This is a genomic window from Bartonella sp. A1379B (assembly GCF_002022485.1).
Taxonomy (GTDB): Bacteria; Pseudomonadota; Alphaproteobacteria; order Rhizobiales; family Rhizobiaceae; genus Bartonella; species Bartonella rochalimae.
The window spans coordinates 1,289,729-1,347,399 of the sequence record NZ_CP019780.1 but is presented as its reverse complement, the minus strand read 5'-3'; the positions used below and the strand labels follow the sequence as shown (position 1 = coordinate 1,347,399).

Here is a 57,671-nt window from a genome sequence, read left to right as displayed (position 1 = left end):
GCATAATAATTTGCACTATATTTTCAAAATAGTCGCAAAAATTTTTTCTTCAATTAAAATGAAGTAATCTTTCAAGATAATTCTTTTCTTCTTCTGAAATATACTCATTGCTAAGGCGTTTGCGAATTTCATCCAAAATTTGCCGTGCGCGCATTCTATCATTTGCTTTTGGTTCAATTACACCTTCTTGTTTTTGGTCAATTTCTGAGGAGAGTGGACGCCCTAATGGATCTTTACGGTTATGAATGGCATTCTGATTATTTTTTTCTTTATTGAGCATGTTACGCATCTTTTTTAATACATTTTGTGCGCCTTGTCGTAAAGCTTCTAAAGCATCTGATTGATTTTGTATTGACAATTCATAGTCTTGCTTATCAAAAGCATCTCTTGCAGAATTCATTTTCTCTTCTGCTTCTTTCAGGTCATCACTTGATTCAAATCCTTCTGCTGTCAATTCTTTTTTCAATATTGATAATTCAGATTGCAACTCATTTTGGCGTTCTTTTAAGGATTCACTCTGTACTTTGGGCGTACTGTTTCCATGTTGCTGATCTGTTTTTAAATTGTGTGTATCATTAAGAATTTCTTGCTGACGACGCATTAAATCACCAAGTTGATCTATTTTTTCTTTCATTTGTGTCGTTTGATTTTTGTTTTGCCCGTTTGTTTGATGACTTTTCCGTATTTGCAAATGATCAAGTGTTTGTTCAATTTCAGCTAAAAGTTGTTCCGCTGCAGAAGAAGAACCCATTTTAGCCATTTCTTCCATTGAATTCAGTTTATTTTGTAATGTATCTATAGAGAGATTAGCCTCTCTTGAATCTTTATCTTCTGGTGCTTTTTCAGCTAAAGCATGGATATAATCATTTACAGCTTGTCGTAAATCTGCCATAAGTCGCTCGATTTCAGCAGCAGAAGCACCATGCTGCAATGCATCACGGAGAGCAGCTTGTGCTTGTTTTAATCTCTGTTGAGCAGACTCGAGCTGATTATCTTCAATACCTAAAGCAATTGTCCATAAATAATCAACGACATCTCGCAATTGATCCTCTGTTTGTGCCATAGAAAGCCTTGTCCATGCACTCTGTAAAAGAAGAAAATGAGTTGTATTTTGAAGACCATTTTCTGGACGTAAAAGCAAAGCAGAAATCATATCAAGTACATGCTCGCGTTTAGATGCGTTAAGAGCCAATAAACGACGTTGTTCATTGATTGCACGTGCAACAGGATTTGCAAAAATGCGCTCTGGTAACGTCATGATAAAAGTTTTACTGCGTCCCTGTTGGTCAGCACCATCTTGTACTATCAAAGTAATTTTTACTTCTGAACCAGCCCACGGATGGCCTGATAAATCTTGCACTGTCCGCATTTTACCTTTTCCACCACGTGCTAAAAGAAGTTTTATTTCAGGTGCTTTATAAAGGGGAGAACTATTTTTTTCTTGATCAAAAAAAGGTTCTATTTCAACAAAAGCATTTGTAGCTCCATAATCATCATCCATTTCATACTGCAATTCTAATGATCCAGATAAAATTCTTCCTGGTTTTTCTAACCAATGAATCGTTGGTAATTGATCTTTAATCATGCGTAAATGCCATTGTTGTTGCTTATGGCGCGACGCTAAAGATAAATAAATTGAACGCTCTAAGTGTGTTTCAAAACGAATAATTGAATTATTTAAAGCCGGTTGTTCGTTCTTCTTAGTAAGTGAAATTTTCTGGCCATCTTCTTCAGAGATTGCTGTTACTGTAACACCAGCACCATTGACAATACGTACAACAACCTCACTACCTTCAGGAATTGTAAATTGTGTTGTTTCATTTTGCGTTAAATAAATGGGTGCAACTCCTGTATAAGCAGGTGGTGTAACCCAAGCATCAACGCGCATTAATGTTTTATCAACGGTAGGACGAAAATCAAATGCATCTGCTAAACGTCCGCCTGATGAACCAAAAGAAAAACTAAAAGCACAAACACAAAATAGAATAAATAAAGCTCTAAGAGCCATGGGATCGTAGGAAGCACTCCTGAGATAAATTAATCCAATTCGCAAATGATGCAATTGTTCTGCCATACGGCGCTGATGTTCACGCCAAATATTTGTAGTTGTATCTTCTTCATCTTCAAAGTGTAAACGATCTTTTTGAACATTGAGAGGTTGGTGTTTGAGATTATTTGTTTTTTCGATATGGTCATTAATATCTTTGATTGTGGGCAAACGGAAACCGAAAAGCAGAAAAAGACTCCCCGTTGCTATAAAAAGCACGAGCCATAGAAGAAATAAATGCGCCCAATAACCAAGAGCATTGAAAATGCCAAACCAACTCAGCGAATATAAAAGGCTCAGAGCAAGAAAAAAGGGTAATAATCGTGGCCATATTCGCTCACAAAATAGGATACACCAAACAAGAATGCGCACAAACAAAAGCTTTAGTTCTGAAAAACTTTTGATGTTTTTATTGTTCATAGATAAATAGTTACCTTTTTTTATAGCGGTGCATTGAAATCATAAGATTCATACAAAATAATTATGAGAAAATAAATTGTTTCATGAGAGTTGAGTGAAAATAAGACTAAGATATTTAAAAATTTTCAATCCAATCTGGAATTTGATCGAGTCCGATCAATTGTTCATAATCAAGACGTGGACGAATAACTGCATACCGCATATCTTGAACTAAAACCTCTGGTATTAAAAGTCGGCTATTATAAGTATTTGACATAACCGCACCGTAAGCCCCTGCTCCTGTAACAACCAAAAGATCTCCTTGCGACAAGAGCGCTAAAGAACGATTCAAACCTAAATAATCACCCGTTTCACAGACAGGGCCAACAATATCTGCATTGATCAGCGGAGTATCTATTGGTTTTTCTTTTACCAGGAGCACATTTTGCCAAGCTTCATACAGCGTTGGGCGAATGAAATCATTCATTGCTGCATCAACAATAACAAAATTTCGCTCTTTTCCCCTTTTTAAATGTATTACAGATGTGACGAGTATGCCAGCTTCACCAACAATACTACGTCCAGGCTCTAGGATAATATTGATCCCTAAAGGGGCAATATGTTTTCTAACAAGAGCCGCATACTCAAAAGGAGAAGGTACGGAGTGATGTTCAGAACTATAAGGAATTCCAAGTCCTCCTCCAATATCAACATGGGTTATAGTATAACCATCATTCCACAACTGACAGATAAAATCTGCCGTAATAAGAAAAGCATCTTCAAAGGGTTTTAAATTACAAATCTGACTGCCAATATGTATATCTACACCACAGATGTATAAACCAGGCAATTGAGCGGCTTTTTTATATACTTCTCGTGCTGATGAGAGTGGAATACCGAATTTATTTTCAGATTTCCCTGTTGTGATTTTTTTATGAGTTTTTGCATCCACATCTGGGTTAATTCGCAGTGAAATGCGTGCTGTTGTCGAAAGTGCAACAGCACGTGCTGATAATTGTTCAAGTTCTGGTTCTGACTCAACATTAAAACAATGAATATTTTGCGTAAGAGCAAAATCAATCTCTTTCACTGTTTTACCAACACCAGAATAAACAATTCGATGAGCAGGAATACCGGCAGCAAGTGCACGTCGGAGTTCACCTTCTGATACCACATCAGCTCCTGCTCCACTCCGTGCTAAGAGTCGTAAAATTGCTTGATTAGAATTCGCTTTGACTGCATAAGCAATCAGATAAGGCATATCTTGAAATGCTTGCTGATAGTTTTCAAAATTTGTAATAAGTGTACGCGCTGAATAGCAATAAAAAGGAGTCCCTACCTTTTGCGCAAGAATAGAAAGTGAAAGGTCTTCAGCGTGAAGTTCGCCTTGATAATAAGAAAAGAAATGCACAAAAAACCTATTGTATCAGCTGATCAAGAAAAAAAGGTTTATCTGCTTTTCTTTCAGAAATAAATGCTTCTTGTGAAGGATTCATGATTGTTGAAGATGGTAAATCTAATATTTCTCTCCGTCCACATCCAAATATGATAACATTGCAGAAAAGAATAATTATTAAATTTTTCACAATGGTTATCATATATCTTTTCCTATTATGTTGATATTGTTTCTGTCTTATTTTTTGTATTAAAAAATAAAATCACTTAAGCGGCTATAAGGCGCTTTTTCCAATAAGCAATTTGACGCAGAACTTCTGAAGGTGCTGTTCCACCAAAACTTTTCCGGCTTTTAACGGATTTCTCAACTGTCAAAATATCAAAAATGGTTGCATTGATATTGGGATGTATCGTTTGAAGTTCAACTAATGTTAGCTCATTAAGAGTGCACTGTTTTTTTTCTGCTAATGCTACAATAGATCCAGTAATATGGTGCGCCTCACGAAAAGGAAGCCCTAATTCACGAACAAGCCAATCAGCTAAATCAGTTGCTGTTGCATATCCAAAATGAGCTGCTTGTTTCATGGCTTCTTTATTAACTTCAAGATCACCAATAATTCCTGTCATAGCTGCTAGCGATAATTCCAAACTCAAAGCTCCATCAAATACATATTCTTTATCTTCCTGCATATCTTTTGAATAAGCAAGGGGTAAACCCTTCATCACTGTTAAGAGTCCAATCAAAGCAGCATTTAATCGCCCTGCTTTAGCACGTATAAGCTCGGCAGCATCAGGATTTCTCTTTTGTGGCATAATAGATGAACCCGTTGAAAAAGCATCTGATAAACGAATAAAATGAAATTGTGCACTCGACCAAAGAACAATTTCTTCTGCTAAACGGGAAAGATGCATAGCACAAAGAGTCCCAACGCTTAAAAATTCTAATGCAAAATCACGATCTGAAACACTATCAATCGAGTTACGCGTTGGCTCACGAAAACCTAATGCTTCTGCTGTCATAAAACGATCAATCGGAAAACTTGTACCTGCTAGAGCAGCAGCCCCTAAGGGGGATTCATTCATTCGTTCAATGGCATCATGCATACGCGATAAATCTCGACTAAACATTTCAACATAGGCCATCATATAGTGACCAAATGTAACAGGTTGTGCGGTTTGTAAATGCGTAAAACCTGGCATAAAAGTATCGACATGCTGTTCTGCTCGAATCAGGAGTTGTTTTATCAGCTCTTTTAAAGCTTGTGTCATTTTTTGCATTTCTTCTCGTACCCACAAACGAAAATCAACAGCAATTTGATCATTTCGTGAACGTGCTATATGTAAACGTCCTGCAACAGGGCCAATTAATTCACTCAGCCGTGCTTCAATATTCATATGAATATCTTCAAGTTTTCGTGAAAATGTGAATGTACCCATTTCAATTTCTTGATGAATCTTCTTTAAGCCATGGGTAATTTTTTCATAGTCGGATTGTGAAATGATTTTTGTTTGCGCTAGCATGGCTACATGACAAAGTGAACCTTCAATATCTTGTTTATAAAGTTTTTGATCAAAATCAATTGAAGCGTTAATTTCTTCCATAATTGCGGCAGGTCCTGCTTTAAATCGACCGCCCCACATCTGGTTTTTTAATTCTTCATCTGCCATATCTTAAAATACCTATTGAAAAGGACAAAAATTATGATTCATAAAATTTTTATCAGCCGAAAAAATAAGAATAAAAAAACACAATATTTTCTTATGTTTTTTATGATTGTTTTAAGTTTATACACAACAATTAATCAAAATAACAACAGAAGAGCATTCTTTCCAAATTTTATTTCAGAGGCAAGAGCTCAAGAAACAGATATCAATAAGCAACAGACGGAAAAAATAGGAGCAATTAAAAAAGCAGCAAAGGGCTTTTTTACACATATACGATTTGCCGATACTCTTTATGATATGAACCAATTGTCTTTTAAAGATATTGAGGGAAAAGATCATAATTTGTCCGAATTTAGGGGAAAACCAATACTCGTCAATTTATGGGCTGTTTGGTGCGCACCTTGTCGTGCAGAAATGCCAGAATTAGCACGATTAAAATGTGATATGGGGGGAAATAATTTTGATGTTATAGCTATTAATATTGATAAAAATACTTCTGCTGAAAAAATTCAAAAGTTTTTAAATGATGCTCATGCTGATAATTTAGTTTATTATCGGGATAATACAATGAATATTTTTCAGGATATTAGAAAAAAAGGACTCGCTTTAGGTTTGCCTATCACATTTCTCATAAATAAAGATGGTTATCTTATTGCTTCGTTTAATGGCGCTGCTCCATGGGCTGATGATGATGCAAAAGCGCTTATAAAAGCCGTTATTGAAGAGAATTTATAACTTTCATAATTAAATTTTAAATGGAGTGCGATTAAATCTAGAACTCATGCATAAAGCAGGTATATTTTTGCAATAAAAAAGGCAAGGTTCACCTGTTAGATAGCTTTATTTCTAAAGATTGTTTATTCTTAACAGTTTGACCAATCACACTTTCGATAAGAAAATACCTCATTGATGAAGCACATTCATTTAGGCTGCAGAATTTGTATTTCACGCGCTCAAAGAAGTTATATTTGTACAAATGAATTTCGTTTATGATTATCATTTAAATTTTGTTATCTATAGAATGAGGTTTACAGTGAAAATCGCTCTCACGATAAGGGATTTTTAGGAGAAAACAAACAGTTGGTTACAATCAATATTTCAAGCTGATAAAAGTTTTATATTATGATCAATTCCGGATTTTAGAAAATGAGTATCAATTCCATTTCCGAAAATGATAGGCGTTTTTTGTGTTTGTCTTTTGCATTCAATCAATAGAGAATGACTTTAATGGATCTGTGCGTTGTGCATGATCACGATAAAATATAATTGCTGCATTTATTTCTCCTCCTAAAATAAAAATTGCACTTAAGATATACAGAAAAATAATTGCAACCATAATAGAAGTTAATCCTGCGTAAGTAGAAGCATAATTAAACATTGTTAAATATTGGGCAAAGGCAATAGAGGTTAAAAACCAAACAAATATTGTCACTAAAATACCTGGTAAAATATCTCTTACTTTTCGCTGTCCCGCTGGCAACCATTTGTGAACAATTAAAAGACTCGTAAAAAGAACAACTATCGCAATTATATAACGCCATAAACGAATTATGCCAATATATTCAGTAATCTGAGAAGAGTGGTTTTGCATAATTTTAATCAGTAAAGGTGCTAAAACCAATAAAAAGCTAATAACAACAAGACCTACTGTCCCAATAATGACGAAAAATAAACTTTGAAAACGACAAAAAAACAAGCTGCGTCGATCAATAACACGGTAAGCTTTATTTAATGCTGTACGCAAAGCACCCACACCATTTGAAGCAAAATAAGCGGCTCCAATAACTGAAAGTGTTAATAAATCTCCCCGTTGTGTGGTGAGGACAGTAATGATTTCTTTAGAAAGAGGTTCTGCAATTGCATCCGGCAACAATTGTACAAGTGCTTCAATTTTTTGCGGTGTATATGTAAATGCTCCAAGAAAACTAGCAAGAGATGTCCCGAAAATAAAAAAAGGAAAAAACGCTAAAAGTCCCGAAAGTGCAACATGACTCGCAAAGGCACTCCCATTATCACGAAAATAATGACTCACTGCGTTAAAAAAAATACGGTAGCTATACCAAAATGCCCTTTTTATCACATTTAAATACCTTTGGATAATAGCTTCACGCTTAGCATAGTTTTTTCATTGGGAATATATAAAAATAAAAAACATTTGCACAATAGGAACTGTTTATCAGAATGTTCATCTATGGTAGAGGTAAATATTGTCTACCTTATATTTTAACATTGTGAAGAATATATCGGAAATAAAAGGGGAAAAACGATTTTAGAGCGTTTTAAGATTGTACTGGATAAATTTATAGGAAGGAACGTTCGTAAATGAAGCTGAATTATTTTAAAAATAATGAAGTTACGGAGGGCGTTTTAAAGAGTGCATAGCGTTTGATTATACTCATGAAAATATCATATAGTATGCTTCTAGAGGATTTTCTCGTATATACTATGAGAAGCATTTTTTCAATTTGGGTGTTTATATTTTTGTGTCTTTTAAGAATTTCCATTCTCAATTCTCAATTATTTCATTATTGTTTGTAAAATATTATAAGACTAAACATATTCATTATTTTTATTTTAAAAAAGGATCTTGAGTAAGAGAAATTTGAAAAGATTTTATTTGTCCTTATCATACACTGTTCATAAGAAGCCCTCTGCAAAAAAGGATGTTATTCGAAAAACATCTAATTTTTAAAGTTTTTTTCATTTTGATATCGTATTGTAAAAAAGCATGTGGTAAAAAAAGTGATCATTATGGTAAATTCTTCAAGATCAAAAGAAAAATTAAAAAGTTCTAAGGCATCTAAGGCATCTGTTGTTAAATCTGAAATTATAGCTCATGACTCAGAACAAGAAACACAACACTCAAAAGAGCCGATAATAACAAAGCAAAGCGATGTTGAGCGCAAGACTGTAAGTGGTGTTGCTTTTACTTCTTTAATGGTTTCAGGGATTATTTGTGGTCTTATAACTATCAGTCTTTGGGTAGGTCTGCAAAGAGCAGGTTTTCTTCCATCTTTTTTAGTGGTTGATCATTTGGAAGAAGAAAAAAATCTTCAGATTACTAGGCATGCAAAAGAAAAAGCAGAAGAAACAGAGAAACAGTTGAATCATATGCTTCAACAGTTTGATGTATTGAAGAGAGAGTTTTCTTCTTTTTCATCACAACAGGTTGAAGCTTTTCAAGAAGATGAATCTTTTCAAAAAGAGAGAAGCAAATCTCTTGCACTCTTAGAAAAAAAAGTAGATGCTTTCGAAAAGAATATACAGACTTTAATGAGAATATCAGAAGATGTAAAGACAGCTTTATTTGTTGGAGAAAGTAATAAAAACGATATTATTACTTTAAAACAACAGTTAGATACTGTCCAAAAAGAAATATTCACTCAAAATAGCGAAAAAAATGGGATAAATACTGCACGGTTTGTTGCAGTCAATGCATTAAAAAACGCTATAGATCGTGGTGGATCTTATGTGCGTGAATTGGAAACAGTACAACATTTTTCATCTTCTGTTGAAGGATTGGATTTGTTACAGAAAACAGCGCATACTGGTCTTCCAAGCTCTGCAAAGCTTTCAGCTGATTTTGCTTATGTTGCAGATAAAATTGTTGGGACGCAAAATAGTCTTGCATCGGATGCTGATTTTTTAAAGAAGATTGAGATATGGATAAAAAGTTTTATTGTTTCGCGTCCAATTGGATATGTTGAAGGGATAACAGTGCCTGCAATTGTGGCACGGATGGAAGTTTCTATTCAGGCTGGGGATTATGAAAAAGCTTTAGCTGAATGGCAAACTTTACCTCAAAATGCTAAACATATTTCGGTAGATTTTATTGATCAACTTAAACGACATCTTGCTGTCCAGCACGTTCTTCAACAGTTGTTGATTGGAATGCCAAAAGAAACTTCCGAAGCTGCAAAAATGTAAATAGGATCAAAAATGATACGTATTTTTATTTATATTTTTGTCGTTTGTGTGATCGGTGCAGTTTTTAGCTGGGGTGCCAATAATAATAGTTTCTTGGTCATAACATTTTTGCAGATGCGATTTACTGTCTCATTGCTTACGATTATTAGTGGGATTGTTATCCTGTTGATGGTATTAGTGTTTTTATGGAAGTTTTTTAGAATTATTTTTTCCATTCCTAGAACTTTATACAGCTTTTTTTCAGGACGTTACCAAGAATGTGGTCGCAAAGCCCTTACGCAAGGTCTGCTTGCTGCTTTTGCAGGTGATTACGCGGCTGCACAAAAAATGGAAAGACGTGCATTAAAATATCTTATAAAAGATTATGAACCATTGATAAAGCTTTTAAGGGCTCAAATCTTATCTTTGCAAAAAAACTCTATGAAGGCTATTGCGCTTTATGAAGAGATGCAAAAAGATGAATCGACAAAGCTTGCTGGGCTTTATGGTTTGTTTCGTGAAGCTATGAATACAAAAGCTTATGATGTCGCACAGCACTATGCAGAAGAGGCACTCGATTTGTCACCAGCGCTTTTATGGGCTCAACAATTTGTCCTTGATCGATTAAGTGCTGAGGGTCAGTGGAATAAAGCGCTTGATGTTTTTTATCGAGCGCAAAGAGCTTTGCCACGTTCTGAGCATTGTACTTCAGAGCGTAAGTATACCCATGCTCTTTTATTAAGTGGGTTAGCACTTCACCTTACGGAGACTCAGCTCGCAGGAGCACGTAAAGCTATTTTAAAGGCCCATAAGTTGATGCCTGATTTTGTACCAATAACGGTGCTTATGGTTGATATCCTTTATCAATTAAAAGAAGTTCGTAAAGCTGATAAAATAATTATTAAAGCTTGGCAGGAAAATCCTCATCCTGATTTGGGAGCACTTTATCTTAGGAGAGAAGAAAGCGCAGTTGGCCGTTTGAAAAGAGCTAAAACACTTGCTTCTTATAATAAAGAAATATTTGAATCAGCTTTTATTGTTGCAAAAGCTGCTTTGGATGCAGGCGAATTGGAATTAGCAAGAGAGTACGCACAAAAAGCACTCACTTATCATCCGCGTGAAAGCGTTTATTTATTATTAGCAGATATTGAAGAAGCAAAAGGTAATGGTCAAGGGAGTCGTCAATGGTTGTCTTTAGCATTACGAGCAGAACCTGATCCAGCATGGGCGTGTGATGGTTCTTTCTTTTCTTCTTGGTTGATCGTTTCTCCAATCAGTGGTCGATTAGGCCGTTGTGAATGGAAAGTACCTCCCCGTTGTTCTCCTATAACATTAGAAGTCGATAACGTGATGCTGAAAAGAGAATGCAAAAAAGGCGTTGTGGATGAAAAAGAAGTTATTAAAAATAAATCCTTTGAAGAAAAATCATCGATAGGGCCTGATTTTTTATTAAAGTCGCGCACAAAAAAACAGAATAGAAAAAAAGTCGATCAGATACCTTTAAATGTTGAAGATTTAGAGAATAAAGAAGCAGAAGAAGAGAGTTCTTTGCCAAGAGAGAAATTTCAATTATTTTAGAGGTGTTGTAGACATTTTTGATAAAAATAAGGTTCTTATTTATTCTCAAATGAATGAAATCTGATTATAAAAATGATTGGTTAAAATATGTTTTTAGCGAAAACATATCTTGATAGAAAACAAAGAAACGGTAAACTAAAAATTGCAGTTGTTTTGCATCGCCAATCTTCACAGACTGGTTTTTTAGGGCAATTTTTACAAAGAAATGGTTTTGCTCTTGATTTTTATTATCCTATTTTAGGACAGAAACTTCCTAAAACATTGAAACATCACGCTGGTGTTGTCATTTTAGGTGGTCCGATGAGTGTGAATGATAAGGATGCATATATTCATGAGGAAATTGATTGGATTTCATTATCTTTGAAAGACAATAAACCTTTTTTAGGGATTTGTCTTGGAGCACAGATGCTCGCAAAAAATTTAGGCGGGCGTGTTGCTGCAAAAAGTGATAAAAGTGTAGAAATTGGTTGGTATCCGTTAGAGGGGACTTTGCAGGGAAAGACCCTTATGAATTGGCCAAAAATGGTCTATCATTTACATAATGAGGGCATCTATGATTTGCCTAAAGAAGCTGTTCTTTTGGCAACAGGTCAAACTTATCCGACACAAGCTTTTCATTATGGAAAAAATGCATGGGGTTTACAATTTCATCCTGAATTAACGCGTGTAATGATACAACATTGGTTGAAACATTCAGCTCAAGAATTGACTAAAAAAGGCGCCCAATCTGCTTTTGCACATTTAGAAGGTTATTCACTTTATGGTCACGTTTTGTGCGAATGGTTTGACAATATGTTACAACATATTTTTGGTGTTCCTACTGCCTGCAATACGAAATTGTGAATTGTATGGATTCTGAAAATCATTCTTAAAAAGAGAAATTTGAATTAAAGAAATTATATCAAACAATACGATAACAAAACATCCAAAAAAGTATGATCATTTTTATGGAAAAAAGGAACAATCAAGAAATGAGATGAGCACAGTCCTTTTTCTGCTTGCTTCATCACTATGAGTATGGCTTGTTGATATGCGTCATATTTTTAGGATGAGTGACGATAATGCTCATCATTTCCGTATTTTATTTTTGTTCTCTTTTTTCAAAAGCAAACAACAGCGCATATATCTCCTTGCACTTAATCTACAAGGAGATCAATAAAATCTTTTCTAAGGTTGATCGTGAATGTTTTAAGTTTGAAAAGCAGTATTTTTAAGTTGGGCAATCATACTTGCTGTAAAAGTAAAGCGAGAAACATTGAGATCACCTTCAATGAGTGCATGAACGCGGTTGATGATATTGTGAATTTGATCTTCATCAGATTTTATCCAAGCTGCTAGAGAATCATTTTTTTCATTATAATTTTTTAAGATTTTTATAACGATTTGTCGCAAGCTATCAGCGATGTTTTCTTTAGCTTCACTTAAGGCCATACCATCGTAATAATCGACAATAGGAATTGTTTGGCTTGCTTCATTGATACGATTTATACGAATAACCTGAGCAAGTGAAAAATAGATTTCTGCAGTTTTCATAAGATCACTTTTGCTTTGTTCTGCAATCAAAGAAATATCACAGATCATTGGAGCAACATCTAAAAGAGCTAATTGTCTTGCTAAAGCTTTTGGAGCTCCTTCTTCATTGTATTGTGTTGCTTTTTCTTCAATTTTTTGACTGATATCTTGATCATTGGCGTGCAGAAGCTTTTTTTCAATCAGGCTACGCGCTGTTTTAATTGTTTGCACAAGCTCTTCTAATGGCACTGAGAGATCCATATTGCGCAAGCCCCAATTGGTTGCTTCAAAAAGCATTGAAGTGATTGCTGCATAGAATTTATTTTGATTCAATCCTGGTATTTTATTATCAAGATTATCAATTTGGCTCGAAAGCTGAGGAATTTCAAAACTATCTCGGATGATAATAAACACACGAATAATGTTTTCAGTTTTTTGACCTGTTATATCTTGCAAGTGATTAACAAAAGTAGGTCCACCGCGGTTCACAATATCATTAGCAATAAGAGTTGCAATAATATCACGACGTAATTGGTGTTCAATGATTTCCTTTTTAAAATTTTGTTGAAGTTGAGTTGGAAAATAATTCAACAAGGTTGTATCGAAATAACAATTGTCAACAATTGGATTGTTTGCAATTTCTTCTTGTAGAGTTAATTTAGCATAAGCTAAAATAACTGCAAGCTCTTGGCGGATAAGTCCTTGATTTTGGCTCATTCTTTGACGTAAAATTTGCTCATTGGGGAGAATTTCAACTCTACGATCTAGAAGTTTTTTCTGTTCTAAATCATGCATAAAACGTATTTGATAAGGTAAATCAATAACACTTCGTTTTTCAGCTAAGGAAAGCGAAAGCGGTTGCAAATAATTATTACGCAAAACCAATTGCTCAACTTGTGGGGTCATTTGTTTCAACAACTCATTACGGGCTTCACGAGTCAGTTTTTTTGTGCGTAGAGCTGAGGCAAGAACAATTTTAATATTAACTTCAAGATCAGAACAATTAACACCTGCAGAATTATCAATGGCGTCGGTATTACAGCGTCCGCCGTTTAAAACATATTCAATCCGACCGCGTTGTGTAAGACCGAGGTTTGCTCCTTCACCGATAACTTTTGCGCGCACTTGTTCACCGGTGATGCGAATGGAATCGTTGGTGCGATCGCCGACTTGAGTATCCGTTTCGGTTGTTGCACGAATATAGGTTCCAATACCACCAAACCATAAAAGATCTACAGGGGCTTTTAAAATGGCTGAAATAATTTCAAAGGGTGTTCCTGTTTGCTTTTCAAAACCAATAGCTTGTGCTGCTTCAGGAGAAAGAGTGATTGTTTTGGCAGTTCGTGAGAAAATACCGCCCCCTTTTGAGAGTTTTGTTTGATTATAGTCTTGCCAGCTTGAACGAGGAAGTTGGAAGAGGCGCATACGCTCTGCATAACTTGCTGCTATGTCTGGTTCGGGATCGATGAAAATATCGCGATGATCAAAGGCAGCAATAAGCTTTGTTTGTTGAGACAGTAACATTCCATTCCCAAAAACATCTCCCGACATATCACCAACTCCAATACAGGTGAAGGGAGTTGTTTGAATATCGTGATTAAATGATTCTCGAAAATGTCTTTTTACAGCTTCCCATGCACCTTTAGCTGTAATACCAATTGCTTTATGATCATATCCTGCGGATCCTCCGGATGCAAAAGCATCGTCAAGCCAAAAATTATTTGCTTGGCTAATAGCATTAGCGGTATCAGAAAAGGTTGCAGTACCTTTATCGGCAGCAACGACAAAATAAGGATCATCGCCATCGTGACAAATGACATTTTGAGGCGGGTGTATCTTACCATCGATCAGGTTATCAGTAATCGAAAGGAGTGCTGTAATGTAGTTTGTGTAAGCTTGCCGTGCTGCTTCTGTTATAACGGCACGATCATTGGTTTGAGGAAGGCGATGAGGGAAAAATCCACCTTTCGCACCCACAGGAACAATAACGGCGTTTTTGACTTGTTGAGCTTTAACGAGATCTAATATTTCAGTACGATAGTCTAATGCACGGTCAGACCAACGAATACCACCACGGGCGATAGGACCAAAGCGTAAATGGACACCCTCAACTTCAGGTCCATAAACAAAAATTTCTCGATAAGGACGTGGTTCAGGTAAGCCTTCAATTTGGCGTGGATTTAATTTTGTTGCTATGATACGTCGTGGGCTTCCATCAGGAAGAGGAGAATAGGCATTCGTTCGTAAGCTTGCAACAATGAGATTACGATAACGACGCAAAATAAGATCATCATCCAAACTTGGCACTTTCTGCAATTTTTCTTCAATGCGTTGCTGAATGATTTCTTCATTGTTGAGTCGTTCTTTTTCTTTATGGCTTTGATGAAATTTCAAATGAAATAAAGCATAAAGATCTTTAGTAATTTCAGGATAAGCGTTTAAAGTTTGAGCAACGCGTTTTTGTGAATAAGGAATTCCAGTTTGTTGGAGATAGCGTCCATAATGACGCAAAATAACAATTTCGCGCCAGTCGAGTTGAGCTGTTTGTGTTAAGGCATTAAAAGCATCATTGTCCGCATTTTGTTCCCAAACGGCTTCAAATGTTTCAGCATGCTTTTGTGCATTTTTATCGAGATCAATATCGAGTTGGAAATCACTTTCCAATTGCATATCATGAAGATATACAGAATGCCCATAGCCGTCTGGGAGCTCCAACGTCTGTTCAGCAATAACCCGAAAGCCCATATTTTCAAGAAGGGGTACACGTTTGGAAAGGGCAAGGGCTTCGTTACGATGAAAAAGTCGCAGAGAAATATTGTGTTTCTCTTTATTGTGGGCGCGGTAAAAAGTAACGAAAAGAGGTTTTTCGCTATTAAGGCTTAAGATATGGTCAGCATCTTTAATAGCATCTTCAGCTGAAAATAAATCACGATAGCTATTAGGAAAGTCACTGGCTAAAGATATTTGTTGGTCTGTTGCTTTATGAATAAGAGCTATGGCTTGGATGCTATCTTCCCAATTTTGGGTTATAGAGCGAATATGATGTTCAAGTGTGGTACGCTCAATGACAGGAGCACTGTGACTTCCTTTACGATGGATAATGTAGTGAACGCGGATAAGCGTACTTTCTAAGAAAAGTGGATAAGATTCAAAGAAATCACCTTTATAGGTTTCAACAAGATATAGTCCAATTTTTTCGCGGATATTACTACTATATTGATCACGCGGTACATAGACAAGAATCGAAACAAAACGTCCAAAAGGATCAGTGTGAGCAAGGACCCGTAAGCGCGGACGTTCATCCAATTGCATGATAAGCTCTGCATTTTTTGTCAATGTATCGACATCAGAGCGAAACATTTCATCTCTTGGGTAGGTTTCTAAGACACTCATCAATGCTTTTCCAGAATAGTCGGTCTGATTATATCCAAGGCGTTGAATAATTGTCTTCGCTTTTTCTTTTAAAAACGGAATTTGCAGAATAGAGTGCGTATAGGCTGAGGATGTAAACAACCCAACAATACGTAATTCTCCACATAGATACCCTTCTTTATCAAAAATCTTAAGACCGATATAATCCAACCAAACAGGACGGTGGATTTTTGAGCGGCTGTTGGCTTTTGTAACAATAAGCAAATTGTCACTTTCCATAAAAGATAAGACTTCTTTGGGGCGTTCTTCTACGCTCGCATCACCAATAATGCGAATAGAAGCATTAGTGAGAATACCTAGCTCAATACTACCGGTTTTAAAGGCTTTTTTGGGTTCTTGGCCTTTGGTAAAGTCATAGGTCCGCATTCCAAGGAAGATGAAATTATTGTCCATAAGCCATTCAAGAAATTCAATGGCTTTTACCCCTTCATTTTGGTAGTTCGATGGAAGATTTGTTTGATAGGTATGAATATGCTTCTTGACTTCTTCAAGCATCGGTTTCCAGTCTTGTACAGCCGCATTGGCTTGTTCAAGAACGAGAGTGATTTCATCTTTAAGCTTTTTTGTCTTTTCTTTGTTTAATGATTCAATATGGATTTGCATCAAGCTGATACGTTGTCCAGAGTCACATTCAAGAACAGGATGTGCGATTAAATAAATGTGATTTATTTGCTGTTTAAAAACATGCAATATAGAATCAAGAAGAAAAGGTTTGTTATCATTAACAAGTGTAATAACAGTTATAGATTTATCATGACGCGTTAAAGCGTGCTCAAAACAAATTGTACTTTTACCAGGCTGGTGGGACTTAAATGCTTCGATGGCTACATTTGTAGCTTTGTGAAGTTCATCTTGCTTATAGAAAGCAATATCTTCTTTATCAGTATGAGAAAAAAGAATTTGTTCTATTTTATTTTCAGTGCTCTTTAGATTTAGTGCTGTTTGTGTTGACACAATCATCCTTCCTTTATTTATTGTGGCAACCTTTTCTTTAAATCCTAAGAGCAGGTCCTTATGCCATTTTTATACTGTAACATCTTCTTTTTGAAGTGAATAGTTATTTGTTGTTGCTAAAATAAAATTATTTTCTACTTCGTAAGAAGTGTTTGGTTGTTTTAAGAAAGTACATCTTGTGCGTAACAAGAATATTTTCATTAATTTTATTGCAGGGTAAGAGCATATTTTAAAAGTGTATAATGAAAGTAAATATATTATGACATGTTTACCAGAAAAATTTTTAAGCGGTTATCAATCTTTTATAACGAATCATTTTACGCATAAAGTGGAACGTTATTGGCAATTAGCAGTGGAAGGACAGAAACCTGAAACTTTATTGATTGCGTGTTGTGATTCGCGCGCGATACCAGAAATTATTTTTGATGCGAATCCTGGTGAAATTTTTGTGGTGCGTAATGTCGCCAATTTAGTTCCTCCTTTTTCGCCTGATTATCAATATCATGCAACATCAGCGGCTATTGAATTTGCAGTGCAAGTGCTGAAAGTTAAGCATGTTGTTATTTTGGGGCATGCGCATTGCGGGGGAATTAATAATGTCCTTAATGGAAAATGCACATCTTTATCATCAAATGATTTTATTGGTCGATGGATGAGTCTTTTGGCTCCTGCTGCAGAAGAAGTAACCGAGAATAAATTGATCACTCCTTTAGAGCGACAGACTGCATTAGAACGACTTTCTATTCGTTATTCATTGCAGAATTTGGAAACATTTCCATGGTTAAAGGCTCGTAAAGATCAAGGACTTTTGACAATACACGGTGCTTGGTTTGACATTGCAAATGGTGAATTATGGAGTATGGAACAAGAAACGGGTAATTTTGTGCGTGTTGAGCGTGGAACTTCTGCGCAGATATAAGTGATTTTTATTTTAGTTTTCATATAAATAAGGTGCTGTGTGATATATCTTGACAAAGAAAGGTTTTTGTTGTTTGAAAGAAACAGCATTCAATGACAAGATTAATTTGGAGCCACCGCCTGGGACCCTGTTATGGTATAAAAAGATCCCAGAGGTCAACATCCGACAACGCGTTGCGTCCTCGGGTGCTATGTTGATTTGTTTGTTATGAAGCAATGAGGTAAATGATGTTTGAAACTTTGCAAGAACGTCTTGGTTCCATTTTATCTAATTTAACGGGACGTGGCGTTTTATCAGATAAGGATATAACAACAGCGCTGCGCGAAATTCGTCGTGCTCTGTTAGAGGCTGATGTTGCTTTAGATGTTGTTCGTTCTTTTACCGATAGAGTTCGTGAGAAAGCCGTTGGGACTACAATTGTTAAGTCCATTAAACCCGGTCAAATGGTTGTGAAAATTGTTCATGATGAACTGGTTCATATGCTTGGGGGAGAAGGTGTTTTAAGTGATCTCAATGCGCCGGCACCCGTTGTTATTATGCTGGTTGGTCTACAAGGATCAGGGAAAACAACAACAACAGCAAAACTTGCAAAGCGTTTAAGAGACAAACATAATAAAAAAGTTTTAATAGCATCATTGGACACACGTCGTCCTGCGGCGCAAGAGCAGCTCCGTCAATTAGGGGAGCAAGTGCAAGTTCCGAGTTTACCGATTATTCCTGATCAATCTCCTGTCGATATTTCTGCGCGTGCAGTGCAAGCTGCTAAATTAGGGGGATATGATGTTGTGCTTCTTGATGCAGCAGGACGTAACCATATTGATGAAGCACTTATGCTTGAATTAAAAGAAATTAAAGCAGCTTCGCAACCTTATGAAATTATGTTGGTGGCCGATAGTCTTACTGGTCAAGATGCGGTTAATCTTGCCCGTTCTTTTGATGAGCGTATAGGAATTACAGGAATTATTTTAACACGTATGGAAAGTGATGGGCGTGGTGGAGCTGCTCTTTCAATGCGTGCAGTGACAGGCAAGCCGATTAAAGCAATCGGAACTGGTGAAAAGATGGATGCTCTAGAAGAGTTTCATCCCGGTCGTATTGCAGATCGTATCCTCGGTATGGGTGATATTGTTTCTTTGGTTGAAAAGGCTGCTGAAACAATTGATCGTGAAAAAGTGGCGGCTTTTGCGAAAAAAATGCAAGCCGGAAAATTTGACCTGAATGATTTTGCCGAACAGTTGCATAAAATGAAAAAACTGGGTGGAATGGGGGGTATTATGGGTATGATGCCAGGGTTAAGTAAGGTGAAGAATCAAATTGCAGCGGCAGGTTTTGATGATTGTCTTTTTAATCGGCAATTAGCAATTATTTCATCTATGACACATGCAGAGCGCGCTAGTCCTGAGATTTTAAAACATAGTCGTAAACAAAGAATTGCTAAGGGGTCGGGGACAAGTGCAGCAGATATTAATAAGCTTTTAAAAATACACCGCCAAATGGCTGATATGGTAAAAGCTATGAGAGGGAAAAATACAGGCGGTTTTATGGAGAAAATGTTAGGGAAGTTCGGTTCCAAAACGGGATTTGGTGATATGAAAGCTCCTGATACTATACCCGATTTATCAGAACTTGATTCAATTCAATTCTCAAAACTGCAAAATCAGATTGGAAAGGGTCATTTAGGGGGTGGATTACCTGGACTTCTGGGGCGCGAATTAACATTTCCTGGTCTTTTAAAGGGGACGGAGAAAAATTCTCCTTTTTCTAAGAAAAAGTAAAAAGACAAAAAGAGAAGGAAGTGTAATGCAGGGAAAAGCACCCAATGATTTAGGGCATTTGTGGACATCGTTTGATCATTTTAATGCAGCGCTGGGTCATTTTTTAGCAAAAAGATTTTATTGTATGCAAGGGACAGAAGGGGATAAAGTGCGTCATAGTTTGCTTGAAGTTGATTGTGCGTATGAGCAGTGTCAGGTGGTGCATTTGCAGCGATTAACGCGAGACAGTTATCTTAATCCGAATCTTGCTAAGAAATTTACAGGTCATTATTCAAGAAGTGATTGATAATCAAAAAATAATTTTTAAAGAACACAGAAAACAAATTAGTTTAAACGACAAGTCAAGATGACAACAGGAGAAAAATATGGCATTAAAAATTCGTTTGTCCCGTGGTGGTTCAAAAAAGCGTCCTTATTATCATATCGTTGTTGCGGATGTACGGAGTCCGCGTGATGGACGTTTTCTTGAACGTGTTGGTGCTTGGAATCCAATGTTGCCTAAAGATGGAGAACGTGTAAAACTTAATGAAGAGCGTATCCAATATTGGCTTGGTCAAGGAGCTCAACCGACAGATCGTGTTCTACGGTTTTTAGATGCCGCTGGTTTAAAAAAGCGTCCGGCACGTAATAATCCTCATAAAGGTGAACCTGGTAAAAAAGCACAAGAACGTATAGCTGCAGCAAAACAAGCTGCTGAAGAAGCGTCAGAAACAATTTCAAAAGAAGAAGCATAATGAATGAAGTAAATCAACAATGTGAGCCTTAAAAGCTTATACAATGTAAAATTTCACTGTTAGTTTTATTTTAAAAAGATTTGTTTTCTTTAGAAGATGGTTTGGTTTTTTTAAAGTCAATAAAGGCTTTAAAAGTCAATGGCGCGCCCATTTATTTCCCAATCTCCATAACGTGCGGGATCTTTTCCACCCCGTCCGCCGTTTTCTAATGGCTGATTTTCATTTGTTGCACATTTACGTCTTTCTTCAGCTTCTTGAAGGGCACGTTGTGCTTCAGGGGGAATCGGTGTGTGTTGGGGAATAGTGGTATTTTGTGTTTTCATTTTTTTGTCTTTTTTGTTCATTTGTACCTCAATTTCATTGAAGAAATAACAAGAGAGCCCCATCATATAATAATATTCTATCATGGAGTTTTAATTATGAATAGAGTGCGTACAGCAATGCTTTTAGCTTTTATGACTGCCCTTTTTATGGGATTTGGTTATCTCATTGGAGGAAGCAAGGGTATGCTTATTACGCTTTTAATGGCAGGAGGCTTAAACTTTTTTTCTTATTGGAATTCAGATAAAATAGTTTTGCGTATGTATGGAGCGCGTGAGGTTGATCAGTATTCTGCACCAGTTTATTTTAATATTGTGCGTGAATTAGCTCAGAAAGCTTCTCTTCCTCAACCGAAGGTCTATGTCATTGATAGTGCACAACCGAATGCTTTTGCTACGGGGCGTAATCCCCAAAATGCTGCTGTTGCTGCTAGTACAGGGTTGTTGGAAAAGTTAAGTGCAGAAGAAATTTCTGGAGTTATGGCTCATGAACTCGCGCATATTGAACATCGTGATACATTAACGATGACTCTTACAGCAACAATTGCAGGAGCTATTTCAATGCTTGGTAATTTTGCTTTATTAACGGGAGGACAGCGTAATTCTTCAAGGTCTTCTCAAGGTACCGGGACATTTGTGGGTATTATTGCTATGTTGATAGCCCCTTTCGCGGCTATGTTGGTGCAAATGGCTATTAGTCGTACGCGTGAATATGCTGCTGATCGGAGAGGTGCTGAAATATGTGGTAATCCTTTATGGTTAGCTTCGGCTTTGAGAAAGATTGCAGGGGGTGGATATACGATTTATAATGAAAAGGCGGAACATCATCCAGCGACAGCTCATATGTTTATTATTAATCCTTTGAGTGGTGAAGGTGCGGATAGCCTTTTTTCTACACACCCAGCGACGGCAAATCGGATTGCAGCATTGCAACAACAAGCCATAGAAATGAATATATCAACAATTGATCAAGGCATTATCAAGCACTATGAGGAGAATAATCTGAAAGGGTTAAATAATATCTTAGACTATGAAAATCTCAATTTTAAGGATAAGAATAATCCGTTAAGCGATGAAGAGACAAATGCTTTACTACAGGCGAAAACTCGTCCTGCTTGGCTTCGTCGTAAAAATCCGAAGAAGTTTTAATCATAAAGATTAAAAGAAACAAGGTGGAATAAAGGCATTGTGTTGAAAGATAAAAAAGCGGGGCATATGTTTGAGAGAGATGTGCCTGGGTTAGCTGTTCGGCAAGTGTGCGTTCGTTTGTTAGGTGCAGTACTTGATAAGCGTACATCTCTTGCTGGTTTGACAGATAATGAGTATGGTCATCCACAATATTTAAAGCTTTCATATCGTGATCGTTTATTGTGTCGCGCTATTTTGGGAGCGGCATTACGTCATCGAAGCCAGATTACAGTGGCTTTATCACGCTTTTTAGTGCGCCCTTTGCCAGCACAAGCATTTTCCCTGCATCATCTTTTACATATTAGTATAACGCAAATTCTTTATCTTGATATTCCCGATCATGCAGCGATTGATTTAGCGGTACGTGTGGCAAAGATTGATCCGCGGATGCCCCGTTTCTCGGGATTAGTGAATGCTATCTTACGTAATTTTGCACGTGAGGCGCCTATTTTGCGGATGCAAACGCCTACAATTAAAGCTATTCCAATGTGGTTCGGGCAACTTTTAGTATCGACATATGGAGCAGAGAAAGCTGATCAAATTTTAGCCATTCAAAGTATAACACCTCCTCTTGATTTGACGGTGAAATCTGATAGTGCTGGTTGGGCAAAGCGGTTGGGAGGCATTGTTTTGCCTAATGGTTCAGTTCGCCTTATTTCTTCGGCTTATTCTGTTGCTGATTTACCAGGTTATGCAGAGGGAGCTTGGTGGGTTCAAGATGTTGCAGCAGCTTTACCTGCTCGTTTGTTGGGAAATGTGTGCGGCAAAAAGGTAGCAGATCTTTGCGCGAGTCCTGGAGGAAAAACCGCGCAATTGGCTTTGCAGGGAGCAGATGTAACGGCTCTTGATATTTCAGCCAATCGATTAAAGCGTTTAAGGGAAAATATGGACCGACTCAATTTTTCAGTGCACTATTGGCTTGGTGATTTAAGACAATTTCATCCTGATCAACTTTTTGATGCTGTTCTTCTTGATACACCTTGTTCTTCTACGGGGACAATACGTCGTCATCCAGATATTTTATGGACAAAAACAATGGACGATGTCACCAAATTAGCAGAGGTGCAATATGATTTGCTTTTAGCTGCGATTGATTTAGTGAAAAAAAATGGATGCATTGTTTTTTCTAATTGTTCATTAGCAAGAGAAGAGGGTGAAGATCTTGTTAAGAAAATTTTAGCAATACGTCATGATATTGTTTTAGAGCCTATTTTAGCCGAGGAAATGGGTGCTATGGCACATTTGATATCAATGGAGGGTTTCTTGCGCACAATCCCTTCTGATTGTTGTTATGAAAATTTTAATACAGAAGAAAAATTATTCTTAGGAATGGATGGTTTTTTTGCCGCACGTTTCCGAAAGGTACATTAATTAACGTTTCATTTACTCAAATAGTTGAAGCTGTATTGGATAAATGTAGACGGAGATATGGTTGTGGTAATTACAGAGATTGCTCCTCAGATAAAAACATCAACCGTTGTATATGGCATACAACACTTTCTACGACGTTTACGGGCAGGACCACTCTTTCGTTGGCGATTTTCTGGTTTTCGTCCACAAAAGATTTTAGCGTATCCAATTGATTTGCATCTCGCTGATCCAATGATAGCGCGTGAGTTTTACCATGGTCGTTTTGCTTTTTCTGGTTGTACGGTTCAAGCGGGTGCTCTTTCTCCTTTTTCATTGGTACCGCCAATATTGCAATGGGAAAAAGCATTGCATGATTTTCATTGGTTACGTCATATGACTGCTGCACAAAGTGAGTTGGCAAAAGCTTATGCGCGTTCCTTGGTAGAAGATTGGTTGGAGCATCATAGTAAGAAGATAAAAGGGCCTGCTTGGAGTGGAGCCGTTGTGGCAAGGCGCCTCATTTCATGGATTTGCCATTCGCAAATGTTATTAGAGGGGGCGAATAAAAGCTTTGAAAAGCGTTTTTTACGTTCACTTGGTTTTCAGTTTCGCTATTTGCGCATCTTGATTTGTTGTATGGAAGCAAATGAACAGCGTTTACAAGCCGCAATTTCTTTAGCACTTGCATCTTTAGCTTTGCCCGTTTCTGCAGCAGCAAAGAAAAAAGTACAAACTTATCTTGTTTATGAACTTTCGCATCAGGTTCTTATTGATGGAGGACATATTTCCCGTAGCCCTGCTATTTTGCTCGATTTATTATCGGATTTATTATCTTTGCGCCATCTGTATATGCACAGTAATGAAACGGCTCCGCGTATTTTAATTGATTCTATTGAGCGTATGCTGCCTGCTTTGAGATTTTTTATTCATGAAGATCAAACAGTAGCTCGTTTTAATGGCGTTGGACCTATTATACCAGCGTGTTTATCGACTATTTTAAATTGTGATGAAACCGTTGGGCACCCTTTTAGTTATGCCCGTTATTCTGGTTTTCAGCGTTTACAGGCTAATCAAACGACAGTTCTTGCAGATACGGGAAAATTTCCACCCGCTTCTTTTGCAGAATATGCCTGTTCAGGTTGTTTGTCATTTGAGATGTCCTCGCAGGGAAAACGCTTTATTATTAATACAGGAGTTAATCCTTATGGTTCTGCAGAATATCGACATTTTGGGCGTTTGACAGCAGCACATTCAACGGCAACAGTGAATGATTGTTCAGTGGGTGCTTTTCGTAAAAAAAGGAACAATGATGCTTCTCTTTTACTTAAAGGACCGACAAATATTCAAGTACAACGCATAGAAGATTTAGAAAAAATTGGCTTTATTGCGTGCCATGATGGCTATGTGAAGCCTTTTAATCTTATGCATGAGCGTGGCCTTATTTTAACTAGAAATGGAGAAATGATTGAAGGTTTCGATCATTTTTTTACACCGCAGAAAAATCAATGGTATAAATATAAAGCCAATCAAAATGAAGACGATAGTGTTGCTGTTCGGTTTCATCTTAATCCGCAGGTTGAGGCTTATTATGATGGCAATCGCGTTTCCTTAGTTGTAGAAAGTGGGCAGGAGTGGCATTTTATGTCACCCGATGCGGACATTTTTCTCGAAGATTCAATTGATTTTGCTCATTTAAAAGGTCCACAACGCACACAACAGATTGTTTTATATTTTCGTACTGCATTGCAGAGAAAAATTCATTGGCGTTTTATACGTCATAGATTAGCATAATCTTCGCTTGGAAAGATCAACCAAGATAATTCTATTATTTGTGGATTGGAGCATTGTCTGCATGTCCTGTGGGTATGTTTTGGCAAAAGCTTATGCTATGTCCATAGTGGCTTTTTTTGAATTTTAGCCATTTTATTTTAGGATTTCTATTATGGTTGTTATTGCAAAACAATTTTCTACGGTGGATCTTCATCACGTTCGTCGTGCTCTTCTTTCTGTTTCTGATAAAACTGGTTTGATTGAGTTTGCGCAAACGCTGCATGCTTATGGAATTGAATTAATTTCAACGGGAGGGACATCCAAAGCGTTAAGTGCTGCTGGTTTACCTGTTACTGATGTTTCTGATATTACAGGGTTTCCAGAAATAATGGATGGACGCGTCAAGACACTTCACCCTTTGGTTCATGGTGCTTTATTAGGAATAAGAGACGATCCAGACCATAAGGCGGCTATGGAACAACATGGTATCAACGGAATTGATCTTCTCGTGGTTAATCTTTATCCCTTTGAAGAAACTGCTCGGTTAGAGGGAGATGCGCAGATAATTCTTGAAAATATTGATATTGGTGGACCGGCGATGATTCGTGCAGCTGCTAAAAATCACGCTTATATTGGTGTTGTAACAGCAGTTTGTGATTATGCATTGATTGTGGATGAATTAAAACAACAGGATGGGTGTTTAAGTTTTTCATTGCGGCGTCAATTAGCAACACGTGCTTATGAGCGTACAGCTGCTTACGATGCTGCGATAGCGGCTTGGTTTGCGAAAGATTTAAAAATTCAAGCTCCGTCTTGGCAGAGTTTTTCTGGTCATCTTGAAAATGTGATGCGCTATGGAGAAAATCCACATCAACAAGCGGCATTTTATCTCTCTGGTGATAAACGCTTTGGCGTTGCTACTGCGACACTTTTGCAAGGCAAAAAACTTTCTTATAATAATATGAATGATACCGATGCAGCATTTGAACTTGTCTCAGAATTTGATTCTCAAAAAAGCGCGGCCGTTGCTATTATTAAACATGCTAATCCCTGCGGTGTTGCAGAAGGGCAGAATTTAAAAGAGGCTTATTTGAAAGCTTTGGCGTGTGATAATACCTCAGCATTTGGTGGTATTATTGCTTTAAATCGTCCTCTTGATGAAGCCTGTGCAGAAGAGATTGTTAAAATTTTCACTGAAGTGATTATTGCTCCTGATGCTACAATGTCTGCACGCGAAATCATTGCTCAGAAAAAAAATCTTCGTTTGTTGATAACAGGAGGAATGCCTGATCCGCGTGATAACGGGCTCGTTGCTAAAACACTTTCAGGAGGGCTTTTAGTGCAAACACGTGATAATGCAGTTGTTGATGATTTTGAATTGCAAGTAGTCACAAAACGCGCACCAAGCCAAGACGAAATGCGTGATCTTAAATTTGCTTGTCGTGTTGTTAAACACGTCAAATCAAATGCTATTGTTTATGCAAAAAATAATACAACGGTTGGGATTGGGGCTGGCCAAATGAGTCGTATCGATTCAGCAAGAATCGCAGCACGGAAGGCTGAGGAAAGCGCACAAAAAATGGGCTTAACGGAATCTTTAACGAAGGGATCTGTGGTCGCATCAGATGCATTTTTCCCTTTTGCAGATGGCTTGTTATCTTTGATTGAAGCTGGTGCAACAGCGGTTATTCAACCAGGTGGATCGATCCGTGATGAAGAAGTTATTGCAGCAGCTAATGCGCATGGTTTAGCAATGGTTTTTACAGGAGTGAGACATTTTCGCCACTAAATTTATGGTCTTTTTTCATTTTTTATTCTCAAAAATAAGAAGAGTAGGCTTCTGTGTTATAAATGCAAATCAGTTATGCAATTATAACACTCCTCATTTTTGTAATTTGTTTTATCTTCCTTGTTTAGGAATTTAACTATAATAGTTTGGTAAAAAATATGAATATTTTACGTTCTTACAGCCAATGGCGTCGTTATCGTCGGACAGTTAATGCGTTAAGTCGTCTTTCAACATATGAGCTTAGTGATCTTGGCATTAATCGTGCTGATATTAGTTTGGTTGCATGGCGTTCTTCACGTAAATCATTGTAATATTATTTTTGATAAAAATTTAGAAATTATTCAGCGTTCTAAGGAGCGCTGTTTTTATTTATAATGTTGTCAGTCAATTTTAAAGTAAAGACGGTATTGTCTGCTGGTTTAGAGGGTGTACTATGTTCTTCTTTAGTAAGGAGAAAGAACGGAAAAACAGAAAAATAAGCTGTCATTTGTTCTGCTTTCGAGAAGTGTTGGTATGGTTTTGAGCACAAGAATGAAGTCTTTACATTTAAGTGTGTAAGGGAGGATAGTTTTTGTGTCTTTTTCAGTTTTTATATCGTATTAGAAGAAGAGATGTCCCTAAAACACCAGCGGCTAAAATAAACCACGTTATTGCATATATTAAGTGGTTATTGTGAAATTGCACAACAGTAAGGCCAGGAATGGGAAGATTTTCTTGTGACACTGTTTCTGATTGCGCATCAATAAAATAGGGAGCAACAGGAGAAAGGTCTAATTTTTGGGCCATAGCAGGGAGTTCGCGCGTATGCCATACATTTTGATCAGGTTTGTTTTTGCGTGGAAACACCCCATTTTTTTCACTCATCCTTAAAAGGCCTGTAATCGTAATCTGATTTAGAGTATGTGCAGAATTATTATTAAACGAAGCGTTTTTTTCCTCTTGTTCAAATTGATGACGTGCTTCCATAGGAATAAAACCGCGGTTGATAAAGGTCACTGTGTTATCGGTTGTTTTTAAAGGAGTTAAAACCCAATAACCCGTGGTATTTTGTGCAACAGCGGTTACGAGAATATTTTTGTTTGTAAGAAGCTTTCCGGTGATTGTAACAGGACGATATTCATCTTTGTTAAAAGTAATATCTGGCCATTGTTTGTAAGGTGGCGCTTGGATAGGTGTGAGATGGACACGTTGATTAGCACTGGTAATAAGATTTGTTTTCCATTTTAGTCGTTGTATTTGCCATACACCTAATGCACTAAAGACAGTAAACAGAAATACCCATAAAATACTCAATAGAACAGAAAAAAGACGGATGTTTTTGCGTTGGAGATTTATTTTAGAATGGCCCATTTTCATCATGATAATGAATATCTTTTAATATGAAAAGAGCTAAAAGAAAGTATTTTATAGGGTTTTACCAAAAAAATAATAAAATAACCGATAGAGGAATGAAAAAGTTTCTAAAAGACTTGACCTTTTATAGCCAACGACTTATAAAAACTCAGTTTTCCAATAATGCCCGTTCAAGGTTATGGGTGGATTTTTTGTTTGCATCCATTTATTTTTCTGGCGTTGGAGTTTGGAATTTCTTAAATTTAAAGGTGAAATCTATGTCTCGTGCCTGCGAATTGACAGGAAAAGCGGTCCAGTATGGCAATAATGTCAGCCATGCAAACAATAAAACCCGTCGTCGTTTTTTACCAAATCTTTGCAATGTGACATTGATCTCGGAATTGCTTCAACAGAGTTATCGTTTGCGTATTTCTGCAAATGCTTTGCGTTCGGTTGAGCACCGCGGTGGTCTTGATAACTTTTTGATTAAAGCTGATGATAAGGAATTGTCGCAGCGTGGGCGTTTATTGAAGCGCCAAATTATGAAAAAAAAAGCTGAAAGAGTAGCTTAATTCTTTTATTTTCCTGCAGAATAAAAAGTTTTTTCATTGAGGGAAGCGTTTAATTATTTAGGCCCAATATTTTATTTTGATTCTATTCTCTAGGTTAAAGGAATGTCTTCAGCATATAAATCTTTAGCTGCGCAAAAAGAGAAAAGTCGTCTTTTTTTTGCAAGCTTTGCAATGTGTATTGCTGTAGTTGCTTCCAATATTTTGGTTCAATATCCTGTTAATTTCTTTAGTTTGGATGAGCTATTAACCTATGGAGCTTTCACATATCCCTTTGCTTTTTTAATTAATGATTTGACCAACCGCTTTTATGGTCCCGGTGCAGCAAGGCGTGTTGTGTATGTTGGTTTTATTTCTGCTGCTTTTATTTCTTGGATATTAGCTACACCGCGTCTCGCAATTGCTTCTAGTACAGCGTTTTTATTTGGGCAATTACTTGATATAATAGTTTTCACACCTTTGCGGCGTAAAACATGGTGGAAAGCTCCTTTAATAGCAGCATTAGTGAGTTCAGCTTTAGATACAATTTTGTTTTTTTCTCTTGCTTTTGCAAGCAGTTTTTCTTTTATCGATCAATTGGTTGATTATTCTGATGGTTCTATTATTGACAGTATCAGTGTTATGAGTATTGAAATTCCTGTTTGGTTTTCACTTGCTTTTGGTGATTTTTTAATAAAAATTATTATGAGCCTATTTATGCTTGTCCCTTATGGGGTAATTTTAAAGAGTTTTCGGACTCCTTTTTATCAAGGGCGTTGAGAAGAGACGATGTCTTTTGTTTATTCAACAATAACGATATTTATTATATTATACTGCTGAAATAGAAAGATTTTTATTCTATTCTTGGCACAAGATGATGTGTAACAATATTTATATAAGATCGGTGGTTGATTGGGTCTTTATCTCTTCAGATTTTCTTTTTTAAAGAGTGCTGTAAGCTGTTTTGTTATGGCATTTGCTAACTCTTCAGCGTTGATGATTGTTACAGCGCGTTGGTAATAACGTGTTACATCATGGCCGATACCGATAGCGATAAGTTCTATAGGGGAATTTGCTTGGATTTCTTGTATCACAGCGCGCAAATGTTTATCTAGATAATTACTGGGGTTAACAGAAAGAGTTGAATCGTCAACAGGAGCACCATCAGAAATAACGATCAATATTCGACGATGTTCATGGCGTGAGATCAAGCGCTGATGCGCCCAAATAAGGGCTTCTCCATCAATATTTTCTTTCAGTAATCCTTCTTGCAGCATTAATCCTAAATTGCGTCGAGCACGGCGCCATGGTGTATCAGCGCTTTTATAAATGATATGACACAAGTCATTTAGACGCCCTGGATGAGAGGGTTTATTTTGATGAATCCATTTTTCGCGCGATTGTCCTCCTTTCCATGCTTTTGTGGTAAAGCCTAAAATTTCTACTTTAACTCCACAACGTTCAAGAGTTTGTGCTAAAATATCAGCACAAGTTGCTGCAACAGTAATGGGGCGTTCTCGCATGGAACCTGAATTATCAATAAGCAGTGAAACAACAGTATCACGAAATTGTGTTTCACATTCCATTTTAAAAGAAGGCGGTTGCATTGGATCAATAATAAGGCGTGGAAGGCGTGTTGTATCAAGATAACCTTCTTCTAGGTCAAAGTTCCAAAAACGATTTTGTTGTGCCATGAGGCGGCGTTGGAGTCGGTTTGCTAAGCGTCCAACAATGTTTTGGAGATGATTTAATTGTTGATCAAGATAATGACGTAAATGATCTAATTCTGTTACAGAACAAAAATGAGTCGCATCCAAAATAGCATCAAATTCATGGGTAAAAATTTTATAATCAGCCAAATTTTCCATTTTCTGAGAAGCATGAAGAAAGTATTTTGATTTGCTGAATTTATTTTGTTGAGAATTTTCTTGTTCATTTTGAGGTGTATCATTATCATTTGACTGAATAGTTTTTTCTTTGCCTTTATTTTGTGCATCATTACTTTGTTCGGTTGTTTTTTGTTTTTCACTTTGAGATTTTTTTTCGTTTATAGTTTCTTCTTCTGTTTGATTTTGTGTATCGTGGTTCTGTCTCTGTTTTTTAGAAGTGCGATTCTTAGGGTTTATTTTTAATGGATTCGCCATTTCAAGGGCTACGAGCATTTGACGTGCTATTTGTGCGAAAACATTTTGGTTATAAACATGAAGTGTTAGCTCATGTAATTCTGTTGCGACTTTTTTTTCTATGGATTGACGCCATAGTTCCAAGACAAGTCCGGCTTCTTTTGGGGGAGAGCGTTTTGTTATTTTTTCACGCAATAAAAGCGCAATCGCTTCTTGAAAAGGAGCTTCATTTTGATTCCTTATCCTCTGATAACAGGCTTTTTGATATTTATCAGCAAGCATTATATCAAGATTTTGTGCGATTCCTTTCATTGTTAAAGTGCCAATTGCTTCAATACGTGTTTGTTCAAGTGCATCAAAGATCGCTCGTGCTTCTGGTTCTATCGGGGCAAATTGGGTGTGAATATGGCTATCATGCCATGCTTTGCGGAGTGCTATAGAATCGCTTAATCCACGAGTAACAGCTATATCTTTATCGGTTATTTGTTGAGGTAATTCTGGTAAACGTGCACAATTCTTGCTTAAGGATGGTTTGTTATGACTAAACATAACGTTAAGTTCGCGTGTGTTAGCAATGGCGCGAATACAAGTAGATGTAGCTCTTTTAAAAGTTTCAATATCAAAGTGGCTCTTAGAAGAATGTTTTGCTGAATTTTTGCTATTATCACCTTCTTTTGCAGCCATAATTGACGCATTCCTTAAGGCAAGACATGATGAATCAGTGATTCAGGAAGCTCATTTCCAAAGGCACGTTGGTAAAATTCTGCAACAGTTGTTCGTTCAAGTTCATCACATTTATTGAGAAAAGTTAAACGGAAAGCAAAACCAATATTTTGAAAAATTGTGGTATTTTCTGCCCAAGTTATAACGGTACGCGGGCTCATAACTGTAGAAATATCTCCATTCATGAAAGCTTTGCGCACCATATCAGCAACATGTACCATTTGTGAGATGGTTTTTTTACCCTCAGTGGTTTGGAAATGTTTGACTTTCGAACAAATGATATCAACTTCTTTATCGTGGGGTAAATAATTTAATATTGTTACAATTGACCAACGATCCATTTGCGCTTGATTGATTTGTTGGGTGCCATGATACAGTCCCGTTGTATCGCCAAGACCAATAGTATTTGCTGTTGCAAAAAGTCGAAATGCTGGATGAGGAGTAATAACACGGTTTTGATCAAGCAAACTGAGGCGCCCAGAGGATTCAAGTACTCGCTGGATGACAAACATAACATCTGGCCGTCCTGCGTCATATTCATCGAAAATAAGGGCAATATTATTTTGATAAGCCCATGGCAGAATACCATCTTTAAATTCGGTGATTTGCAAGCCATCTTTCAAGACAATGGCATCTTTTCCGATTAAGTCAATGCGACTAATATGTCCATCAAGATTAATTCGAATACAAGGCCAATTAAGACGTGCAGCAACTTGTTCAATATGCGTTGATTTTCCTGTACCATGATAGCCAGATATCATAACACGTCGGTTAAAAGCAAAACCTGCTAAAAGTGCTAAAGTTGTTTGTTGATCAAAAAGATAATCGGGATCTAAATCAGGAACATGAGAGCTTTTTGTGCTAAAAGCAGGCACTTTCATTTCAGTATCAATATTGAATACATCCTTTGCCCAGACTGTTGTGTCAGGCATATTTGAGACTGTAAGATTTGTTTTTGTCATCATTTTTGAGGAAGATATCCGCTATTTATTATTTTGTTGTCAAACACTATAGAACATGGACCACTTATGCAAATGCTCTAATGGCAAAAGAGATTGGCTGTGAAGGAGATGCTGTGTTGCATGATCGTTTTTCAAAAATCTTAAATGTTTAATCATTGAACAATAGAATGGAGTATTTGAATATAGATTTTAACATCTACCAGATTTTTTCAGTAAATTATAGGCATGGAGCACGTTACGAAAGCGTTCTTCTGAAGAACGATTCCCACCATTAGCATCAGGGTGATGTTTTTTAACAAGCTCCTTATATTTTGTTTTGATATCTTCGGCTGAAGCATTTTCTTGTAAGCCCAAAGTATCAAAAGCTTTAGCTTCCAAAGGTTTTAGTTTTCGTGTATCCGTAGTCTTTGAGTGTCGTTGGGTAAAAAGTTTAAATGGATTACGCACACGATTTTGGTAAGCAGCGGTTCCAGATCGAATTTTTGCGTAATCGGAAGCTGTTTTTTTAACCGTGCTATTATTACCTGCAGACCATGTTGGACGATGCCCTGTAAGAGCATCTTTTTGAAACTTCGCAATGTCTTCATCGCTGAGACCTGAGAAATAATTAAAATTTTTATTATAAGCACGGATGTGTTCAATACAAAAATAGAGATATTGACCTTCGTGATTGCGTCCTGCTGGTGCTTTGTGCGATCCTGCTTTTTCGCACCCTTCCCATTGGCATTGTTGTATTTGTAATTGACTCTGTTTTTTTTTGTTTGAGCTAATACGAATTGAGTCGAATAATTTAGATGTTGTTGTCATATTTTTGCCTTATGCAAGATCGATCTTTTTGATAAGAATTGACTTGTAAAAAATTTCTTTCCACATTTAATTTTATTAAATATTGTCTTAAAAAATTAGTTACAATATCCGTTTTTGTGAAGGAAAAAAAATGTCTTGTACGGTTTATACAACAATTGAAACAAAACTGCGTGATGCTTTTTTGCCGCAAAAGCTTGAAATAATTAATGAAAGCCATCTTCATGTAGGTCATCCTCACGAAGAACATGCTTTTGATGGTAAGGGGGAAACACATTTCCGTGTGAAAATGCTTTCTTCTTCTTTTTCTGGTATGAAACGGGTAGAAATACATCGGGCTATTTATAAAGTTTTGGAGCAAGAGTTGGCAACAAACATTCATGCTTTAGCGCTTGAGATTGAAAGTGTTTAACATGTTTTTCTCAATTCAAAAGTTTTTAGGCACGGGGATGTGCTTTTTGATAGATTTCTAATAAATGATTTGTATCAATATGGGTATAGATTTGTGTTGTGGATAGGCAGGCATGGCCGAGAAGTTCTTGGATAGTGCGCAAATCTCCTCCCCGTGATAAAAGATGGGTAGCAAAAGAATGGCGTAATGCGTGTGGTGTGGTTGTTTCTGGTAAGCCAAGACGCGCTCGTAGGTTTTGGACAGTTCGTTGAATAATAGCGGGTTGTAAAGGTTTTCCCCGGACACCAAGGAATATTGGCTGAGTGTTTACTAAAGGATAAGGACAGCATTTTAGGTAATTCTCTATCGCTTTATGGACAATTGGAATCAGTGGGATAAGACGTGTTTTTCCTCCTTTTCCATTGACAGATAAGCTTTTTATACTGGGATCAGCAAATTGCTCTGGAGTGAGTGCTAAGGCTTCTGATATCCGCATTCCACAACCATAAAGAAGAATCAAAATAGCGGTATTACGAGCAATAATCCAGGGTTCAGTTTCTTGTTGATTTTCTTCTTTGACTATACGGAGTGCTGATTCTATGGTCAAAGGTTTTGGTAATGATTTTGGATGTTTTGGTGTTCGTACAAGTTTTGCGGCAGGAACATTAACAAGTTTTTCCCGGGATAAATAGTTAAAAAAAGAGCGTAAACTTGCCATGTTTCGGCTTAAGGAGCGAGCACTTATGTTTTGTGTTCGACGATAAGCTAAATAAGCACGCAAATCAGCTACACGCAAATCAGCAAGATCGTCGAGAGTTGGTTGATATCCTAAATGTTGACAAAGAAAAAATAAAAACTGCCTTGTATCACGCTCATAAGCAACGGCCGTATGAAGAGCCATTCGACGTGTTTGTGTGAGATGATCCAGCCAATTCTTTCTCGCAATGAGGAGGGTATGATCAGCTGGAACTAGAGGAATTTTTTCATTTATACTGTCATATTCGAAGAGCATTTTTAGTTAAGAGCGCTTTTCTTTTTCTTAGTTTTTGTTTCATTTTCTTGACTGTTTTGTTTTTTTAACTCTTCATGAGTGAGTTGATTTTCACTTTTTACAGAAAGAATCTTTAAAAGGTTATTCATTGACATAAGATGCGCAAAAATCCATCCAAGAAAACCATTTTTATGCAATTTAGCAAGTTGATGAGCAAATAATTTATTGAATTTTTCTTCATCAACCATCCAGAAATCTTCTAATTGCGCTGATACACCTCTGTCATTTTTCACATTGATTGATTTTTGACATAAAAGGTCCATTTCTACAAGGGTCTCGATAAATTCAGCGGTTTTTTCCATACTGATTTTAAAACTTTCAAGAAAATTAATACATTCTTCCATAAAGGGCGAAATAGATCCATCTGAATTGAAAAGATCTTTCCCTGAAACTTCATTAAACATACCTGATTGTTGATCAAAGCAAACAGAAAATTCTTTTTCATTTTGCATTTTTGCAAGAACAAAAGGATAGCGACGGACAAAAGCAGGAATATAAGTATCTTTTTTCCACTGTTTATCAGAAGTAATGTAATCATTATCGTTATTAGAAAGGCCTACGAGTGCAACGGACGTATAATGGCGTTTTTTCTGCTCATCTTCCGCACTCATAAATAGGATGGGATAATCTATAGCGGCTTGAAAATATTCAGCACTGGCTAAAGGAATCCAATGGGTATCCTGTGCAAAAGACATATCGTTTAATGGGCTGAATTTAAGATTTTTATGAGTGATTTTGTTCAGTGGAGTCACATTTTTGTAAAAGAGCATGACATTTGCCATAATATTTTCTCCTTATGATTAATTTCTATTTTGTTACCAAAATGAGCCTTTTTAGAAGATTTTATGTGGCAACAATATCGAATGCGAGTTACAGGATGAATTAAGTACTTTAAGTTTATAATGATTCTTTCTTTTTTAAATAAAAAAATTTAATTATAGGAAGTGTAATGGAAAAAGTATGAAAAAGAAAGTATATCTTGCCATTATTGGTGCGGCGCATGGAATTAAGGGGGATGTTGTTGTTAAAGTATTGAGTTCTAACCCTGAGAGTTTAAAGAGCTATAGTGTTTTTTATGATGAAACAGAACGTTCTTATGAAGTTGTTAGCTTTCGTATGCAAAAGAATAATGCAATTATACATTTTAAAGGAATAGAAGAACGGAGTGCTGCAGAATCTTTAAGGGGAATCAAACTTTATGTTGAAAGAAATCAATTGGCTGATGATTTGGATGAAGATGAATTTTATCAAATAGATTTGATTGGCCTTTGTGTTTATAATTGTGCCAAACAATTTCTAGGTAAGGTAAGTGGTTTCTTTAATTTTGGCGCTGGTGATTTAATTGAAATACAGTTGGTTTCTGGTAAAAAGGTTCTTATTTCCTTTAGCAAAGCTGCTGTCCCCGAAATTTGTGTTGCTTCTGGTTTTCTTATTGTGGATCCAATAGCTGCTGGTTTGTTTCATGATCAAGAGTAATATGCATAAGTAATGTGCGTAAATTAAATGAAGGGATGAAGAGTTATCAATATGGGATTTCATGCGCGTATTTTAACACTTTATCCTGAAATGTTTCCAGGAATTTTAGGATATTCTTTAGCAGGACGGGCTTTAAAGCAAGGAATATGGTCGCTGGAAACAGTGCAAATTCGAGATTTTACTTTAGATAAACACCATAGTGTTGATGATACACCAGCTGGTGGTGGTGCAGGTATGGTCATGCGTGCTGATGTATTAGCAGCGGCAATTGATAGTTGTCCATTGGATACACCAAGATTATTACTCAGTCCACGTGGGCAATCTTTTGATCAAGCTTATGCACATTCTTTAGCAGTTGGGTCAGGGGTGACACTGATTTGTGGGCGTTTTGAGGGGGTGGATGAGCGTATCATTGAAGCACGGCAATTAAAAGAAATTTCTATTGGTGATTATATTCTTTCAGGAGGAGAAGTTGCTTCCCTTGTTGTGTTGGATGCAATTATACGGCTTTTACCCGGTGTGATAGGGAATAAGATTTCTGTAGAGTGTGAAAGTTTTGAAAATGGTTTACTTGAATATCCACAATATACACGCCCTCTTGTTTTTGAAGGACGAAGCATTCCATCGGTTTTAACATCGGGTCATCATAAAGCTATTGCTAATTGGCGGCGAGAACAAGCTGAATTGCTCACGCATCAACGTCGACCTGATCTTTATGCTCTTTATAAGAAAAAACATCAGAAAGCTTGATTCATCTCAAAAAATAATATACTGTTAGCGTAGTTTTCTTCAAAGAAATTTTCTGTATATTCTAAATTTTAAGTGTGTATCCCAAAATTAAAAGATGGTTTATTCGCTTTCTATATTCAACGTAGCCTAAAGAGTATTTAAAATTTTTTTGGTGAGAGTTTTAAGCGCTCTAACTGTTCGAAAAGAACGCGAAGGATAAAAAGATGAACATTATAGCACAGCTTGAGGCTGAACAGTGCGCAAAAATTGAAGCAAAACGTCAACTGCCTGTATTTCAGGTTGGTGATACAGTGCGTGTGATGGTTCGTGTGACAGAAGGTACACGAACGCGTATTCAGGCCTATGAAGGGATTTGTATCGCTCGTTCAGGGGGTGGTGTAAATGAAACTTTTACAGTCCGTAAAATTTCTTATGGCGAAGGGGTTGAGCGTGTGTTTCCAGTTTATTCCCCTCTAATTGAAGGGGTTGAGCTTGTTCGTCGGGGTAAAGTTCGTCGTGCGAAGCTTTACTACCTACGTGGTCTCAGAGGAAAAGCAGCACGTATTGCTGAAAAGAGAGAGTACCATAAAAAAGATGCAAAAAGTGCAAAAGAAACAGAAGAGAGCGCTGTTGTAGACAATGTTACAAATGTCTCAGAATGAATTACTCAATAAATTATATGAATGAGATTTATTAAAAAATGCAGCTTTAAGGCTGCTTTTTTATTGTAATAATTAAAACAAAAAAGGAATAAAATATCCATTTTTAAAAGAATTATAATAAAATTTTTAATGTCTCTTTTGTTTTTTATTATTAATTTTTCTCATAAATAAAGAACATTTACAGAAGAATATATTTTGTGAGAATAGAATTTTTGATGAGAGAGTATCTTAGGATAGGAAAAATTTTGATATTTTCGGCGACGGTTATTTAAACTTAAGCTCTTTAGAAGAGTGTATGATGCATATAGTAAGTGAAGGATCTTATAAGTTTTCACGCAATGAAGTTGGTAGAGGTGTAAATGTTCAAGATTGAATTATAAAGAACGGCTGATTTGTCATAAAACTTAAAAAATTAACACTATCTTTTTTATAAAGAGTCACAATCATAATCATTATAGAATAGATCCGCTGATCTTAAGGAAAAGTAGAGTGAAAGATATGTAAAAAATATGTTTATATTTAAGAAATAATGTTAAACCTTTGACGTGAAGATAAAATTGTACTAAACAGAGGAAGTTTTATGGTCTATGGCTATATAACAAATCGGTTTTTTTATGCGCGACCTTTAATCCGTCATTTTAATAACCGGCCTGTAATGTTAGTCCCTTAGGACTGAACAAGTTGAAATGATTGTGCACTGAATCACTTTGCGTGGATTTTCTCGTAATGATAAGGTTGCAGTGAAAGCCAGGTCAGGATGTTTTATGATAGAGACAACCACAACAAAAGATCGCCCTCGTTCTCCTCACTTAAGCGTTTATCGCTGGTCAATTACTATGGCAATTTCGATAGCACATCGTATTACTGGTATAGTGCTTTATTTTGGAATGTGTTTTTTGGCTCTTTGGTTAGTTTCAATTGCTTGTGGTGCTGATACATTTAAAATGGTTAACAAGATTTATGGATCTTTTCCTGGGCTTTGTTTTTTGTTTTTTTATACATTAGCTGGAGTTCATCATATCGTTGGATGTGTTCGCCATATTGTTTGGAATCTGAATCCTCGTTATTTAGCAAAAGAAAAAGCGACCTCAACTGCTTGGGCTACAGTTTTTATTTCTCTTATTGTCACGATTGCACTTTGGGTCATTGGGTACGGCGTTGTTTAGCCAGGGGTAGAAAAAATGAAAAAAGATTTGCGAACAGAACTTGGAAAAGTACGTGGCTTCGGCAGTGCGCATACAGGAACAGAGCATTTTTGGTTAGAGAATCTGGTCAGTTTTGCTAATGTGCTTCTTTGGACACTTTTTATTATTCTCGTTATGTCATGCGTGGGAAAAGATTACAGTGTTGTTCATGCGAGACTTTCCCATCCTATGGTTACAGTTTGGATGGGGTTGATGATTTTTTCAAGTCTTTATTACATGAAATTGGGGATGCAGGTCGTTATTGAAGATTATATTCCACATGAAGGTATGCGAATATTCTTTTTTGTATTGAATATTTTATTTTGTTTTATTCTGGGCAGTATAATGATGTTTGCTCTTTTGAAAATCGCATTAGGGGCTTGAAAATATGGTGAGAGCAATATCATCTCTAGGTGCTAGAGTGGGGCGTGCTGCCTATAACTATGTCGATCATAAATTTGATGTTGTGGTTGTTGGTGCTGGGGGAGCTGGTTTACGTGCGACCCTTGGTATGGCTGAGCAAGGATTAAGAACAGCATGTATTACAAAAGTTTTTCCAACGCGATCACATACAGTTGCAGCGCAAGGCGGCATTGCGGCATCCTTGTCGAATATGGGGCCTGATAATTGGCAATGGCATTTATATGATACGGTGAAAGGATCTGATTGGCTTGGCGATACCGATGCTATGGAATATTTAGTGCGAAATGCACCGGCAGCTGTTTATGAATTAGAACATTATGGGGTTCCTTTTTCGCGTACACAAGAAGGGAAAATTTATCAACGTCCTTTTGGTGGTCATACCACAGAGTTTGGTGAAGGCCCACCAGTTCAACGTACTTGTGCTGCAGCTGATCGTACTGGCCATGCAATTTTGCATACGCTTTATGGGCAAAGCCTTAAGCATAATGCGCAGTTTTTTGTTGAATATTTTGCCCTTGATTTGATCATGACAGATGGTGTGTGTACAGGTGTTGTCGCTTGGAATCTTGATGATGGTACAATTCATCGTTTTTCTGCGAAGATGGTTGTTCTTGCCACTGGCGGTTATGGGCGGGCTTATTTTTCAGCAACATCAGCGCATACATGTACAGGTGATGGTGGCGGGATGATTGCTCGGGCTGGGTTACCGCTTCAGGATATGGAATTTGTTCAATTTCATCCTACGGGGATTTATGGTTCTGGTTGCTTAATTACAGAAGGTGCACGTGGTGAAGGTGGCTATTTAGTGAATTCTGAAGGTGAGCGCTTTATGGAACGTTATGCACCATCTTTTAAGGATTTGGCGTCGCGCGATTTGGTTTCACGTTGTATCACACTTGAAATTCGGGAAGGGCGTGGTGTTGGTGCGAAAAAAGATCATATTCATTTAGTCCTTAATCATATCGATCCAGCTATATTGCATGAGCGTTTACCCGGGATTTCTGAATCAGCTCGAATTTTTGCAGGGGTTGATTTGACCAAAGAGCCAATTCCTGTTTTGCCAACAGTTCATTATAATATGGGTGGTATTCCTACCAATTATTATGGAGAAGTTTTAAATCCAACCCTTGATTCTCCTGATCGTGTTCAACCAGGTTTGATGGCTGTGGGTGAGGCAGGATGTGCATCTGTTCATGGGGCTAATCGTTTGGGATCAAATTCATTGATTGATTTAGTCGTTTTTGGACGTGCTGCTGCAATTCGTGCAGGAGAAGTCATAGATCGCGATGCAGAAATCCCAGCGCTTAATGAAGCCGCAGTTGATGCAATTATGGCACGTTTTGACCGTTTACGTTTTGCTCAAGGGCAGGTTCCAACAGCTATGCTGCGTGAAAAAATGCAGCGTGCGATGCAAGAGGATGCTGCGGTATTCCGTACAGCAGATTCTTTAGAACAAGGATGTCAACGGATCAGTAAAATTTGGGATGAACTTTCTGACCTTAAAGTAACAGATCGCTCACTTATTTGGAATTCTGATTTGGTAGAAACATTAGAGCTTGAAAATTTGATGGCGAATGCAATTACGACTGTTTATTCTGCAGCTGCTCGTTTGGAAAGTCGTGGTGCTCATGCACGAGAAGATTATCCAGAGCGTGATGATAAAAATTGGCGTCGTCATACACTTTCGCATCTGTCTCAAGATGGAAAGGTGACATTATCGTATCGTCCTGTTCATGTTGATCCATTAACGTTTGAAGAGGATGGTGGTATAGATTTAAAGCGTATTATGCCTAAAAAGCGTGTTTATTAAGGGGAAAGTGAGTTATGGTACAAATTAGGCTTCCCAAAAATTCTCAAGTTAAAGCTGGAAAAGTTTGGCCTAAACCTGAAGGTGCTACGCATTTAACAGAATTTCATATTTATCGTTGGTCACCTGATGATGAGAAGAATCCGCATCTTGATACTTATTACGTGGATCGTTCACTGTGTGGCCCGATGATTCTTGATGGGCTTTTATTTATTAAAAATCATATTGATCCAACTTTAACACTTCGTCGGTCATGCCGTGAGGGCATTTGTGGTTCATGTGCGATGAATATTGATGGCACCAATACATTGGCTTGTACTAAAGGAATGGATGATGTAAAACATCCAATTAAAGTGTATCCACTTCCTTCTATGCCTATTGTAAAAGATTTGGTTCCTGATTTAAAGCGTTTTTATGCGCAACATCGCGCTATTGAGCCTTGGCTGAAAACTGTTTCTCCTAAGCCTGCAAAAGAATGGTTACAAAGCTATTCTGATCGTCAGAAAATTGATGGTCTTTATGAGTGTATCCTTTGTGCATGCTGTCAAACGTCGTGCCCAAGTTATTGGTGGAATGGTGATCGTTATTTGGGGCCTGCTGTTTTACTCCAGGCTTATCGCTGGATTGTTGATTCTCGTGATGAAATGAGCGGTGAGCGCCTTGATAATTTAGAAGATCCTTTTCGGCTTTATCGGTGCCACACGATTATGAATTGTGCGCAAACTTGTCCGAAAGGTTTAAATCCAGCTAAGGCGATTGCTGAAATTAAAAAGCTTATGGTTGAACGACGTCTTTGAAAATTTACCAGCTAAAATAGAAAATAAGTACAGGCTCATTGGCGGTTCGTATATGTGTATTTTGAAGGTAAATGAAGTAGACGCGGCTTAAGTATAAAGTCTTTTCTGTATGTTTACTTTTTGCAGAGTGGTTATAGTTGCTTGCAGGAGAGTGTTATTATATCACTCCTTATTTGTTGTTGATATACAGGAGATTGAAGGCGTTTATTTTCGTTGTTAGAGTGGAAGTCCACGGAGAAGGCGTGGTGCGTTGGAGGTGAGTCCAGAAGCTTCTTGCATAAGATATTTTTTTATTTTTGGCATTTGATTAATAAGTCCAAGGCCAACATCGCGAAAGAGGCGTAGGAGTAAGATATCATTCGAAAAAAGTCTGTTGAGCCAGTCATTACTAAGAGACATTCGTACAGTTTCAAAACGTCGCCAACTTTGATAGCGTTCGAGAGCTGTCATTGATCCGATATCGAGGCCCAATCGTGCTGTTTCGATGATGACTTCAGCTAAAGCGGCACTATCACGGAGTCCTAGATTAAGGCCTTGTCCTGCAATAGGGTGGACTGTGTGGGCGGCATCTCCTATGAGAGCAAAACGAGGTTTGATGCATTGATTTGTTAAGGAAAGAACGAGGGGAAATGCTTGGCGTTCACCATTCCAAGAAAGTTTTCCAAATTGATGACCAATACGCTTTTCTATCTCTGCTTCAAAAATTAAAGCGTCTGCTTTAAGATAAGATTGGGCGGTGTGATGTTTTTCATTCCATACGATAGCTAATCGGTTGCCTTTGAGAGGCAGGAGAGCAAAAGGTCCAGCAGGGAAGAAATGTTGAATTGCTCGGCCATGGTGGGCTTTTTCATGTTCGATAATGCATGTGATTGCTGTTTGTGGATAAAAATGAGCAAAGCTTTTAAGATCGGCTTTTTCTCGTAATATAGAGTGTGCTCCATTCGCTGCAACCAGCAATTTTGTTTGCCAAGTTTCTTTATTACTTAAGGTAACGGTTGTATGTTGCTTCTCTTGATGAAAATGAACGACAGTGGTTTTTTCGATAAAAGAGATATGCAAATCTTTTGCACGTTTTTTTAATGCACTGATGAGCCTTTTATTTTCAACCATACTTGCAAAGGGTTCTTTGGGTGTTATATCTCTTTCAAAGGTTAAAAAAATTGGTTTGATTGGATCATTGAGACGTGCGTCAGTGATGGTTATTGAATGGATAGGTTGAGCGTAAGGTTTGATATGTTTCCAGCACTGTAGTTGTTCAAGCATACGAATAGAAGCGGCAGAAAGAGCAAATGCTTGTGTATTTTTGGGAGATGTGCTGCTTTGGGAAGTGGCATCCACAACATTTATTTTCAGTTCAGGGGCAGCCTGTTTGAGAGCTACAGCAAGAGTCAAGCCAACAACTCCACCGCCTGCAATAAGAAGGTCACATTGTTTTATTGTTTGATCGGTGTAAGAAGTCACGTTGTTTCTTTCACTTTTGGCAGTTATTTCATCTTAAATGATATGGATATTGATCTTATTATCATTTTTTGTGCAGTCTTATTATCATTTTTTGTGCAGTCTTAAAGAGAAATTGTTGTTATTATATTGGTTAAAACTGTATTAATATTTTTTATGTTACAAATTTTAGATATAATTCTTGCTTTAAGAATCTTACGTTCGGGATTGATGAATGCATCGGGGTTCCTCTCTTTATGATTTGCCCAAAAAACCAGAATATCGAAATTCGCATTTTATTGAAATGTTTTTGCAACAAATAGGGGTTTTGATTGGGTTTGGTCTTCTAGGGCTTTTGATTTTTTGTATCTTAGCTTTAGCAACATGGAATTTTGTAGATCCATCATTGACTTATGCTAGTTCTAATGAGATCACAAATCTTATGGGATGGCCTGGTGCAGTTTTTTCAGATCTTGCTATGCAACTTTTTGGTTTGGCAAGTCTTGGTATTTTGTTGCCTCCATTCTTTTGGTCACTTTTGTTACTTGCACAAAAAAGAATTCATAATTTTCTGTTTCGTCTTTTTTTATGGTTGGTTTCAATAATTTCGTTTACAACTGCATTTGCTTTAATGACCCCTTTTGCATCTTTTACAAATTGGCCATTGCCGATTGGTTTTGGAGGAGTTTGGGGAGATAAGATTTTAAATGTTATTTCTTTTTTATTTTCTTTTTCTTCATCTATAGAGAGTGTGTTGTGGGGTATTGCTTTGGCATTTGCCAGTTTTGTAGTGGCTACTTTTGCTGGCAATGTAGTGTGGCGACGTCAGACCGATACAAGTGAAAGCGAATCAGTTCGTGTGGATCCAGTTTTTGAGACATTAGAAAATGAAGAATATTCTCATAATGAACTCCATAGTGGTTTCTTCTCTACAGCTTTTGGAGCAGTTTTGCATTTTCTTTATTTTTTACAAGCCCGTTTTGAGCGTTTTTTTTCGTTTATGAGGTGGTTTAGAAAAATAGAAAATTCATTTGATCGAATTGAGCCGGTTTTTTTTGATGAAAAAACAGAATTTCAGGATTTCCAAAATACAGCTCTTTCTGCTTCTGATAACTTCGTGGTAAAGACTTCAAAAGCGCGTTCAAAATATCGTTTTACTCTTCCACGGCTAGATTATCTTGCTATTCCTTCATCAGCAGTAAAAAATATGCGTCTTTCCCCTGCTACTTTAAGAGCCAATTCTCAGGAACTGAAAAATATTTTATTAGATTTTGGGGTTAAGGGAGAAATTATTGATGCACGTCCTGGTCCAGTTGTAACCTTGTATGAATTTGAGCCGGCTGCTGGTATTAAATCTTCTCGTATTATTGGGCTAGCAGATGATATTGCTCGCTCTATGCGTTCTATTTCAGCGCGTGTTGCTGTTGTTCCAGGACGGAATGTTATTGGAATAGAATTACCCAATGCATCTCGTGAAATAGTCTATTTGCGAGAAATTTTACAGGCGCGGGAATTTTTTGGGACTGAAGCAAGATTAGGGCTTGCTTTGGGTAAAACCATAGGCGGTGAAACAATTGTTGCAGATTTAACGAAGATGCCTCATCTTTTAGTGGCAGGCACGACGGGATCAGGTAAATCTGTTGCTATTAATACAATGATTTTGTCTCTTCTTTATCGCTTAACACCTGAACAATGTCGCTTAATCATGGTTGATCCTAAAATGCTCGAGCTTTCGATTTATGACGGCATTCCTCATTTATTGACGCCCGTGGTGACAGATCCTAAAAAAGCAGTCATTGCTCTTAAATGGGCTGTTCGTGAAATGGAAGAGCGCTACAGCAAAATGTCAAAAGTCAATGTTCGCAATATTGATGGATTTAATGCTCGCTTAAAAGAAGCAAAAAAACAGGGTGAAGTATTAACACGGACGGTTCAAGTTGGATTTGATCATAAGACCGGTGAGCCCTTATATGAAACAGAGACCCTCGATTTAAATCCTTTACCTTATATTGTTGTTATTATTGATGAAATGGCAGATCTCATGATGGTTGCTGGTAAGGAGATTGAAGGCGCTGTTCAACGTTTAGCGCAAATGGCACGTGCTGCTGGTATTCATGTTATTATGGCAACACAACGTCCTTCAGTCGATGTTATTACAGGAACAATTAAAGCAAATTTTCCTACACGCATTTCTTTTGCTGTAAGTTCAAAAATTGATAGTCGGACAATTTTGGGGGAACAAGGAGCTGAACAATTATTAGGGCAAGGGGATATGCTGTTCATGATGGGAGGAGGACGTATTCAACGTATTCATGGAGCTTTTGTTGCAGATGATGAAGTTGAACAGGTTGTTGCGCACCTGAAAGACCAAGCAATGCCTGATTATTTGGAGACTATTACACAAGAAGTTGCAGATCGTGAAAGTGGTGTTTCATCTGTTTCTTCCTTAGAAGATGAGCCTTATAGAAAGGCTGTGATGGTGGTTCTGCGTGATCGTAAAGCTTCAACTTCTTATATTCAGCGCCGTTTGGGTATTGGCTATAATCGTGCTGCTTCATTAATTGAGAGGATGGAAGAAGAAGGAATTATTAGCCCAGCTAACCATGCAGGAAAACGAGAAATTTTGGTGCCTGCTTCAGAAGAACCCTTTTAAATAAAGTTTTTTAAAACATATTTTTAGAAAGTTCTTATCATCTATTGCTTATATAAAAATCAATAGAGTATGTATGGTGAGCACATGAGGAGCATGATGTATGAGGGTGTATTTTTTTACGTTAAGAAGAACGTTTAGTCTTATTTTGTTATTTTTTCTGTTGAGTAGTCCTGCTTTTTCGCAGTCAGCAAAGCAGTTTGCTCGGGCTCAGAATATTATTAATCATTTTGCGGCGATCAAAGTGATGACAGGGGATTTTATTCAATTTAATCCAAAGGGAAAAATGACAAAAGGAACATTTTATTTAGAGCGTCCAGGGAAAATTCGTTTTAGTTACAAAGGCGTGCCATTGCAGGTTATTTCAGATGGTAAATCTGTAGGGGTTAACAATCGGGCTTTAAATACATGGAGCTTTTACAAGTTGTCTCAAACACCAATGAAATTTTTATTAGGGAATGTGATTCATTTATCGTCAGAAAATTTGTTAGCATTTCGAGAGGATCCGACAACAATCATGATTGTTTTACGGGATAAAACAATTGGAAAAGGGCAAATAAAGATGATCTTTGATTCTCAAAGTTATGCGTTGCGACAATGGGCAATTCTTGATCAACAAAATTTAGAAACAACTGTTAAAATCATGAATGTGCGTACAAACGTTAGATTTTCTGATGATATGTTCGTCATTCCCCATAAAAATACTGTGACGCTACAAAGTCGGAATAACAATTAATGCTTTTTCATATTGCTACTTGGAATATTAATTCTATTCGTTTGCGCCTTTCCCAGGTTCTTCAGTATTTAGATATTTTTTCTGTAGATATGTTATGCTTACAAGAAATAAAATGTCCAGATGATTTATTTCCACGTCAATTTTTTGAAGCAGCAGGTTATCAGCATATCGCATTGAGTGGTCAAAAATCTTATCATGGCGTGGCGATTATTTCTCGTTTGCCTTTTATTAGTGTTGAAAGGCGTTTCTTTTGTCAAAAAGAAGATCGTCGTCACCTTTCAGTTGTTATTGAACTTCATGGGAGAAAAATTCGGATTCATAATTTTTATGTTCCTGCTGGTGGTGATGAACCTGATGTAAACAAAAATGAAAAATTTCGTCATAAACTCGATTTTTTAGAAGAAATGTCTTCTATCCGTGCGGATCAGGGAGATGGTTTAGAGTCTCTTTTGTTAGGTGATCTTAATATTGCTCCTTTGCCAGAGGATGTTTGGTCTCATAAGCAATTATTGAAGGTTGTTAGCCATACGCCGATTGAGACAGAGCGTTTACAAGCTTTATGTTGTGAAGGTGGATGGGTTGATTTGATGCGGATGAAATTTCCAATTCCTACTAAACTTTATACCTGGTGGAGTTATCGTGCACGTGATTGGGCACTTTCTGATCGCGGTCGACGGCTTGACCATATTTGGTCTTCACCAAATTTAGTGCCTTTCGTTAAAGAACTTGCAATTTTTCGTGATACACGGGGATGGCCTCAGCCTTCAGATCATGTCCCAGTACAAACTTTATTTGATTTTTCAGGCAATTTAAAATAAGCATTGAATGAAGAAAAGGAATGGATTAATTCTCGAAGAATGCAGAGGAATGGATGAGGATCAGTCATTTAAAACAGATTCTATCAAAAGGGTTTTTGCATCCTTTTTGTCTGTTTTTTTTTGTTCTGCCAGGGTGTGTTGTTGGCCCCGATTATCGTAAAACATCTTTTTCTGTTCCAGCAATTTGGGGGCAACATTCTTCTGTACAAACTCTTGAACATTCCGCTACACTTGCGGGTTGGTGGCGAAATTTTAATGATCCGATTTTAGATGCGTTGATTCATGATGCAATCGCTGCAAATAATAGTATTGCGGTTGCGAAAGCGCGGGTTCGTGAAGCGCGGGCTAGTTTAGGGCAATCGATTGGACATCTTTCGCCAAGTATTTCAAGTTCCATTGTCGGCACTCATGGTTCTAGTCAGTCTGATACTTCTTTGAGTCAATATCGTGGTGGTTTTGATGCAAGTTGGGAGCTTGATCTGTTTGGGGGACATAAAAGAGCAGTTGAAGCAGCACGTTATGGCCTTGATGCGGCGGTAGAGGATCTGCGGGCTACAATGGTTACTCTTTTAGGAGATATCGCAACGAATTATGTTGAAATGCGTGGTTGGCAACAAAAACTGTCGATTGCGCGCTCTATTGCTGCGTTGCAGCGAAAAACAGCGCAATTAATAGAGGCTAAATTGAAAGCTGGGGACATCTCAGAGCTGGATAATTCAAATGCACGAGCACAAATGATCAATACAGAGGCCGATATTTTACAGATGGAAGTGAATTTATCGATGAGTATTCATCGTCTTTCTGTTTTAACTGGGCGTGTGCCTATAGCATTACAGGATTTTTTGCAAAAAAGCGCTAAAAAGAAACAGATTCCAAAACCAAAATGGCCAATCTCTGTGGGAATTCCTGCTGATATTTTGTTGACACGTCCAGATTTACGACGTGCTGAGCGTCAATATGCTCAAGCGACAGCGCGAATTGGTCAACGCGAAGCAGAACGTTACCCTTCATTAAGCTTAACAGGTAATATTTCTACAACAGCAGAATCCGTGGGTCAATTAGCAAAAGGTTCGACGATTGGTTGGTCCTTTGGACCAAATATTCGCTTTCCTTTTTTTAATGGAGGACAAGTGGTTGCCTCGATTGCTGTAGCGCGTGCTCAGCGTGATCAAGCTTTTATTGCTTATCGAGCGGCAGTGTTAGGAGCTTTAGAAGAAGTAGAGAATGCATTGGTGCGATTGTACAAAGAACAACAGCGTTTAAAAAAGTTATTGGCTGCAAATGCAGCTTATTCACATTCATTGAAGCTTTCGCAAGACCTTTTTGAAAGTGGTAATACCAGCTTTCTCGAGTTACTCAATGCTTATCGTTCCTACTATTCTTCGCAAATGTCATTGAGTGATAGCTCTATCACTTTGGCAAAGCATTATATCGTATTGATGAAGGCATTAGGAGGAGGATGGAATGGTGTCGTTGATGTATCTCGTCCAGAGGTCGTTGATAAGATTACCAGTTCACATGTGAGGGCGAAACAATGATGAAATATCTTATGGAAAAATATGCAACCATAAAACGCAAAAAGCTTTTTTTATTTTGCAGTGTGGTTATTATCATCTTTGCCTTTAAGATGCTCTTTGTTTTATTTGGGAGTAAAAATACACCAAATTATATGACAGCAGTGGTTACGCGTGGTGATATTGAAGAAACGGTTTTAGCTTCTGGAATTGTGCGTCCTTATCGATTGGTGGCTATTGGTGCGCGTGCAACAGGGCGTGTGGTTTCTGTCCGTGTTTCATCAGGAGATTTTGTAGAAGAAGGAGATCTTATAGCAGAGATTGACCCTACGGATCAGGAAAATGATCTGAAAAGAAAAAAAGCAGTCTTGTCCTATTATTATGCGAGTTTAAAAGAGCATGAAGCTTATCTCACTTTGGCAAAACAAAATTTAGAGCGTCAAAATAAACTGATTGAAGCACGAGCGGTTTCACGTGCTAATTTTGATGATGCAGTCACGCAAGTCAAAATACGTGAAGCTCAAATTGCTCAACTTCAGGAACAGATTGTGCAAGCACAAATTGATGTGAGAAGTGCAGAAGTGAATTTAAGCTATACGAAGATAACAGCGCCTTCTTCAGGAACAGTTTTAGCAACCGTTGTCGAAGAAGGACAAAATATTAATGCAACTCAGTCAGCACCGACAATTGTTATTTTAGGAGATTTGACGAAAATGACAATTAAGGCGCAAATTTCAGAAGCGGATATTTTAAAAGTTCATGCAGGACAAGATCTTTATTTCACCATTTTAGGAGACGCAAAACGTCGTTATGAGGGATCATTAGAGACAATAGAACCTGCTCCTGAAGATATTCGTAGCGATATTAGTATTAATCCTAACATGTCGGGATCGAGCTCTTTAGCGTCATCAGCTATCTATTATAATGGGCTTGTGCATGTTAACAATAAAGATCGTTTTTTGCGCACTTATATGACCGCTCAAGTGCATATTATATTAGGGCGTGCTCGAAATGTCTTGTTGGTTCCAAGTGATGCTTTGCGCAATGAGACAAAAGAGCGTAAAGCATGGGTGCAGCTTTTGGTTGGTCGCGATAAAGTGATTACAAAACAAGTAATAGTCGGACTCAATAATAAAGTGATGGCTGAGATTGTTTCTGGGCTTAATGAGGGGGATGTGGTGGTGGTTGGTGCACGAGATGGATTGCTCGTATCTTCTAATTTACAGAGTGAAAATAGGGCTTAAAACATGATAACAGAATCGAAGGATACTGTTCTTGTCTTGGAAGATGTCGTCCGCGAATTTCGTGCAGGTGAGACATTGATCCGTGTTTTAAAAAACATTAATTTAACCATTAAGCGTGGCGAGATGGTTGCAATTGTAGGAGCATCAGGTTCAGGAAAATCTACGCTCATGAATATTTTAGGCTGTCTGGATCGACAAAGTTCAGGGCGCTATTGGATTGCTGGTAAAGATACGGCTTTGCTTTCAGCAGATGATTTATCAGCTTTGCGACGCAATCATTTTGGTTTTATTTTCCAGCGTTATCATTTGCTCAAAGAATTAACGGCTCTTGGAAATGTTGAAATTCCGGCTATTTATGCAGGATGTTCAGTAGAAATAAGAAAACAACGTGCACAGAGCCTTTTAACACGTTTAGGAATGCGTGATCGGATGGGCCATTATCCCAATCAGCTCTCAGGAGGGCAGCAGCAACGTGTTTCAATTGCTCGTGCTTTAATGAATGATGCTGATATTATTCTTGCAGATGAACCAACCGGTGCTTTAGACAAAAAAAGTGGTCAAGAAGTTTTGCATATTTTAGATGAGCTTCATCAAGAGGGACGGACTATTATCATTGTAACGCATGATATGCAGGTCGCCGAAAGGGCAGATCGTATTATTGAGATCAGTGATGGGGAGATTATTTCTGATACTGTTTCAAAAATTAACAAAACACCTAATAAGGAACACTCTTTTCAAAAAGAAGGTAATTTCAAAAGTACTCAACAGTTGGGAATTTTCCGCGCTTTTATGGGACGTTTTGGTGAAGCGTTTGTTATGGCTTTATTGGCCATGAATGCCCATCGAATGCGGACTTTTTTAACAATGCTTGGGATGATTATCGGTATTTCTTCAGTTGTTGCGATGATTGCTTTGGGAAATGGTACCCAGAAAAAGATTCTTGAAAATTTAAAGAGTTTCGGGACCAATACTTTGACAATTATGCCAGGTAAAAGCTTTTCTGATCCACAATCGGGAAAAATAACCAGTTTAGTGGAGGCAGATGCAGAAGCACTGTCTGAATTGCCTTATGTTGCTGGTGTTACGTCTCAGATTTCGGTAAGCTCGATGGTGTATTATAATGCAATTGAAACAAAGGCTATTGTTGTTGGTGTAGGAGAACAATTTTTTGAAATACAGGGGCTGAAAATCATTCAAGGAAGGTTATTTGATCAATCAAGTGTGCGTGATCGGGCTGTTGATTTGATCATAGAAAAAGAGGCGCTTTCTGTTCTTTTTCCCCATAGTCAAGAAAATCCTATTGGAAAAATTATACGTGTGGGGAATGTGCCAGCTCGTATCATTGGTGTTGTGGATTCACAAAACAATAGCGGTGTTTCAGATACAATACAGATTTATTTGCCTTATACGGCAGTACAAATGCGCTTTCTTGGTAGAACAGATGTTCGTGCTATTATTCTTAAAATTGCTGATAACGTTGATTCACATTTAGCAGAAACTATGATTCGGCGTTTGTTAATTATGCGGCATGGGCAAGAAGATTTTTTTATTAAAAATTCGGAAGAGTTTCGCAAAAAAATTGTGAATAGTACAGATATTTTAACGCTTTTAGTGACTTCAATTGCAGCAATTTCACTCATTGTGGGCGGAATTGGAGTCATGAATATTATGCTTGTTACTGTTTCTGAGCGGATTAATGAAATTGGGGTACGTATGGCGATTGGTGCACGTCAGAGTGATATTTTGCAACAATTTTTAATTGAATCAATTTTGGTTTGTCTGATTGGTGGAAGTTTAGGGGTTCTCTTTGGACTTGCTATTGGGGGGATATTTATGTTGGGAAATTCTCCTATACAATTGATTTATACTGTTCGTTCAATCATAATAGCTGTTCTCTTTGCAGCCTTTATTGGGGTAGGCTTTGGTTTTTTTCCAGCACGAAAAGCTTCACGGCTTGATCCTGTCGTTGCTCTTGCACGGGATTGAGAAACTTCATTCAAGAGGATGATGACTCTTTTCGTAATTGTAAGAGCAAAGGATGGTCTTGTTTATAAGATTGTTGAGTTGTTTTTGGAATGTTAAGAGTTAAAAATATCTATGATGCAGGGAAATATGAAAAAAGGATTGATTGTCTAAAGTGAAAAGACAGTTGAAAATTTTTTTACAAAGAAGACAATATGATTCTTATTTTTACACTGATGCTTTTGATATATTCAAGGGCAAGAAGACGTATTTGATTGGCTTGTTTTATCCAGTTATCCGCAACATTTTGTTTTATCGGATAGGCAATAAAATTGACGTCAGGCATTAAATATTTAAACTCAAGTAAAGAACGGATCATATGATAATCGTGAGTAACGATATAAAGTGTTTTATAGCGATGCTTTTTGATCCAATGAGCACTTTCTTTAGCGTTTCCTTGAGTGTTGACTGCTTGATGATCAATGTCAACACAACAGGAAAAGAGTCGAGGATTGATGTTCATGATACGGATCAGTCTGTTGGGATGTGTTGTTGTGTTCACTCCGCTGATTAAGAGTCGCGAACCAAGCTTTTTTTGTAAAAGCTTTAATCCTGTTTCTATTCTGTTTTTTCCTCCTGTAAGGACAATAATAGCATCAGCTTTCGGTAAAGGCTGTGGAGGAGTAAGCTGCCCAACTTTTTCAGTAAAGGCAACAAAAGTAAAACAAAAAATGAGAATGATGATCAAAATAAAGAATGCTGTTGGTGGCAAATAGTAAAAAAATCGTTTACGTTTTCTCGTAACATCTATTCTGTATTTAAGAAGAGAATTTTGCGGTCTATCATGGGCAAAATTGTTATGCGAAAAATTGGGATCAGGAGTATTGTGGGTCATAAAATTAAAATAAGCCGTTGTCGCATTGATCGATTTTTTTAAGTTGTGCGAGAATCGTAATTCGATTGGTAAGCGCTGTGATGATAGCAACACAAAGAATAAGAATGAAAATTTTTCCATAGGTGGTCAAACTAATGGAAAAGTGCCCAAATAAAGCGATAATTTGACGCGTTTTTTCTAAACCTAAATTGTAATTTGTCCAAAAAAGAAAAACATTAAAGAGTAGTATACTGATCACACCGCCATATAATGCACCGCGGAATGCAGTTTTAAAAAAATGCCAATCAAACTGTTGGGCAATGAAGACGGTTTCAGTACCCAGAAAATATAAGACATTAATGATATGTGCATTTTCTGCTAGCGCGTTACATGTAGCGAAAATAATTGTAAGGATTAATGAGCCAAGAATGAGAGCTAGAATTGCAAAACCAATAAAAACAGTTGTTTGTGTCATAGTGCTAAATCGATTCATCCAAAAGCGGTGATCATCGAATTGACCACCTGGAATTTGTGTTTTAATAGCGTGACTGATTGCTTGAAAATCAATTTTTTCATTTTCTTTCAAAGTGACAATGATAAGTCGGGGAATGGGAAATTCTTTGAGGGATATACCTGTTCCAAGCCATGGTTCGAGTAATTGTTCAGTGGCTCTTTGATCAATAATTTTGGCGTTTTGTACACCTTGAAATGTTTTCACTAATTTAACAGCATCATGGAGAGATTTTTCAATATCAATATTTTCAATTGGACGGATTTGAATCGTTGCTTCATAGCTTATTTGACTGCTCCAGTTATTGGCAGCGCGTTGTATTAAATCAACGCTGATTAATGTTAAGCTTGAAAGAAATGTCATAATAGCAATGACTGCAACTAATGCTTGCCCAGAGATATTATTACTAGGAATAAGAGGTGTTCTTTTTCCTTTATCAGCTGTAAAGATGCGTTTTAGAATGTAGAAAATGGAGGAAGATTTATTCATAAATTGTCATCCGTCCTTGGTGAAGAATTAAACGCCGCGCTGAAACTTGCTCCATCAATGAGATATCGTGGGTAGCAATGACGACAGCTGTGCCAAAACGATTTAATTCAATAAATAAGCGAAGTAAGCGCGATGCTAAAGATGGATCAACGTTTCCTGTGGGCTCATCTGCGAGAAGAATTTCGGGTTGATCAATAAGAGCACGTGCAATCGCTACTCTTTGTTTTTCTCCACCTGAAAGGACGGGTGGTAAAACATGAATATAATTTCCAAGACCAACCCATCGCAAAAGATCTTCCACTTCACTGCGATAGGTTGCTTCTTCTTGTCCTTTGATGCGTAAAGGCAGAGCAACATTTTCATAAGTTGTCATATGATCAAGCAATCGAAAATCTTGAAAAACAACCCCAATACGTCGTCGTAGAGCAGGAAGCTCTCGTCGTTTAAGTAATGCTGTATCATTGCCAAATAAATCAATGTGACCACGATTTGGTTTGATTGCAAGAAACATAAGACGCATCAACGATGTTTTTCCTGATCCAGAAGCTCCGGTTATAAATTGAAACGACCCTTCGGGAATGTGAAAGCTAATATCCCGGAGGATTTCGGGTCCCATTCCATAGCGCAAACCAACATTTTCAAAACGAATCACTTTTAAATACCACTTCTGTTTTTGGAGTGAATATGATGACAATGCTCTCTTAAGCACTTAATTTACTTTCTTTTTCCAATGTTATTGTTCTATTGGTAACCTCAATTATTTTCTATATTTTGCCGGTTTGCAATAAGATCATCGATGACTTGTGGTTCGGCAAGGGTTGAAATATCTCCTAGGGTATCAAGATCATTTTCAGCAATTTTTCGCAAAATACGTCTCATGATTTTTCCTGATCGTGTTTTGGGCAATTGGGCAGTAAATTGAAGTTTATCTATTATTGCAATAGCCCCAATTTCTTTTTTTACATGTTGAATAAGATTTTGGTGTAACTCCTCACTTGATGTTATCCCTTCCATTAAGGTTACAAAACTATAAATTCCTTGTCCTTTAATAGAGTGAGGATATCCTACAATAGCTGCTTCTGAAACAGAAGGGTGTGAAACAAGGGCTGATTCAAGTTCAGCAGTTCCTAGTCTGTGACCAGAAACATTAAGTATATCATCAATTCGTCCTGTAATCCAATAATAGCCATCGCTATCCCGTTTACATCCATCGCCTGTAAAATATTTTCCTTTATATGTGGAAAAATATGTTTGGATAAAGCGCTCATGGTTATTATAAAGGGTGCGCATTTGACCAGGCCATGAATCAGCGATACAAAGGCTTCCTTCTGCTTCTCCTTCCAAAACATTTCCTTGCGCATCAATGATTTGTAAACGGATGCCAAAGAATGGATGTGTAGCTGATCCCGGTTTGAGTGTTGTTACTCCGGGGAGAGGAGTGATGATATGTCCTCCTGTTTCTGTTTGCCACCATGTGTCAAGAATGGGACAACGGCTGTCTCCAATGGTATGATAAAACCATTCCCATGCTTCTGGATTGATCGGTTCGCCTACTGTTCCTAAGAGGCGAAGAGAGGTTCTTTGAGAGCGGGTGACATATGAGTCTCCTGCGCCCATTAAAGCACGAATAGCCGTTGGTGCGGTGTAGAGTGTATTGACTTTATGTTTATCGACAATATCCCAGAATCTCCCTTTATCAGGGAAAGTTGGTGTGCCTTCGAACATTAAGGTAGTCGCACCATTACATAAAGGTCCATAGACCAAATAAGAGTGGCCAGTGATCCAGCCAATGTCAGCTGTACACCAATAAATTTCATGGGGATGGTAATCAAAAACATATTGATGTGTCATCGATACATAGACAAGATATCCACCTGTTGTATGCAGAACACCTTTTGGTTTGCCTGTTGATCCTGAGGTATAGAGTATAAAAAGAGGATCTTCTGCATTCATTTTTTCAGGGGGACAATCAGTTGGAGCTTGAAGTGCTTCTTCATGGTACCAGAAGTCACGTTCTGCAACCCAGTTAATTTTTTCATTTGTGCGTTGTATGACCATGACGTGGTTGACATGCACATTGTGGCGTGCTGCTATATGAATAGCTTGATCAATATTCTCTTTTAAATTAATTGTTTTTCCTCCACGTAAACCTTGATCAGCAGTAATGATAAAAGTTGATTCACAATCAATGAGACGCCCTGCAATCGCTTCAGCAGAAAAACCAGCAAAGATAACTGAATGAATAGCTCCAATACGGGCACATGCGAGCATAGCGTAAGCTGCTTCAGGAATCATTGGTAGATAGATGGTGACTCTGTCTCCTTTTTTAATACCGTATTTTTTTAAGATGTTTGCAAAACGACAGACTTTTTCATACAGAGAATTATAAGTTATTTTTTGATCAATATTGGGATCATCACTTTCCCAAATAAGTGCGATTTGATCACCGTGATTTTTTAAATGACGATCAATGCAATTATAAGCTACATTGGTAATTCCGTCTTCATACCATTTAATCGATACAGAGTCATTAAATGAAGCGTTTTTTGCCTTTGTGTAGGGTTTAAACCATTCAATACGGCGACCATGTTTTGCCCAGAAAGCTTCTGGATTGTTAATGCTTTCTTGATACTGTTGTTGGTAGGTTTCGTAGTGAATGAAAGCATTTTTTTTGAGATGCATTGGTACTGGATAAGTTTTTTCAGACATTGTTTCCCCCCTATTTTATTGATGTCAAAAAGATTGCTCTGTTGCTCTCTTGTTATGCTATTTTTGAGATACATTGGATCTGGTAAGTTTTTTCAGACATTGTTTCCCTCCTATTTTATTGATATCAAAAAGATTGCTCTATGGCTATCTTGTTATTCTATTTTGGGGACAACTTTTTCATGAGTACTTTGATAAGAATGAAAATTTTATATTTAACTTAGTTTAAGTCATAGGCTTGAATAGTTAATTTTATGCAATGAAGATCAAAAAAGCTTTTTTATGTGTGTTTGTAAAAGGTGGAAAGTCTTAAAAAAGACAATCATTAAAAGGAGCGGGGACCAAATAAAGCTGATCCAATACGAAGAACATTTGCACCAAATTGGAGAGCGATTTTAAAGTCATTGGACATGCCCATAGAGAGTTTTGAAAGACCAATTTCTTTTGCAAGTTTTGCTAAAAGAGCAAAATAAGGGCCGGGATTTTCTTGAATAGGAGGGATGCCCATCAGTCCAACGATATCAAGCCCATAATTATTTTTGCATTGAGCAACAAAGGCTTTCACTTCGTGTGGAAAAATGCCACTTTTTTGTGGTTCTAATCCTATATTGACTTGGATATAGCAGGGGAGATGCTTTTTTTGCTTGTGCATTTCTTCTGCTAGGCTTTTAGCTATTTTTTCTCGATCAACAGTTTGAATCACATCGAAGATTCTGACAGCTTCTGCTGTTTTGTTGGATTGTAAGGGACCAATAAGATGAAGTTCGATTGTGTTGAATTTTTGTCGTAAGGAAGGCCATTTTTCGGCTGCTTCTTGCACGCGATTTTCAGCAAAAAGGGAGTGGCCTGCTTGTAGAAGAGGAACAATATTGTTTGCGGCAACAGTTTTTGAAACAGCAATGAGTTGAATATTCTCCACGGGGCGATGATAGTCATGACATGTTTTGGCAATGTCTTGTTGAAGGTTTTTCCACGCGTCAATAGA

Annotated in this window: 48 protein-coding genes (1 of these 48 cut by a window edge); 29 read left to right on the top strand and 19 right to left on the bottom strand. The window is 37.4% G+C overall.

Annotated features, from left to right (window positions below; translation table 11 throughout):
* Positions 1-49: 49 nt before the first annotated feature.
* The 4 genes from BA1379B_RS05885 to argH all read right to left on the bottom strand — a co-directional run bounded on the left by BA1379B_RS05885 (position 50) and on the right by argH (position 5,509).
* Positions 50-2,467 carry a TIGR02302 family protein gene (locus tag BA1379B_RS05885; protein ID WP_078692503.1) on the bottom strand — a complete coding sequence of 806 codons (2,418 nt, stop codon included), beginning with the start codon at positions 2,465-2,467 and terminating at the stop codon, positions 50-52.
* A 115-nt stretch (positions 2,468-2,582) separates the two neighbouring features.
* Positions 2,583-3,857, bottom strand: coding sequence for a diaminopimelate decarboxylase (gene lysA, locus BA1379B_RS05880; protein WP_078692502.1), 1,275 nt, complete (start codon positions 3,855-3,857; stop codon positions 2,583-2,585).
* 7 nt (positions 3,858-3,864) lie between these two features.
* On the bottom strand, positions 3,865-4,044 hold the full coding sequence (locus tag BA1379B_RS05875; protein ID WP_035006462.1) for a hypothetical protein: 180 nt from the start codon (positions 4,042-4,044) through the stop codon (positions 3,865-3,867).
* A 64-nt stretch (positions 4,045-4,108) separates the two neighbouring features.
* Complete coding sequence (argH, locus tag BA1379B_RS05870; RefSeq protein ID WP_078692501.1) at positions 4,109-5,509, bottom strand: argininosuccinate lyase; 1,401 nt, start codon at positions 5,507-5,509, stop codon at positions 4,109-4,111.
* 33 nt (positions 5,510-5,542) lie between these two features.
* Between argH and BA1379B_RS05865 the strand changes: the two genes are divergently transcribed.
* The gene (locus tag BA1379B_RS05865) at positions 5,543-6,241 is read left to right on the top strand and encodes a TlpA disulfide reductase family protein (protein ID WP_078688963.1); all 699 of its coding nucleotides are present in this window, start codon (positions 5,543-5,545) and stop codon (positions 6,239-6,241) included.
* A gap of 469 nt (positions 6,242-6,710) precedes the next feature.
* Here the strand turns inward: BA1379B_RS05865 and BA1379B_RS05860 are convergent, their stop codons facing one another.
* Positions 6,711-7,586 (bottom strand): YihY/virulence factor BrkB family protein, encoded by an 876-nt coding sequence (locus tag BA1379B_RS05860; RefSeq protein WP_035006466.1) that lies wholly within the window; start codon positions 7,584-7,586, stop codon positions 6,711-6,713.
* A 671-nt stretch (positions 7,587-8,257) separates the two neighbouring features.
* Here BA1379B_RS05860 and BA1379B_RS05855 point away from each other — a divergent pair.
* The 3 genes from BA1379B_RS05855 to BA1379B_RS05845 all read left to right on the top strand — a co-directional run bounded on the left by BA1379B_RS05855 (position 8,258) and on the right by BA1379B_RS05845 (position 11,833).
* Positions 8,258-9,433, top strand: a complete 1,176-nt coding sequence (locus BA1379B_RS05855; RefSeq protein WP_078692500.1) for a COG4223 family protein — start codon at positions 8,258-8,260, stop codon at positions 9,431-9,433.
* Between the two features lie 12 nt (positions 9,434-9,445).
* Positions 9,446-10,990 (top strand): heme biosynthesis protein HemY, encoded by a 1,545-nt coding sequence (locus BA1379B_RS05850; RefSeq protein ID WP_078674040.1) that lies wholly within the window; start codon positions 9,446-9,448, stop codon positions 10,988-10,990.
* 87 nt (positions 10,991-11,077) lie between these two features.
* Positions 11,078-11,833, top strand: coding sequence for a glutamine amidotransferase (locus tag BA1379B_RS05845; protein ID WP_035006470.1), 756 nt, complete (start codon positions 11,078-11,080; stop codon positions 11,831-11,833).
* A 345-nt stretch (positions 11,834-12,178) separates the two neighbouring features.
* Here BA1379B_RS05845 and BA1379B_RS05840 read toward each other — a convergent pair whose 3' ends face one another.
* Entirely contained in the window at positions 12,179-16,894 is a 4,716-nt protein-coding gene (locus BA1379B_RS05840) for an NAD-glutamate dehydrogenase (protein WP_078692499.1), read from the bottom strand.
* Between the two features lie 253 nt (positions 16,895-17,147).
* On the opposite strand from BA1379B_RS05840, the gene BA1379B_RS05835 reads away from it, so the two are divergent.
* The 4 genes from BA1379B_RS05835 to rpsP all read left to right on the top strand — a co-directional run bounded on the left by BA1379B_RS05835 (position 17,148) and on the right by rpsP (position 20,316).
* Positions 17,148-17,807, top strand: a complete 660-nt coding sequence (locus BA1379B_RS05835; protein WP_035006758.1) for a carbonic anhydrase — start codon at positions 17,148-17,150, stop codon at positions 17,805-17,807.
* A 227-nt stretch (positions 17,808-18,034) separates the two neighbouring features.
* Entirely contained in the window at positions 18,035-19,582 is a 1,548-nt protein-coding gene (ffh, locus tag BA1379B_RS05830) for a signal recognition particle protein (protein WP_035006474.1), read from the top strand.
* A gap of 25 nt (positions 19,583-19,607) precedes the next feature.
* Positions 19,608-19,868 (top strand): hypothetical protein, encoded by a 261-nt coding sequence (locus tag BA1379B_RS05825; RefSeq protein WP_078692498.1) that lies wholly within the window; start codon positions 19,608-19,610, stop codon positions 19,866-19,868.
* 79 nt (positions 19,869-19,947) lie between these two features.
* Complete coding sequence (rpsP, locus tag BA1379B_RS05820; protein ID WP_035006476.1) at positions 19,948-20,316, top strand: 30S ribosomal protein S16; 369 nt, start codon at positions 19,948-19,950, stop codon at positions 20,314-20,316.
* A 128-nt stretch (positions 20,317-20,444) separates the two neighbouring features.
* On the opposite strand, the gene BA1379B_RS05815 is transcribed toward rpsP, so the two are convergent.
* Positions 20,445-20,660, bottom strand: a complete 216-nt coding sequence (locus BA1379B_RS05815) for a DUF1674 domain-containing protein (RefSeq protein ID WP_078692560.1) — start codon at positions 20,658-20,660, stop codon at positions 20,445-20,447.
* A gap of 75 nt (positions 20,661-20,735) precedes the next feature.
* Between BA1379B_RS05815 and htpX the strand changes: the two genes are divergently transcribed.
* From htpX to BA1379B_RS05790, 5 genes are all read left to right on the top strand, one after another.
* Positions 20,736-21,785 carry a zinc metalloprotease HtpX gene (gene htpX, locus BA1379B_RS05810; RefSeq protein ID WP_078692497.1) on the top strand — a complete coding sequence of 350 codons (1,050 nt, stop codon included), beginning with the start codon at positions 20,736-20,738 and terminating at the stop codon, positions 21,783-21,785.
* Positions 21,786-21,827: 42 nt separating this feature from the next.
* Positions 21,828-23,195, top strand: coding sequence for an RsmB/NOP family class I SAM-dependent RNA methyltransferase (locus BA1379B_RS05805; RefSeq protein ID WP_035006760.1), 1,368 nt, complete (start codon positions 21,828-21,830; stop codon positions 23,193-23,195).
* Between the two features lie 57 nt (positions 23,196-23,252).
* On the top strand, positions 23,253-24,965 hold the full coding sequence (locus BA1379B_RS05800; protein ID WP_078674035.1) for a heparinase II/III family protein: 1,713 nt from the start codon (positions 23,253-23,255) through the stop codon (positions 24,963-24,965).
* Positions 24,966-25,116: 151 nt separating this feature from the next.
* Positions 25,117-26,733: a bifunctional phosphoribosylaminoimidazolecarboxamide formyltransferase/IMP cyclohydrolase gene (gene purH, locus BA1379B_RS05795; protein WP_078692496.1), complete on the top strand. Its 1,617-nt coding sequence runs from the start codon at positions 25,117-25,119 to the stop codon at positions 26,731-26,733.
* A 158-nt stretch (positions 26,734-26,891) separates the two neighbouring features.
* Positions 26,892-27,044 carry a DUF1127 domain-containing protein gene (locus BA1379B_RS05790; RefSeq protein ID WP_078674034.1) on the top strand — a complete coding sequence of 51 codons (153 nt, stop codon included), beginning with the start codon at positions 26,892-26,894 and terminating at the stop codon, positions 27,042-27,044.
* A gap of 271 nt (positions 27,045-27,315) precedes the next feature.
* Here BA1379B_RS05790 and BA1379B_RS05785 read toward each other — a convergent pair whose 3' ends face one another.
* Positions 27,316-28,092: an SURF1 family protein gene (locus tag BA1379B_RS05785; protein WP_035006481.1), complete on the bottom strand. Its 777-nt coding sequence runs from the start codon at positions 28,090-28,092 to the stop codon at positions 27,316-27,318.
* Between the two features lie 251 nt (positions 28,093-28,343).
* Here BA1379B_RS05785 and rpmB point away from each other — a divergent pair, with 251 nt between their 5' ends.
* Entirely contained in the window at positions 28,344-28,637 is a 294-nt protein-coding gene (gene rpmB, locus BA1379B_RS05780; RefSeq protein ID WP_078674120.1) for a 50S ribosomal protein L28, read from the top strand.
* A 102-nt stretch (positions 28,638-28,739) separates the two neighbouring features.
* Positions 28,740-29,393, top strand: coding sequence for a queuosine precursor transporter (locus BA1379B_RS05775; RefSeq protein WP_035006483.1), 654 nt, complete (start codon positions 28,740-28,742; stop codon positions 29,391-29,393).
* A 140-nt stretch (positions 29,394-29,533) separates the two neighbouring features.
* Here the strand turns inward: BA1379B_RS05775 and cobT are convergent, their stop codons facing one another.
* From cobT to BA1379B_RS05760, 3 genes are all read right to left on the bottom strand, one after another.
* Positions 29,534-31,420, bottom strand: coding sequence for a cobaltochelatase subunit CobT (gene cobT / locus BA1379B_RS05770; RefSeq protein WP_035006484.1), 1,887 nt, complete (start codon positions 31,418-31,420; stop codon positions 29,534-29,536).
* Between the two features lie 14 nt (positions 31,421-31,434).
* Positions 31,435-32,421 (bottom strand): cobaltochelatase subunit CobS, encoded by a 987-nt coding sequence (cobS, locus tag BA1379B_RS05765; RefSeq protein WP_035006761.1) that lies wholly within the window; start codon positions 32,419-32,421, stop codon positions 31,435-31,437.
* Between the two features lie 189 nt (positions 32,422-32,610).
* The gene (locus tag BA1379B_RS05760) at positions 32,611-33,228 is read right to left on the bottom strand and encodes a J domain-containing protein (protein ID WP_035006486.1); all 618 of its coding nucleotides are present in this window, start codon (positions 33,226-33,228) and stop codon (positions 32,611-32,613) included.
* 130 nt (positions 33,229-33,358) lie between these two features.
* On the opposite strand from BA1379B_RS05760, the gene BA1379B_RS05755 reads away from it, so the two are divergent.
* Entirely contained in the window at positions 33,359-33,637 is a 279-nt protein-coding gene (locus BA1379B_RS05755) for a BolA family protein (protein ID WP_035006487.1), read from the top strand.
* 25 nt (positions 33,638-33,662) lie between these two features.
* Here BA1379B_RS05755 and BA1379B_RS05750 read toward each other — a convergent pair whose 3' ends face one another.
* Together BA1379B_RS05750 and BA1379B_RS05745 are read right to left on the bottom strand one after the other, a co-directional pair.
* Positions 33,663-34,628, bottom strand: coding sequence for a tyrosine recombinase XerC (locus BA1379B_RS05750; RefSeq protein WP_035006488.1), 966 nt, complete (start codon positions 34,626-34,628; stop codon positions 33,663-33,665).
* Between the two features lie 2 nt (positions 34,629-34,630).
* Positions 34,631-35,449 (bottom strand): SapC family protein, encoded by an 819-nt coding sequence (locus tag BA1379B_RS05745; RefSeq protein WP_035006489.1) that lies wholly within the window; start codon positions 35,447-35,449, stop codon positions 34,631-34,633.
* A gap of 178 nt (positions 35,450-35,627) precedes the next feature.
* Here BA1379B_RS05745 and rimM point away from each other — a divergent pair, with 178 nt between their 5' ends.
* The 7 genes from rimM to BA1379B_RS05710 all read left to right on the top strand — a co-directional run bounded on the left by rimM (position 35,628) and on the right by BA1379B_RS05710 (position 41,745).
* Entirely contained in the window at positions 35,628-36,143 is a 516-nt protein-coding gene (gene rimM / locus BA1379B_RS05740) for a ribosome maturation factor RimM (RefSeq protein ID WP_035006490.1), read from the top strand.
* Between the two features lie 51 nt (positions 36,144-36,194).
* Positions 36,195-36,893 carry a tRNA (guanosine(37)-N1)-methyltransferase TrmD gene (trmD, locus tag BA1379B_RS05735; protein ID WP_078692495.1) on the top strand — a complete coding sequence of 233 codons (699 nt, stop codon included), beginning with the start codon at positions 36,195-36,197 and terminating at the stop codon, positions 36,891-36,893.
* A gap of 203 nt (positions 36,894-37,096) precedes the next feature.
* The gene (gene rplS / locus BA1379B_RS05730; RefSeq protein WP_035006493.1) at positions 37,097-37,534 is read left to right on the top strand and encodes a 50S ribosomal protein L19; all 438 of its coding nucleotides are present in this window, start codon (positions 37,097-37,099) and stop codon (positions 37,532-37,534) included.
* 764 nt (positions 37,535-38,298) lie between these two features.
* The gene (gene sdhC, locus BA1379B_RS05725; protein WP_035006763.1) at positions 38,299-38,700 is read left to right on the top strand and encodes a succinate dehydrogenase, cytochrome b556 subunit; all 402 of its coding nucleotides are present in this window, start codon (positions 38,299-38,301) and stop codon (positions 38,698-38,700) included.
* Between the two features lie 15 nt (positions 38,701-38,715).
* Positions 38,716-39,102 carry a succinate dehydrogenase, hydrophobic membrane anchor protein gene (sdhD, locus tag BA1379B_RS05720; RefSeq protein ID WP_035006494.1) on the top strand — a complete coding sequence of 129 codons (387 nt, stop codon included), beginning with the start codon at positions 38,716-38,718 and terminating at the stop codon, positions 39,100-39,102.
* A 4-nt stretch (positions 39,103-39,106) separates the two neighbouring features.
* Positions 39,107-40,951 carry a succinate dehydrogenase flavoprotein subunit gene (gene sdhA, locus BA1379B_RS05715; RefSeq protein WP_078674031.1) on the top strand — a complete coding sequence of 615 codons (1,845 nt, stop codon included), beginning with the start codon at positions 39,107-39,109 and terminating at the stop codon, positions 40,949-40,951.
* A 14-nt stretch (positions 40,952-40,965) separates the two neighbouring features.
* Complete coding sequence (locus tag BA1379B_RS05710; protein ID WP_035006496.1) at positions 40,966-41,745, top strand: succinate dehydrogenase iron-sulfur subunit; 780 nt, start codon at positions 40,966-40,968, stop codon at positions 41,743-41,745.
* Between the two features lie 216 nt (positions 41,746-41,961).
* Here the strand turns inward: BA1379B_RS05710 and BA1379B_RS05705 are convergent, their stop codons facing one another.
* A complete protein-coding gene (locus BA1379B_RS05705) occupies positions 41,962-43,206 on the bottom strand; it encodes a ubiquinone biosynthesis hydroxylase (RefSeq protein WP_051668857.1) in 1,245 nt (414 codons plus the stop codon).
* A 211-nt stretch (positions 43,207-43,417) separates the two neighbouring features.
* Between BA1379B_RS05705 and BA1379B_RS05700 the strand changes: the two genes are divergently transcribed.
* The 6 genes from BA1379B_RS05700 (at position 43,418) to BA1379B_RS05675 (ending at position 52,130) form a co-directional block, all read left to right on the top strand.
* Entirely contained in the window at positions 43,418-45,835 is a 2,418-nt protein-coding gene (locus tag BA1379B_RS05700) for an FtsK/SpoIIIE family DNA translocase (RefSeq protein ID WP_078692494.1), read from the top strand.
* Positions 45,836-45,935: 100 nt separating this feature from the next.
* Positions 45,936-46,568 carry a LolA family protein gene (locus tag BA1379B_RS05695; RefSeq protein WP_078692493.1) on the top strand — a complete coding sequence of 211 codons (633 nt, stop codon included), beginning with the start codon at positions 45,936-45,938 and terminating at the stop codon, positions 46,566-46,568.
* The gene (locus BA1379B_RS05690) at positions 46,568-47,386 is read left to right on the top strand and encodes an exodeoxyribonuclease III (RefSeq protein WP_078674028.1); all 819 of its coding nucleotides are present in this window, start codon (positions 46,568-46,570) and stop codon (positions 47,384-47,386) included. Before BA1379B_RS05695 ends, BA1379B_RS05690 begins: the two co-directional genes overlap by 1 nt.
* 53 nt (positions 47,387-47,439) lie before the next feature.
* Positions 47,440-48,924 carry an efflux transporter outer membrane subunit gene (locus BA1379B_RS05685; protein ID WP_078674027.1) on the top strand — a complete coding sequence of 495 codons (1,485 nt, stop codon included), beginning with the start codon at positions 47,440-47,442 and terminating at the stop codon, positions 48,922-48,924.
* Positions 48,924-50,144: an efflux RND transporter periplasmic adaptor subunit gene (locus tag BA1379B_RS05680; RefSeq protein ID WP_442855934.1), complete on the top strand. Its 1,221-nt coding sequence runs from the start codon at positions 48,924-48,926 to the stop codon at positions 50,142-50,144. The genes BA1379B_RS05685 and BA1379B_RS05680 overlap by 1 nt, the downstream gene beginning before the upstream one ends.
* A gap of 3 nt (positions 50,145-50,147) precedes the next feature.
* Complete coding sequence (locus BA1379B_RS05675) at positions 50,148-52,130, top strand: MacB family efflux pump subunit (RefSeq protein WP_078692491.1); 1,983 nt, start codon at positions 50,148-50,150, stop codon at positions 52,128-52,130.
* 175 nt (positions 52,131-52,305) lie between these two features.
* On the opposite strand, the gene BA1379B_RS05670 is transcribed toward BA1379B_RS05675, so the two are convergent.
* From BA1379B_RS05670 to BA1379B_RS05650, 5 genes are all read right to left on the bottom strand, one after another.
* A complete protein-coding gene (locus BA1379B_RS05670; RefSeq protein WP_078674024.1) occupies positions 52,306-53,001 on the bottom strand; it encodes a YdcF family protein in 696 nt (231 codons plus the stop codon).
* Positions 53,002-53,005: 4 nt separating this feature from the next.
* The gene (locus tag BA1379B_RS05665; protein ID WP_035006503.1) at positions 53,006-53,980 is read right to left on the bottom strand and encodes a cell division protein FtsX; all 975 of its coding nucleotides are present in this window, start codon (positions 53,978-53,980) and stop codon (positions 53,006-53,008) included.
* Positions 53,973-54,632 (bottom strand): cell division ATP-binding protein FtsE, encoded by a 660-nt coding sequence (gene ftsE / locus BA1379B_RS05660; RefSeq protein WP_035006504.1) that lies wholly within the window; start codon positions 54,630-54,632, stop codon positions 53,973-53,975. The genes BA1379B_RS05665 and ftsE overlap by 8 nt, the downstream gene beginning before the upstream one ends.
* Positions 54,633-54,733: 101 nt before the next feature.
* Positions 54,734-56,689, bottom strand: coding sequence for an acetate--CoA ligase (gene acs / locus BA1379B_RS05655; protein WP_035006505.1), 1,956 nt, complete (start codon positions 56,687-56,689; stop codon positions 54,734-54,736).
* A 322-nt stretch (positions 56,690-57,011) separates the two neighbouring features.
* Positions 57,012-57,671: the 3' portion of a YggS family pyridoxal phosphate-dependent enzyme gene (locus BA1379B_RS05650; protein ID WP_035006506.1), read on the bottom strand. It continues 21 nt past the right edge of the window; the window shows 660 of its 681 coding nt (coding positions 22-681); its start codon lies off the right edge, out of view — the gene reads right to left on this strand; the stop codon is at positions 57,012-57,014.

Excerpts from the sequence above, each read along its gene's own strand:
- BA1379B_RS05885 (WP_078692503.1), bottom strand. The coding sequence starts at position 2,467 with ATGAACAATAAAAACATCAAAAGTTTTTCAGAACTAAAGCTTTTGTTT.
- BA1379B_RS05875 (WP_035006462.1), bottom strand. The coding sequence starts at position 4,044 with ATGATAACCATTGTGAAAAATTTAATAATTATTCTTTTCTGCAATGTT.
- argH (WP_078692501.1), bottom strand. The coding sequence starts at position 5,509 with ATGGCAGATGAAGAATTAAAAAACCAGATGTGGGGCGGTCGATTTAAA.
- BA1379B_RS05865 (WP_078688963.1), top strand. The coding sequence starts at position 5,543 with ATGATTCATAAAATTTTTATCAGCCGAAAAAATAAGAATAAAAAAACA.
- BA1379B_RS05855 (WP_078692500.1), top strand. The coding sequence starts at position 8,258 with ATGGTAAATTCTTCAAGATCAAAAGAAAAATTAAAAAGTTCTAAGGCA.
- BA1379B_RS05850 (WP_078674040.1), top strand. The coding sequence starts at position 9,446 with ATGATACGTATTTTTATTTATATTTTTGTCGTTTGTGTGATCGGTGCA.
- BA1379B_RS05845 (WP_035006470.1), top strand. The coding sequence starts at position 11,078 with ATGTTTTTAGCGAAAACATATCTTGATAGAAAACAAAGAAACGGTAAA.
- BA1379B_RS05840 (WP_078692499.1), bottom strand. The coding sequence starts at position 16,894 with ATGATTGTGTCAACACAAACAGCACTAAATCTAAAGAGCACTGAAAAT.
- BA1379B_RS05835 (WP_035006758.1), top strand. The coding sequence starts at position 17,148 with ATGACATGTTTACCAGAAAAATTTTTAAGCGGTTATCAATCTTTTATA.
- ffh (WP_035006474.1), top strand. The coding sequence starts at position 18,035 with ATGTTTGAAACTTTGCAAGAACGTCTTGGTTCCATTTTATCTAATTTA.
- BA1379B_RS05825 (WP_078692498.1), top strand. The coding sequence starts at position 19,608 with ATGCAGGGAAAAGCACCCAATGATTTAGGGCATTTGTGGACATCGTTT.
- rpsP (WP_035006476.1), top strand. The coding sequence starts at position 19,948 with ATGGCATTAAAAATTCGTTTGTCCCGTGGTGGTTCAAAAAAGCGTCCT.
- BA1379B_RS05815 (WP_078692560.1), bottom strand. The coding sequence starts at position 20,660 with ATGAACAAAAAAGACAAAAAAATGAAAACACAAAATACCACTATTCCC.
- htpX (WP_078692497.1), top strand. The coding sequence starts at position 20,736 with ATGAATAGAGTGCGTACAGCAATGCTTTTAGCTTTTATGACTGCCCTT.
- BA1379B_RS05800 (WP_078674035.1), top strand. The coding sequence starts at position 23,253 with ATGGTTGTGGTAATTACAGAGATTGCTCCTCAGATAAAAACATCAACC.
- purH (WP_078692496.1), top strand. The coding sequence starts at position 25,117 with ATGGTTGTTATTGCAAAACAATTTTCTACGGTGGATCTTCATCACGTT.
- BA1379B_RS05790 (WP_078674034.1), top strand. The coding sequence starts at position 26,892 with ATGAATATTTTACGTTCTTACAGCCAATGGCGTCGTTATCGTCGGACA.
- BA1379B_RS05785 (WP_035006481.1), bottom strand. The coding sequence starts at position 28,092 with ATGATGAAAATGGGCCATTCTAAAATAAATCTCCAACGCAAAAACATC.
- rpmB (WP_078674120.1), top strand. The coding sequence starts at position 28,344 with ATGTCTCGTGCCTGCGAATTGACAGGAAAAGCGGTCCAGTATGGCAAT.
- BA1379B_RS05775 (WP_035006483.1), top strand. The coding sequence starts at position 28,740 with ATGTCTTCAGCATATAAATCTTTAGCTGCGCAAAAAGAGAAAAGTCGT.
- cobT (WP_035006484.1), bottom strand. The coding sequence starts at position 31,420 with ATGGCTGCAAAAGAAGGTGATAATAGCAAAAATTCAGCAAAACATTCT.
- cobS (WP_035006761.1), bottom strand. The coding sequence starts at position 32,421 with ATGACAAAAACAAATCTTACAGTCTCAAATATGCCTGACACAACAGTC.
- BA1379B_RS05760 (WP_035006486.1), bottom strand. The coding sequence starts at position 33,228 with ATGACAACAACATCTAAATTATTCGACTCAATTCGTATTAGCTCAAAC.
- BA1379B_RS05755 (WP_035006487.1), top strand. The coding sequence starts at position 33,359 with ATGTCTTGTACGGTTTATACAACAATTGAAACAAAACTGCGTGATGCT.
- BA1379B_RS05750 (WP_035006488.1), bottom strand. The coding sequence starts at position 34,628 with ATGCTCTTCGAATATGACAGTATAAATGAAAAAATTCCTCTAGTTCCA.
- BA1379B_RS05745 (WP_035006489.1), bottom strand. The coding sequence starts at position 35,449 with ATGGCAAATGTCATGCTCTTTTACAAAAATGTGACTCCACTGAACAAA.
- rimM (WP_035006490.1), top strand. The coding sequence starts at position 35,628 with ATGAAAAAGAAAGTATATCTTGCCATTATTGGTGCGGCGCATGGAATT.
- trmD (WP_078692495.1), top strand. The coding sequence starts at position 36,195 with ATGGGATTTCATGCGCGTATTTTAACACTTTATCCTGAAATGTTTCCA.
- rplS (WP_035006493.1), top strand. The coding sequence starts at position 37,097 with ATGAACATTATAGCACAGCTTGAGGCTGAACAGTGCGCAAAAATTGAA.
- sdhC (WP_035006763.1), top strand. The coding sequence starts at position 38,299 with ATGATAGAGACAACCACAACAAAAGATCGCCCTCGTTCTCCTCACTTA.
- sdhD (WP_035006494.1), top strand. The coding sequence starts at position 38,716 with ATGAAAAAAGATTTGCGAACAGAACTTGGAAAAGTACGTGGCTTCGGC.
- sdhA (WP_078674031.1), top strand. The coding sequence starts at position 39,107 with ATGGTGAGAGCAATATCATCTCTAGGTGCTAGAGTGGGGCGTGCTGCC.
- BA1379B_RS05710 (WP_035006496.1), top strand. The coding sequence starts at position 40,966 with ATGGTACAAATTAGGCTTCCCAAAAATTCTCAAGTTAAAGCTGGAAAA.
- BA1379B_RS05700 (WP_078692494.1), top strand. The coding sequence starts at position 43,418 with ATGCATCGGGGTTCCTCTCTTTATGATTTGCCCAAAAAACCAGAATAT.
- BA1379B_RS05695 (WP_078692493.1), top strand. The coding sequence starts at position 45,936 with ATGAGGGTGTATTTTTTTACGTTAAGAAGAACGTTTAGTCTTATTTTG.
- BA1379B_RS05690 (WP_078674028.1), top strand. The coding sequence starts at position 46,568 with ATGCTTTTTCATATTGCTACTTGGAATATTAATTCTATTCGTTTGCGC.
- BA1379B_RS05685 (WP_078674027.1), top strand. The coding sequence starts at position 47,440 with ATGAGGATCAGTCATTTAAAACAGATTCTATCAAAAGGGTTTTTGCAT.
- BA1379B_RS05680 (WP_442855934.1), top strand. The coding sequence starts at position 48,924 with ATGAAATATCTTATGGAAAAATATGCAACCATAAAACGCAAAAAGCTT.
- BA1379B_RS05675 (WP_078692491.1), top strand. The coding sequence starts at position 50,148 with ATGATAACAGAATCGAAGGATACTGTTCTTGTCTTGGAAGATGTCGTC.
- BA1379B_RS05670 (WP_078674024.1), bottom strand. The coding sequence starts at position 53,001 with ATGACCCACAATACTCCTGATCCCAATTTTTCGCATAACAATTTTGCC.
- BA1379B_RS05665 (WP_035006503.1), bottom strand. The coding sequence starts at position 53,980 with ATGAATAAATCTTCCTCCATTTTCTACATTCTAAAACGCATCTTTACA.
- acs (WP_035006505.1), bottom strand. The coding sequence starts at position 56,689 with ATGTCTGAAAAAACTTATCCAGTACCAATGCATCTCAAAAAAAATGCT.